This window comes from Streptomyces sp. NPDC006997 (assembly GCF_040635175.1).
GTDB lineage: Bacteria > Actinomycetota > Actinomycetes > Streptomycetales > Streptomycetaceae > Streptomyces.
The window spans coordinates 21,859-79,144 of the sequence record NZ_JBEYHH010000023.1; the positions used below are offsets into that span (position 1 = coordinate 21,859).

Below are 57,286 nucleotides of genomic sequence, written 5' to 3' on the forward strand. Positions count from 1 at the left end.
CGGCTGTCACCCGGCGGCTGTCACCCGGCGGCTGTCACCCGGCGGCTGTCACCCGGCGGCTGTCACCCGGCGGCTGTCACCCGGCGGCTGTCACCCGGCGGCTGTCACCCCGCGGCCGTCGCCCGGCGGCCGTCGCCCGGCGCCCACCGCGTCCGGCAGCCATTCGTGGAGAGAAGGCAGACCATGCCCCGGCAGACGAGATCCTCTCCCCGGTCGCGCCCGGTCTTCGCGCGCTTCTACGGCGGAGTCGCGGGCCCCGCCCTGGAGAGGGCGGGCGTCACCGAACACCGCAAGCGTCTGCTGGCGGGCCTCTCCGGCGAGGTCATCGAGATCGGCGCGGGCAACGGGCTGAACTTCCCCCACTATCCGGGCACCGTGACCCGGCTCCTCGCCGTGGAACCCGAGCCCCACCTGCGGGCAGGGGCCGTGCGACGCGCCCGCGACACCGCCGTTCCCGTGGAGGTGGTGGACGGCCGGGCCGAGCGGCTGCCCGCCGGGGACGCCTCGTTCGACGCGGCAGTCGTCTGCCTGACCCTGTGCTCGGTCGCCGACCCGCACGCCGCTCTCGCCGAACTCCACCGCGTGCTGCGGCCGGGCGGGCGACTCCGCTTCCTCGAGCACGTACGCGCTGACTCGCCCGCCATGCGGCGCGTACAGCGAGTGCTGGACGCGACCGTCTGGCCCCCGCTCCTGGGCGGCTGCCACGTCGGCCGCGACACCCGGAGCGCGATCACCGCGGCCGGGTTCCGCCTCACCGACGTGGAGCAGTTCTCCTTCCCTGACACCCGCCTTCCCTCGCCCGCCGCCACCCACATCCTCGGCACCGCCCAGCGCGCGTGACCCCGGCTCCCGCCCGAGCGGAGCGGCCGCGTCACGGTCGGCCCCTGGTGCCCCCCGCCGATCCTGGTCACACTGCCGGCATGAAGGCCCACGATCTCGGAGCCGACCCCGGACTGTTCGGGCCCCGCTCCGTCACCTGGCAGGTCCACGGCGACCCGATGATGTGGGTCGCCGGGGTCCGTGCCCTCTACCTCCAGGCCCTGCACCCGCGTGCGGTGCGCGGGGTGATGCAGAACTCCGACTTCCGGCGGGACGCCTGGGGCAGGCTGATGCGGACCGCCCACTTCGTCGGCACCACCACCTACGGCACCAGCGACGCCGCCGAGCGGGCCGGGGCCCGGGTCCGCAAGATCCACCGCTTGCTCGGTGCCACCGACCCGGAGACCGGCGAGCGGTACGGCATCGACGAACCCGCGCTGCTGCTCTGGGTGCACTGCGCCGAGGTCGACTCCTACCTGCACGTCCTGCGCCGCTCCGGCTACCCGCTCCGGGACGACGCCGCCGACCGCTACCTCGCCGAGCACCGCGTCAGCGCCCGGCTGGTCGGCCTCGACCCCGGGACCGTGCCCGGGGACCGCGCCGCCATGGCCGCCTACTTCGAGGGCGTCCTGCCCGAACTCGCCGCCGGGAGCGAGGCCCGCGAGGTCGACGCCTTCCTGCGGCGCCCGCCCACCCACCCGCTGCTCGTCCCCGCCCGGGAGCTGCTGTGGCGCCGGGTGGCCCGTCTCGCGTACGACTCCCTCCCGCCGTACGCCCACGAGCTGTACGGACGTCCCGCGCCCGACCCGGACGCCGTCACCCGACGGCTCCGCCGCACCGGAGCCCTGCTGCGCGCGGTGCCCGACCGGCTGCGCTGGCAGCTCCCGCCGAAGCACATCCTGCGCGCGATGGCGCGGCTCGGACCCGGCGCCCGCCCCGCGGCGTACAAAGTCGGACCACGTGTCGCCATACTGGACGGGCCAGGGGAGGGCAGTGAGCACATCGACAACGGGGGCGACGGCGGGAGATGGCGGAGTCCAGGCTGATCCAGGGCAGGTACCAGCTGCTCGAGGTGATCGGACGCGGGGGGATGGGGGAGGTGTGGCGGGCGCGGGACGAGTCGCTCGGGCGGCAGGTCGCCGTGAAGTGCCTCAAACCCCGGGGCCCGCACCACGACCAGTCGTTCACCCGGGTGCTGCGCGAGCGGTTCCGCCGGGAGGCGCGGGTGGCCGCCGCGCTCCAGCACCGCGGCGTGACCGTGGTGCACGACTTCGGGGAGTCCGAGGGCGTGCTGTTCCTCGTCATGGAGCTCCTCCAGGGCCGTAACCTCAGCCAGGTCCTGGAGGACAACGAGCAGCGTCCGCTGCCCGTGGCCGACGTCGTCGCCATCGCCGAACAGGTGGCCGACGCCCTCGCCTACACCCACCAGCAGGGCATCGTGCACCGCGACCTGAAACCGGCGAACATCGTCCGGCTCACCGACGGCACCGCGAAGATCTGCGACTTCGGCATCGCCCGGCTCGGCGCCGACATCGGCTTCACCTCCCGGCTCACCGGCACCGGCGTCGCCATGGGCACCCCGCACTACATGTCCCCGGAGCAGATCGGCGGGGACGAGGTCGACCAGCGCAGCGACCTGTACTCCCTGGGGTGCGTGCTGTACGAACTCGCCACCGGGGTGCCGCCGTTCGACCTCGACGACGCCTGGGGCATCCTGATCGGCCACCGCGACACCCCGCCCCGGCCGCCGCGCGAGCACCGTCCGGAACTCCCCGCCTACCTGGAGCAGCTCATCCTCGACCTGCTCGCCAAGGCACCCGAGGAGCGCCCGCGCGACGCCCGTGAGCTGCTCGCCCGCATCAGCACGGCCCGCGCCGCGCGCGCGGCGGCGTCCGGCACGCCGCGGGCCCCGGCGCCCGGTGAGCCCGAGGTGTCCCCCCAGCCGCCCGCGGTGTCCCGCGAGCCCCGGCTGCCGTCCTGGACGCGTGGGATGACCACCGGGCACAAGGCCGCGGGGACCGGTCCGCCCGCGACCCCGCCGTACGGCGCCCACGGGCTCTCCGCCGCGTGGACCGTCGTACCGCCCCCCGGCCCCGACCCCGCCCCCAGCCCCGAAGAGCCGTCGCCCGCCCCGCCGCGGGCGACGCTCGACGCGCTGGCCGGGCGGCACGACGCGGGGCTGAGCCTGGGCCGCCTCGGCCGGTGGACGGAGGCGGGGGAGGTGCACCGCGCGGTGGCCGCCGAGCGGGAGCGGCTGCTCGGCGCCGACCACCCCGACACGCTCGCCAGCCGCTACGAGATCGCCTTCACCCTCAGCCACACCGGCCACCCCGACGACGCCCTGCGCGAGTACACCCACGTCGCCCGGGTCCGTGAGCGCGTCCTCGGCGCCGACCACCCGGACACCCTCGCCGCCCGCCAGGAGACGGCGTACGCGCTCGGCCAGCTGGGCCGGTCCCGTGAGGCGCACCAGGAGTACACGGACGTGCTCGCCGCCCGGGAGCGCACCATGGGCGCCGACCACCCCGACACCCTGCGCTGCCGCCACAACCTCGCCTTCAACCTCGGCAGGCTGGGCCGCCCGGAGGACTCGTACCGGACGGCCGCGGAGGTGGCCGCCGCCCGCGCCCGGGTGCTCGGCCCGGACCACCCCGACACCCTCGTCACCCGCTACGAGGTCGCCTACGCGCTCGGCCAGCTGGGCCGCTGGGCGGAGGCCCTGCGCTGCTACCAGGAGGTCGCCGACGGCCGCGCCCGCGTCCTCGGCCCCGACCACCCCGACACCTTCGCCGCCCGCCACGAGACCGGCATCTGCCTGGGCCGGCTCGGCCGGGGCGCGGAGGCGCTGCGGGTGTACCGGGACCTGGTCGGCGACCGTTCCCGGGCGGACGGCGCCACCCACCCGGAGACCCTGCGCGCCCGGCACGGACTCGGCGTCAACCTCGGTCGGCTCGGCCGCTGGGAGGAGGCCCTCGCCGAGTCCCGCGACCTGTGCGCGATCCGGGAGCGGGTGCTCGGCGCCGACCACCCCGACACGCTGGTCAGCCGTCGGGAGGTCGCCGTCGCGCTCGGCTGGCTCGGCCGCTGGCCCGACGCGCTCGCCGAGTACCGCACCGTGGCCGCCGCCCGCGAACGCGTCCTCGGCGCCGACCATCCCGACACCCTCGCCAGCCGCAACGACGAGGCGCACTGCCTGGAGCAGCTCGGCCGGGGCGCGGAGGCGGGGGAGGTGTACCGCAGGGTGGCGGTGCTGCGGCAGCGGCAGGCGGCGGGCGGCCACTGAGGCGAGCGGGGCGCGGCCGTCGTCTGGCCGGTGTGGATCATCCCGTGCTACCAAGGACCATGACCGCACCCCAGCCCTCCGGCGCCTACGACGCCGTCATCGTCGGCGGCGGCCACAACGGTCTGGTCGCCGCCGCCTACCTGGCCCGCGCCGGACGGTCGGTGCTGCTCCTGGAGCGGCTCGGCCACACCGGCGGCGCCGCCGTCTCCAGCCGCCCCTTCGCGGGGGTCGACGCCCGGCTGTCGCGCTACTCCTACCTGGTCAGCCTGTTGCCGCGGAAGATCGTCCGGGATCTCGGGCTGCGCTTCACCCTGCGCACCCGCGCGATCTCCTCGTACACCCCCGTCGAGCGCGCCGGGCGGGCCACCGGACTGCTCGTCGGCGGGGGTGAGGCGCGCACCCGGGAGGCGTTCGAACGGCTGACCGGCTCGGACCGCGAGTACACCGCCTGGCAGCGGCTGTACGGCATGACGGGGCGGGTCGCCGAGCGGGTCTTCCCGACCCTCACCGAGCCGCTGCCCACCCGGGACGAGCTGCGCCGCCGCGTCGACGACGAGGAGGCCTGGCGGACGCTGTTCGAGGAGCCCGTCGGCGTCGCGATCGAGGAGCGCTTCGCCGACGACGTGGTGCGGGGCGTGGTCCTCACGGACGCGCTCATCGGCACCTTCGCCGACGCGCACGACCCGTCCCTGAGGCAGAACCGCTGCTTCCTCTACCACGTGATCGGCGGCGGCACCGGAGCCTGGGACGTCCCCGTCGGCGGCATGGGCGCCCTCACCGGCGCGCTCGCGGACGCCGCGCGGGCGGCGGGCGCCGTGCTCGCCACCGGGCACGAGGCGGTCCGGATCGACAGCGGCGGGCGCACCGCCGAGGTCACCTACCGCACCGCGGACGGGGAGGGCGTGGCCACCGCCCGGCACGTCCTGGTCGGCGCCTCGCCCCGGGAGCTGGCCGCGCTCACCGGCGACACCCCGCCCGAGCCCGCCGAGGGGGCGCAGCTGAAGGTGAACATGCTGCTCAAGCGGCTGCCGAGGCTGCGGGACCGCTCCGTCGACCCGCGGGAGGCGTTCGCGGGCACCTTCCACATCGCCGAGGGGTACGAGCAGCTCGCCGCCGCGCACGCCGAGGCCGAGGCCGGCGGGCTGCCCGCCGCGCCGCCCTCGGAGATCTACTGCCACTCGCTCACCGACCCCTCGATCCTCGGCCCAGGGCTGGCCGAGCGCGGCTACCACACGCTCACCCTGTTCGGGCTGCACACCCCCGCCCGGCTCTTCGCCGACCGCCACGACTCCGTCCGCGACGAGCTGCTGGCGCGCACCCTGGCCCAGCTCGACGCGCACCTCACCACACCGCTCGCCGACTGCCTGGCGACCGACGCCGAGGGCAGGCCCTGCATCGAGGCGAAGACGCCGGTGGACCTGGAGCGCGACCTGGGGCTGCCCGGCGGCAACATCTTCCACCGCGAGCTGAGCTGGCCGTACGCCCAGGAGGGCACCGGGCGCTGGGGGGTGGAGACCCGGCACCCCGGCGTCCTGCTGTGCGGGGCGGGCGCGGTGCGCGGCGGCGGGGTGAGCGGGGTGCCCGGGCACAACGCGGCGATGGCGGTGCTGGAGGACGGCGGGCGCTGACCGCCGCCCGGCATGGTGACGAGCCTGCTGGGTACCGGGACAAGGCCCGGAAATCCGTACAAAGCGGTCACAGTGTGCCGTGACCGTGGCTCCCCACGGGAGGTTCCCATGGCCGACCTCAGCCCCATCGATCTCCAGAAGGCGCTCAGCGGCATGGAGTACCCGGCGGACAAGAAGGCGCTCGTCGACTGCGCCCGCCGCAACCACGCCGACGACAAGGTGGTCAGCGAACTCGACCACCTGAGGCGGAACAGCTTCGACGGGCCCAACGAGGTGCAGAAGGCCGTCTTCAGCGAGTGAACCCGGGATGCGGAACGGGCCGGACCACCTCGGGCGGCCCGGCCCGCGCCCGTGTCTCACGCGGTCATACCGCCGTCGACCGCCAGTACGGCGCCGGTGACGAAGGAGGCCCGGTCGCTCAGCAGCCAGGCGGCGGCCTCGGCGACCTCCTCGGGCCGGGCCGGGCGGCGCAGCGGGGCCAGCGCGGAGAACTGGTCGATGACGCCCGGGGTGCGCTGGTCCCACTCGTACATCATCTCGGTCAGCGTGGCGCCGGGCGCGATCGCGTTGACCCGGATGCCCTCCGGACCGTAGGACGCGGCGGCCGAGGCGGTGAGGCTGTTGACGCCCCGCTTCGCCGCGCCGTACGCGGGCAGCACCGGGTTGGCCCGCAGACTGCCGACGCTGGAGGTGTTGACGATCGCCCCGCGTCCCGAGGTCCGGCGGATCGCGTCGACCTCGGCCTTCATGGCCAGCCAGGGGCCGCGCAGGTTGACGGCGTACACCTCGTCGAACTCGGCGTCGGGCATCCCGTCCAGCGGGCCGGGCTCCTGGCCCGTCGCGCCGTTGTTGAAGGCGACGTCGAGACGGCCGTACACCTCGACGGCCCGCTCCACGGCCGCGCGGACGCTCGCCGCGTCGGCGAGGTCGCACACGGTGTGGTCGGCGGTGCCGCCCGCCGCGCGGATCTCCTCGGTGACCGCCTTGAGCTGCGCCTCCGTGCGCGCCGCGAGCAGTACCCGGGCGCCCTCCCGGGCGAACAGCCGGGCCGCGGCGGCGCCGATGCCGCGCCCCGCGCCGGTGACGAAGGCGACCTTCCCGGCGAGCAGCCCTGCGCCGCTCCCGGTGTCCGAACGGGTGGATGGGGATGTGGTGTCCGTGGTGTCGGTCATGCCGTCGAGCCTGCGCCCCGCCCCCGTCCGCAGCCAGGCACCGCCGGTACCTGGCTGGGCCGCCCGACGGGCGCGCACACTGGGGGCGTGGACCGACGAGAACTGGCCGACTTCCTGCGCAGCCGCCGTGAGCGCCTCACCCCGGCCGACGTGGGCCTGCCCGCGGGGCGGCGGCGCCGCACCCCCGGCCTGCGCCGGGAGGAGGTGGCGCAGCTGGCGTTCATCTCCCCCGAGTACTACACCCGCCTCGAACAGGCCCGCGCCCCCCGCCCGTCCCGTGAGGTGCTCTCGGGCCTGACCCGGGCGCTGCGCCTGACCGACGCCGAACGCGACCACCTGCACCATCTCGCCGGGGCCCCGCCCGGACCGCCGCCCGGTCCGTCCCGCGAGGTGCGGCAGAGCATCGTCGACCTGCTGCACCGGCTGCCGGGGGCCGCGGCGATCGTCCTCTCCGCGACCCACGAGGTGCTCGCCTGGAACGACCTGGCCGCCGCCCTGATGGAGGACTTCTCCGCGCTGCCCCGCCGCGACCGCAACCTGGTCCGGCGCGTCTTCCTCAGCCCGCGCGACGCGCACGGGCAGCCGCTGTACGGGGTGTCCGACACGGCGGAGTTCGCGCGGTCGGCGGCGCTGGACCTGCGCGCCGCCGCCGCCCGCTACCCCGGCGACCCCGAGGTGACCGGACTGGTCGACGAACTCCTCGCGGGCAGCGCCGAGTTCGCCGCGCTGTGGGCCGCCCACGACGTGGTGGCCACCTCCACCCTCCGCAAGACCTTCCGGCACCCGCTGGTCGGCCCGGTCACCGTCAACTGCGACGTCCTGGACCTCGCCGACCGCGACCAGCGCGTGGTGATCTACACCGCCGTCCCCGGCACTCCCGCCGAGGAGGCGCTGCGGCTGCTGTCGGTCGTCGGCACCCAGCGCCTGGACGTCCCCGGGTGACGCGACGTCAGTTGCCGGACGGCGTCCAGCCCACCGCCGCCAGCCGGGCCGCGTCCCGGGGGCGCGCCTCGTCGAAGAGGACGGTGTCGTCCGTCCCCACCCGCAGCCCGTCGACGTAGGCGCCCCGGCCGACGTACAGCCGGTCGGTGGTGTACCGCCAGCGCAGGGTGAGCGCGCGGGCGGCGGGCAGGTCGGCGGTGAGCCGGTGCCAGACCCGCCCCGACCAGCCGGTCACCGACCCCGAGGGGTGCTCCTCGCCCGCCGCCGTGAACGGGACCGGCAGCCAGGTGTCCCCGTCGTCGGCGGACGCCTCCAGCGTCAGCGGGTCGGCGCCGGGCTCGGTGTCCCACCACAGCGCGCAGCGCAGCCGGGCGCCCCCGGCGGAGGTGTCGAGCGCGGGGAGCGTGAGCGTCGCGGTGGCGCCGCTCGCCATGCCGGAGAACCAGGCGGTACGGCCGTACGCCGGACGCACCGGCACGGCCCGCGCCAGGTGGTTGGCGGCGGCCACCCGGGGCGCCGAACCCGACCGCCAGGTCCGCACCGGGTGCACCGAGTTGCCGAGCACGACGAGGAAGGAGTCGGTGCTCGGGTCGAGGACGATGGAGGTGCCCGTGAACCCGGTGTGCCCGGCGGTGCGCGGGGTGGCCATCGCGCCCATGTACCAGTGCTGGTACAGCTCGAAGCCGAGGCCGTGCTCGTCGCCCGGGAAGTCGGTGTTGAAGTCGGTGAACATCAGCTCCACCGACTCCTCCCGCAGGACGCGCGCCGTACCGTACGCGCCGCCGTTGAGCAGGGTCCGCCCGAGCACGGCCAGGTCCCAGGCGGTGGAGAACACCCCGGCGTGACCCGCGACGCCGCCCAGGCTGAAGGCGTTCTCGTCGTGCACCTCGCCCCACACCAGACCGCGGTCGAGGCCGGACCAGGGCTGCCGGGCGTCCTCGGTCGCGGCGGTCTTCGGCTTCCAGGCGGCGGGCGGGTTGTAGCGGGTGCGGCGCATCCCCAGCGGGCCGGTGACCTCGTCCCGCAGCAGGGCGTCCAGCGGGCGGCCGGTGATCCGCTCCAGGACCAGCTGGAGCGTGATCAGGTTCAGGTCGGAGTAGCGGTAGCGGGTGCCGGGCGGGTTCAGCGGCGCCTCGTTCCAGACGCGGGCCAGCTTCTCCTCGTACGTCGGCGCGGTGTACAGCGGGAGCCAGGCGCGCAGCCCCGAGGTGTGCGTCAGCAGCTGGCGGACGGTGATGTCCTGCTTGCCCGCCGCCGCGAACTCCGGCAGGTACGAGCCGACCGCGCCCTCCAGCTCCAGCGCGCCCCGCTCGATCTGCTGCACGGCGAGGATCGAGGTGAACAGCTTGGAGACCGACGCCAGGTCGAAGACGGTGTCCTTCGCCATCGGGATCCGCTCGGCGGCGGGGAACTCCACGCCGGTGTCGGTCTCCTCGTCGTACGCCGCGTAGCGCACCGCCGTCCCGATCGGCTGGTGCAGGGCGACGGTGGAGCCGCGCCCGGCGAGCAGCACGGCGCCCGCGTACCACGGGTGGACGGGGGAGGGGCCGAGGAACGACTCGGCGTCCGTGACGAGCTGACGCAGGTGGGCGGGGAGGAGCCCCGCCCGCTCCGGGCTGCCGGGGCGCAGGGTGCCGCCGCCGGAGGAGGCGGACGCCGGTCCCGCGGGGAGCGGGGCCAGGGCGAAGGCCCCGCCCAGGGCCAGCGTGCCCCGGCCCAGCTGCCGTCGGGTCAGGCCGTGTCTGGTGTCGGTCATCGAACGTCGTCCTCCCGCTGCGCCTGAAAGTATCTTTCCGGGATCACCTTGCGCGGTGAAACTTTCGTGTCAGCCCGTGGACCGTGTCAACCGGGCGACCGCGACCGTAATCTGACGGCTCATCAGCACGCTCTCGACGTCGTCATGCCCGCGAAGAAGGTGAAGGGCGGCACCGAGGCCGACGTGGAGGCGGTGATCCCCGCCGAGCACCGGCGGCTCGTGGCCGACACCCTCGCCAAGCCCGGCGTCCCCGAACTCGCCGAGGGCGAGGCGTCCGGCGGGCGCGTCACCGGCTGGCGGGAACAGGCCGCCCGCTCCCAGCTCGACGTCGCCTTCGACGACCCGATCCGGCTGCTCGCCCACGCCCTCGGCTCACCAGCTCGTCCACGGCCCGTGCGCCGCCCCGGCGTCGCTTCGTCGCCGAGGTGCCCCGCGACCCCAACGGCACGCTGTACAAGAGGCGGCCGCGGGACCCGCACGGGGAGGGCCGCGCCCGCCCCCCCCCGTGACCGTCCCGCCTAGCGCTCGCGTACCCGGACCACCTCCAGCGCGGGCGACGCCATGATGTCCTTCTCGCAGAACCGGGAGGCCACCCACCGCTCCGTGGAGAACAGCCGTGTCTGGTCCCGGTAGTGGGGCGAGCCCGGGTCGGAGGACTGCGCGTACGTCAGCAGGGTGCGGGCCACGACCGGGCAGCCGCCGCCCTTCCAGCCGACGGCCTGGAGGTAGCTCGACCCGGTCGTCACCTCGGCGTAGCCGCCGTGCGCCGGGTCCCACACCGGCTCCACCTTGTTCCACACGCCCAGCGACTCGGTGCCGCCGGGCACCGGGAGGCGCTCGCCGCCGCGCACCACGAACTGGTGCTCCCCGAGCCGGGAGTCCAGCGCGATGCCCGCCGCCCGCAGCTCGGCCACCGCGTCCGCGAGCGCCGTGCCGAACCCGGCGACCGACGTGTCCACCGTGTTCGGGGTGCCCACCGGGTCGGCCGCCGAGAACGGCACCTTCCACAGCAGGCTGCCCGGCACCGACGCCGTCAGCTTCCGCCAGAACCGGTCGAACAGCAGCGCGCCCCGGCTGTCCGTGTCCATGGTCCGGTCCCAGTCGGCGAGGACCGGACAGGCCGCCGACACGTCAACGACCGTGCCGTCACTGCCCGTCGCCGTCCCGCCGGGCAGCGCGGCACAGGCCCGCGCCACGTCCGCCGCGGCCAGGTCGCCCGCGGGCACCCGGTTGGCGAACTGCTGCCCCTGGAGGTCCCGCACGGTCAGCCGACCGCGGTCCGCCAGCGCCGCCACGTGGCGCGCCGGTATTGACCTGCCCGGCCCGCGAACCGAGGATCATCTCCCATGACGCCCCGACACGGCAGCACGGTCGACGGGGTGCTGCGGCGCAGCGCCCGCCGCACCCCGGCACGCGTCGCGGTGGAGTACCGCGACCGCGTCTGGACCTACCAGGAACTCGACGAGGCGGTCTCCCGCGCGGCGGCCCTGCTGCTGGCCGAGGACCTCACCCCCGGCGACCGCGTCGCCGCCTACGGCCACAACTCCGACGCCTACCTGATCGCCTTCCTGGCGTGCGCCCGCGCGGGACTGGTACACGTCCCCGTCAACCAGAACCTCACCGGCGACGACCTCGCCTACCTCGTCGGCCAGTCGGGCAGCGCGCTCGTCCTCACCGACCCGGACCTGGCCGGACGGCTCCCGGACGGCGCACGGGCGCTGCCCCTGCGGGACACCGACGACTCGCTCCTGGCCCGGCTCCCGCAGTCACCGCCGTACGACGGTCCCGAACCGCGCACCGAGGACCTGGTCCAACTGCTCTACACCTCCGGTACGACGGCCCTCCCGAAGGGGGCGATGATGACGCACCGCGCGCTGGTGCACGAGTACCTGAGCGCGATCACCGCCCTCGACCTCAGCGCGGGCGACCGCCCGGTGCACGCGCTGCCGCTGTACCACTCCGCCCAGATGCACGTGTTCCTGCTGCCGTACCTGGCGATCGGCGCCACCAACGTCATCCTCGACGCCCCGGACGGAGACCGGCTCTTCGACCTGGTCGAACAGGGCCGCGCGGACAGCTTCTTCGCCCCGCCGACGGTCTGGATCGGCCTGGCCAACCGCCCGGACCTCACCACCCGGGACCTGACCGGCCTGCGCAAGGCGTACTACGGCGCGTCGATCATGCCGGTGCCGGTCCTGGAGCGGCTGCGGGCCCGACTGCCGCGGCTCGCCTTCTACAACTGCTTCGGGCAGAGCGAGATCGGCCCGCTGGCCACGGTCCTCGGCCCCGACGAGCACGAGGGCCGCATGGACTCCTGCGGGCGGCCCGTCCTCTTCGTCGACGCGCGGGTGGTGGACGACAAGGGCGAGGACGTCCCCGACGGCACCCCCGGCGAAGTCGTCTACCGTTCCCCGCAGTTGTGCGAGGGCTACTGGGACAAGCCCGAGGAGACCGCCGAGGCGTTCCGGGACGGCTGGTTCCACTCCGGCGACCTCGCCGTCCGCGACGCCGACGGCTACCTCACCGTCGTCGACCGGGTGAAGGACGTCATCAACTCCGGCGGCGTGCTGGTCGCCTCCCGCCAGGTCGAGGACGCCCTCTACACCCACGAGGCCGTCGCCGAGGCCGCCGTCGTCGGACTGCCCGACCCCAAGTGGATCGAGGTCGTGACCGCGTTCGTCGTCCCGCGCGGCGAGGTGACGGAGGCGGAGCTGATCGCCCACGCCCGCGAGCGGCTGACCCCGTTCAAGGCGCCGAAACGGGTGGAGTTCGTCACCGAACTGCCGCGCAACGCCAGCGGGAAGATCCTCAAACGGGAACTGCGGGACGGGTCCTCCCGTTCCCGGTAGCGTGCGGGTCCGACTCTCCGAGGAGCTGGGCATGGACTACACGCAGATCTTCGCCGACCCCGAGGTCCGGGAGGAGTTCCTCGACCGCTTCGAGGAGATCAGGGACGCGGTCGAGGCCGGGGGCGGCCTGGAGAGCGTGGGAGCCCTGGAGGGCGTCCTCGACGTCGACCGGGCCGCCGACGCCGTCAAGCGCATGAACGAGGGCGGCTGGGAGGGTGACGACGACGGTCTGGAGGCGATCGTCAAGCAGTTCGGCCGCCCGGTCTACCTGGTCCAGGACAACACCGTCGGCGGACGCCCGGACGCCGTCGACGGCACCCCGGAGAGCGAGGTCGTCGCCGCCCGGGTGCAGGCGGCGCGGGGCACGCTGAGCCGGGTCATCCCCAGCGTCGGCCGGGTCGACCTGTACGACCACGCCCGCACGTGGGCGGGCACCGGCTGGCTGGTGGCCGAGGGGCTGGTCGTCACCAACCGGCACGTCGCCGTGAAGTTCGCCGAACGGCGCCGTGACGGCTTCGGGTTCCGCACGATCTCCGAGCGCGAGGTGCGTGCCGAGATCGACTGGTACCACGAGTACCGGCGCCCGCGACGGTCCCGCTTCAAGGTGACGGAGGTGGTGTGGATCGAACCGGACCGCTCCATCCGCGATGTGGCCCTGCTGCGGATCGCCCCGGTCGGCGAGGACGGCGAGCCCCGGCCGAAGCCCGTTCCGCTGGCGACGGCCGACCGTGACCTCACCGTCGGCCGGTGGGTCGCGGTGATCGGCTACCCCGGCTACGACGGACGCGACCCCCAGGACCGGGAGCGCGTCTTCGACGGCGTCTACGAGCACAAGCGGGTGGCCCCCGGCTGTCTGACCGGCGTCGAGCGCGGCAGATGGGTCCACCACGACGCGACGACCCTCCTGGGCAACTCCGGGTCCGCGGTCGTCGACCTGGCCACCGGGCGGGCACTCGCCCTGCACTTCCAGGGCTGGCCCGGAGAACGCAACTTCGCCGTGCGCGCCTCGGACGTGGCCCGGCTGGTCCGTCAGCACGCCTCGTGACGTCCGCGGCACCCGCGCCCGACGGGGGGTTCGAGGCCGTCACCCGCCCGACCGCGGGGATGCAGTCCGTCCAGGACTCCCAGGCGGTCCTCGCCGCCGCCGCACGCCGTGTCGCCCGACTCGAGCGCGACGGCACACCGGCGGCCACCGGGTTCCTCGTCGGCCCGGCCCTGCTGCTCACGGCCGGGCACGCCGTACGGCTGGACCTCGGGGCGTCGGGCGCCGCGCCGGTCGCCGGGCTGGTCGCCGTCTTCGACCACCGGGACGGCACGGGCCTGCCCCCGGCGGAGGGCGGCGTCCGCGTCCCGCTCGTCGAACTGCTCGCCTCCAGCCCGCCCGCCACCGACGACCCCGAGGCGCCCGGCGTGCCCAGGGCGCCGGACGGTCTGGACTTCGCCCTCGTCCGCCTCGCACGGCATCCGCACCACGCCGACGGGCCGGCGGACCACTACCGACTGCTCCGCGAGGAGTACGCCTTCGGCAGCGGTGTGCTGCACGTCTTCCACCACTCCCAGAGATGGGCCCTGGACGACGCGCGGACCACGTACGACCGCCGCACCGCCGACGGCCGCCGGGTCAGGTACGGGGGCACGAACACCGTCGAGGGCTCGTCGGGCGGTCCCGTGGTCACCCAGGGCGGCGCCCTGGTGGCCCTGCACCACGGGCACCGCGGCACGGTGAACGAAGGCGTCCCCACCCGGCTCATCGCCGAGCGCGTCCTGGCCGGCCCGCACGCCGGACTCCTCCGCCGCACCTTCGCCCCGCCGCCAGCCCGCCCCGCCAGCCCGGGGGTGACGGCGATCGGCCGGGCGATGGGCGCCCTGCTCGGGCCCTGGCGCGCGGACACGACGGTGTACGGCCCGGCGGGTGAGCCGGTGCGGGTGGCGACCGCGCGTGCCGTGGCCGAGCACTTCCGGCACTCCGAGCCGCCCGTCGACCTGGTCGCCGAGGCCGCCCGGGCGATGGACGTCCGGGTGGGGGACGGGGCGGTCACCGCGGCGGTGCTGACCGCGGCCCTGATCAGGGAGGCGGACGCGCGGTGCGCGGCGGGCACCGCTCCCGGAGAGGTCGCCCGGGGCGCCGCCGCGGCGCTCCAGCGGGCCCGCGCCGCACTGGTCCGGCTCGCCCGGCCCTGCGCGCACCCGGGTGCCGTCGCCCGCGCCGCGACCGCCGACCGGCGACTGGCCGACGCGGTCGCGGAGGCCGCGCTGCTGGCCGGGCCGGACGGCGTCCTGCTCTGCGAGCCCGGCGCCACCCGGGAGATCGAGGCGCCCGTCCCGCGCCAGGGCCTGCGGCTGCCCGCCGGACACGCCGCGCCGTTCACCGCCGACGCCCCCGGCACCGACCCCTGGACGCGCCGGACACGGCTCGTACGGCCGTACGTCCTGCTGCTCGACGAGGCGACGGGCGACGGTGAGACGTTCCGCAGGCTGCGCGGCCGGATCGGTGCCGAGGGCCGACCGCTGCTGGTCCTCGCCGCCGCGGACCCCGCCGACCCCCGGGCCGCCCTGCTGCGGGGACTGGCCGACCCGGCGGACGGCCCCGTCCCGACGGTCGTCCGGCTGCCCGGCCCCTACGGCCACCGGCTGGGCTCGCTCGCCGTGCTGACCGGGGCCACGGCGCTCACCGAGGGCTCCGGGCTGCTGCCGGGCACCGCCTGGTTCGACGTGCTGGGGCGGGCCGACCTCGCGGTGGTCTCCGGGTCGGACACCGTGCTGGTGGGCGGCGGCCACGATCCGGCGGCCGTGCGCCGGTGGACCGCGTCGGCCCGCGCGAGGCACGCCCTGGCCACGAGCGACGCCGAGCGGGCGGCACTCGACGAACAGCTCGCCTGGCTGACCTCCCGGTCGGTCACCCTGCCGGTCGGCGCGGACACGGCGGCCGACCTCGCCCGTCGTACGGCGAGGGCGGAGCGCGTCGCCCGGTCCGCGCAGGCCGCGCTGCGCTCGGGCACCCTCCCCGGCGGCGGACTGGCGCTGCTGCGCGCCCGCGCCGCGCTGCCCCCGCCGCCGACCGACCCCGGCACGGACGCCGTACGCGCCGCGCTCGGCGAGCCCCACCGGTTGCTGACCGGCACCGATGAGCCCGCCGTGGAACCGCCGTCCGGGGCCCGGGACGAGGACGCCGCCGACGCGTCCCACGACGCCGCCGACGCGTCCCACGACGCCGCCGACGTGCCCCAGGACGCCGCCGAAGTCGTCCTCGGCGCCCTGGACGCGGCGTCGGCCGCCCTGGCCGCCTACCTCCGCACCGTCTGACCGGGCGTCCGGCTCAGGTGGTCCTGCACGTCCTTGTGCCGGAACTGGTAGACGCCGCCCGTCTGCCGCAGCGCCGACACCTGGTGGGCGTGCTCCAGGAACCCCATGAGGTCGCGCGGCAGGTCGCCGCGGAGCCACAGCCAGCAGCGCGCGACCACGTACCGGGGCCAGGTGCGCACGGCTAGCGGCACCCAGAGGGCCACGACGACCAGGAGGGCGGCGCCCTCGACGACCCGGCCCGCTCCCTCCGCGTCGGCCGCCATGATCCGTGCCATGCCCAGGCCCAGCAGCGCGGCGATCGCCGCCGCCCACCCGGCGACCAGCCTGCGGTCCCCGCGCAGCAGGACGTGCGGGGACGTGGAGTCGTCGGCGGGCGCGGGCGCCTGGAGCCACTTCAGGAACCCCGACAGGGCGCCCAGCACCGCGCACACCAGGGCGAACGCGAGGGACGAGGCCACCACGTAGGTGCCCCGGTTCAGCTGCTCCCAGTTGCTGGCGGCCGGGGAGGAGGCGGCCCGGAGCACCGCCCAGAACAGCAGGCCGAGGACGGCCCCGGCTCCCGCGCCGGTCCCGGCCGAGCCCCGCACCCGCCGCCAGAAACCGGTGCCCCGCCGGAACCAGCGCGGTCCGCGCACCGGCCCGCCCGCGCCGAGCATCCCGGCGGGGACCCCGAAGAGCAGGCCGAAGACCAGCCCGCCCAGCAGCCCGGCGGCGGGCCCGCCCTGGAGGGCGGCCAGCACGCTGAGCACCCCGCCCATCGGACCGGCGACCGCGAGCGCCGTCGACAGCCGCTCGAAGCGCGCCTCGCCCCGCCGCCCCTGCTCGGGCTCCTCCGACGAGGTCAGGCGGTGCCGTGCCCGGTCCAGCCAGGACCCGACCAGCTCCGGCCCCAGCCAGGACACCAGCGTCCCGGTGGCCAGCCCCGCCAGGCCCAGCTGGACGGCGGCCAGCACGCCGTCGTGGGCGCCGACGGCGGAGGCCGTGGTGACCCCTGCGGCCACCGCCGCGAGCAGCCCGAGGAGGACGCCGTAGACGGCGTGGTGGACCGCGTCGGTCAGCTCCCACCAGGCCAGTTCGGTCCGGTCGGTGCGTTCCAGGTGGCGGGCGAGGAAGGCGAGGTGGCGGCGGGCGTCCGGCCAGCTGTCCGGGGTGAGCCGGTGGTCGAACAGGACCCGGACCGCGTTGTCCAGGACCGCCGCCCTGACCTGGGCGGGGTCGGACCGCAGCAGCTGCCCGAAGGAGGCGTCCGCGTCGGGGTGGCCGTACAGGTCGGTGAAGAGGGCCGCCGTCAGCGGCGAGGTCAGCGCCTCGCCGAGCGCGGCCAGCAGCTCGGGACTGGCCTGCCGGGCCGGGCCGGACGGCTCCGCCGCGGCCTCCACCTGGGCCGCCCAGCGCTTCGTCAGCGCCGTGTCGCCCCACCGCCCGGACGCCGCCCCGAGCAGCGACCAGCTCGGCGCCGTGACGGGCTCGCCCCGCAGGCGCGCCGTACGCACCTCGTCCTCCAGCACGCCCCAGCCGTGCTCCAGCCGGCCCAGCAGGTCCGCCCAGTCCGCGTGCGCCGGGCCACCCCGGCCGAGGCTGTCCCGCAGATAGGCCAGCACATGCGGGAAGGCCAGTTCGCGCGCCTCGGTGACCGATGCCCGGTACATCACCGGACCGGCGGCGAGGGCCCGCTCGTACTCCTCGGTGCGGCAGGCCAGGATCACCGGCAGCCCGGACGAGAACGCCCGCTGGACCCGGGTCAGCACCCGTGCCAGACGCCGCCGCGGGATCTCGTCGAGGCCGTCGAGGCAGGGCAGCACGTGGCCGCCGCGCAGCAGGTCCCCGGCGACCTCCGCGGACCCGACGCCGGGGTACTCGGCGGCCAGCCGCTGGGCCAGCCAGTCCAGCAGGTCGCGGCGCGGGTCGTAGGAACCCAGCGTGAACAGCACGGGCACGGGGCCGGGGCCCGCCTCGTCATGCGGCGCCCGGCACAGCTCCAGCAGCATCAGCAGCAGCAGCGTCGACTTGCCGGAACCGGCGGGGCCGATCACCACCAGCCGCCGTGGCACCAGCGCCGTGAACGACTCGACCAGCCCGGCCACGTCCGCCGTGCTGCCGGTGAGCCCCCGGGTGGTGCCGTCCGACAGCTCGGGCGGGGCCGGCGCCCACTGCGTGTGCAGCAGCCGGGGCCGCCGCGTGTCGGGGGTCAGGCCGCGCTTCTCCGCCTCCGCGGCCCAGTCGCGCAGCACGGCGCCCCGCAGCCGCTCCAGCACCTCCGCGCGCCGCCGCGGGCCGAGCGGCGCGATCGCCGCGCGACGGCGCCGCCGCGCCAGCAGCCAGGCGCCCCCGGCGCCGAGGAACAGCAGGACGAACAGCAGGGCCATGTCCGCCAGTGCCTTTCGACGTGGGTCCGTCCCGCTGTCGGTACCGGGCGGACGTGTCCCGCACACTACTGACACCGGCGGGGCTTGTCCGCCCGTGGTGAGCCAATGAGGAAGGCGGGTACGGCAGTTGACTGACGGGCTGGAGGACGCGGCGGGGGTACGGCAGGCGGTCTCCGTGGTGGTGCCGCTGGCGGTGGCGGGTGAACCGGGCTGGGCGCGCGGGCCGTTGCCGTGGGGGCGCGAGGACCTGCCCTGGGACGCGGCACGCCGCGGCGGCTACTTCGCGCCCGCGGTGGCGCGGGTCCTGTACGGCGGCCGGTGGCACCTGACGCTGGCCGTCACCGAGGGCCCGCTGACCCTGGTCGGCCTGGAGGTGCTGCGGGTGGCGACGCCCCGGGACCCCCGGCAGGCGCTCGGCGTGCTGCACTTCGACGTCGAGGGGCCGCACCTGCTGGAGACGCTGCGGGCGATCGGGCACCGGCCCGGCGCGCTCCCCGACCCACTGACCGGCGCGCTGGACCCGGCCGCCCTGTTCGCCGGGGTGGCCGACGCGGCGCCGCCGGCCACGCCGTTCGCGCTGGCCCGGCCGTACACCGTGGCGTTCCTCACGCCCGACGCCACCCACACCGCCGCCCTCCGCCGCGACGCCGGCGACCTGCCCGGCACCGCGGACCGCTGGCTGCGCGCGCTGGCCCTGCGGGCGGCACAGGCCGACATACCGCCGCCGCCGGAGCGGATGGCGCGGGTCGCGGAGGAGGCGGTGCGGATGTCCGCCGACTGGAGCGCCCTCGTCGGCCGCCACGGCGCGGCCTTCCTGGGGCACCGCCCGGACCGCGGCGAGGGCGACTTCTACGAGGCGGCGCTGGAGCGGGCCCGCACCGTGCACCTGGACGCCCTGCTGTTCGGCATGGTGCAGCGCGACCACCTCGCCGCCCTCACCGAGGGGCTGTCCACCCTCTTCGTCGACTCCACCGGCCTGGCGCGGCGGGTGGCCGCGCTGGAGCAGCACATCGCGGTGTTCCGCAGCACCTACTGGCGGCGCCACCAGACCGTGCACGGTCCCGCCGACGGTCTGCTACGCGCCTTCCAGACGCAGAACCGGCTGCCTGAGCTGTTCGCGGACGTCCTCGCGGAGGCCGCCGACTACAGCCGGATCGTGCAGGCCCGGGAGAACCAGCAGATCGCGGGCGCCCTCGGTGTGCTGACCGTGCTGGGCCTGCCGCTGGGCACCGCCCTGTCCGTGCTCCAGGTGCTCGGCGACGACGACCCCTGGCACCTGCTGCTCGCCCTCGGGCTCGCCTGCGCGGCCACCGCCGCCGCCCTCACCACCCCGTACGGACGGCTGGTCCTCGCCTCGCTGCGGTCCGGGCCGCGCGGCTGAGCCGGTCAGCACCGGCGAGGGTCCCGCGGCTGAGCCGGTCAGCACCGGCGGGGGGTCCCGCGGCTGAGCCGGTCAGCACCGGCGGGGGGTCCCGCGGCTGAGCCGGTCAGCACCGGCGGGGGGTCCCGCGGCTGGTCCGGTCAGCGCGGGCGCAGGTCCACGATCCGCCGGATCTTGCCCACCGACCGCTCCAGCGACTCCGGTTCGACGATCTCCACCGTGACGGAGACGCCGATGCCGTCCTTCACGGCCGTCTCGATGGCGCGCGCCGCCGCGGCCCGGGCCTCCGGCGGCGCGTCGGGCCGGGCCTCCGCCCGCACGGTGAGTTCGTCGAGGCGGCCCTCGCGGGTCAGCCGCAGCTGGAAGTGCGGCGCCACCCCCGGCGTGCGCAGCACGATCTCCTCGACCTGGGTGGGGAACAGGTTCACCCCGCGCACGATCACCAGGTCGTCGCTGCGGCCGGTGACCTTCTCCATCCGGCGGAACACCCGGGCCGTCCCGGGCAGCAGCCGGGTCAGGTCCCGGGTGCGGTACCGGACCACGGGCATCGCCTCCTTGGTGAGCGAGGTGAAGACGAGTTCGCCGCGCTCCCCGTCCGGCAGCACCTCACCCGTGACCGGGTCGACGACCTCGGGGTAGAAGTGGTCCTCGTGGACGTGCAGGCCGTCCTTGGTCTCCACGCACTCCTGCGCGACCCCCGGCCCCATCACCTCCGACAGCCCGTAGATGTCGACCGCGTCGATCGCGAACCGCTCCTCGATCTCCCGCCGCATCGCCTCCGTCCACGGCTCCGCGCCGAAGATCCCCACCCGCAGGGAGGTGCCGCGCGGGTCGACGCCCTGCCGTTCGAACTCGTCGAGCAGGGTCAGCATGTACGACGGCGTCACCATGATGACGTCCGGGCGCAGGTCCTGGATCAGCCGCACCTGACGGGACGTCATCCCGCCGGACGCCGGGACGACCGTACAGCCGAGCCGCTCCGCGCCGTAGTGCGCGCCGAGGCCGCCGGTGAACAGCCCGTAGCCGTACGCCACGTGCACGGTGTCCCCGGGCCGCCCGCCCGCCGCCCTGATCGACCGCGCCACCACGTCGGCCCACGTCGACAGGTCGCCGTCGGTGTACCCGACGACCGTGGGGCGCCCGGTCGTCCCGCTGGAGGCGTGGATGCGCCGGATCCGCTCCCGGGGCACGGCGAACATCCCGTACGGGTAGGTCTCCCGCAGGTCCGCCTTGGTCGTGAAGGGGAAGCGGGCGAGGTCGGCGAGGGAACGGCAGTCGTCCGGCGTGACCCCGGCCTCGTCGAACGCCTCGCGGTAGAACGGCACGTTCGTGTACGCGTGCCGCAGCGTGGCCCGCAGCCGCTCCAGTTGCAGCGCCCGCAGCCCCGGCCCGTCGAGCCGCTCTCCCGCGTCCAGCAGCCCGCTCGCGTCCGTCATGGACACACCACCCTCGCCCTCGTCGACCACACCACGGACCGAAGCGACCGATCATTCGGTCGCGCGCCACCGGATCAGTAATCCAGCCGTTCCCCGGCGCGGGCAAGGGTCGGGGCCGCACTTTCTGCCCACGTCGGAGGGGTGGGGAAATACGGTTGCGGCGGGCGCGGACCGGCGGTGAGCATCGCCGGATGCCTGCCTTCACCGCGTGAGACGCCGCCGAGATCTACGTACCCTTCCCCTGGTACGCGCCGACGTGGCTGGAGAACCTCGGCTTCGCCGCCGAGGGCGAGGGCTGGAAGCCCACCGAGTCCGGCACCACCGCCCCCGACGGGGACCTGCCCGTCGACATGTCTGGCCGGGTCCTCTCCGCCACCCCCGTCGGCGCCTCCGGCAGGGTCCGCTTCGCCGAGGCCGCCCTCCCGGTCCGCGGCCAGGCCGGGGAACGCCAGGTCGACGGGGCGCGCCGGGTCCTCGGCCACGCCTACGGCGGCGGCCCCCGGTTCTTCGCCGTGTGGCTCGTGGGAAGCCGTCCACCGGACTGGCGAAAGGCACCCCTCACGTGGCCTGTCCGCGGTGGGACCCGATCGCTAGGCTGGCCCGCGGACGACGCATTCGGGAGGAGCACGGACGTGGCCGAGAGCACCATCCAGCAGCAGCCGTTCACCGGCTGGGACAAGCCCGAGCTGGACCTGACCAACGCCCAGTGGCAGTCCAGCAGCCGTGGCCTGGGGGATGTCCAGATCGCCTTCGTCGAGGGGTTCATCGCCATGCGCAACAGCGGTCGCCCGGAGAGCCCGTCGCTGATCTTCACGCCCGCGGAGTGGGGCGCGTTCGTCTCGGGGGCCAGGGAAGGGGAGTTCGACCTCACCTGAGCGCGCCACGGCGTGATTTTCCGGACACGCGACGCTGGAGAGCGGGGAGCGGGCCCGGCCTGAGCGAGGCTGGCTTGAGGAAGGTCGCACTCCGGAGGTGAGGAACCCATGAGCGCTCTGCCGGTCATCGCGGCGGTCGACGGCTCGGACGACAGCCTGCGCGCCCTCGACTGGGCGCTGGGCGCCGCCCGTGGACGCGGGGCACCCCTGCGCGTGGCACACGTGCGGCAGTACGCCCAGTGGGCCCAGGTCGGCGAGGTCGCCGTGCTGCCCGACCCGGCCGACGACCCGGTCCTCGCCCAGGCCCGCGACCGGCTGACGGGCCGTACCGACCCGGCCGACGTGGAGTACGTCGGTCTGGAGGGCGCGCCCGGACCGCTGCTGTCGGCACTCGGCGCGGACGCCGGGCTGCTGGTCCTCGGCTCCCGGGGCCGCGGCGGCTTCGCCAGCCTGCTCCTCGGCTCCAGCAGCCTCACCGTCGCCCGGGACGCCGAGTGCCCGGTCGTCGTCGTCCCCCGGCCCGGCCGCGAGGTCCCCGACGCCCCGCCGGTGGCGCCCGGCCCCCGGGTGGTCGTCGGCCTCAACACCGACAGCCCCGACGACGCCCTGCTCGACTTCGCCTTCACCGAGGCCGCGCTGCGCGGCGCCCGGCTCCACGTGCTCGCCGCCTACCCGTGGCCGGTGCAGATCTGGGCGGGCGCCGCGGGCGAGCTGATCCCCACCGGCGTCGACCAGGACGCCGTCGAGAACGAGACCCGCGCCCTCACCGACGGCTTCCTCGCCCCGCACCGCGCCCGCCACCCCGAGGTGACCGTGGAGGCGGTCGTGGCCCCCGGCGACGCCGCCGGCCAGCTCGTCGCCGCCTCCCCGGGCGCCGAACTGACCGTCGTCGGCCGCCACCGCCGCCGCCTGCTGGCCCCGGCCCGCATGATGGGCAGCGTCACCCACGCCGTCCTGCTGCACGCCGCCGGCCCCGTCGCCGTGGTGCCGCCGGCCCCGCCCGAGGAGTGAGGTGACGCGGGACACGCCCGGCCACGTACCATGGCTCCATGTCGTTCCTCCGCCGCCGCAGCGCAACGCCCGCCGGGCCCGACTTCGACGTACTGGCCATGGACCCGGGCGACTGGCCCGGCAACCTCGGCGCCGGGCTGCTGCCCGCCCCCGACGGCACCTGCCAGGGCGTCTTCCTGCGCTACGACCTGTTCGGCGGACGCGGCCCCGCCATGATCATCGGCAACCTCCCCGAGGGCTCCCCGGCCCGTGACGTCGCCGACGACGAGATCCCCTTCGAGGTGGCCCAGCTGCTGATCGCGCTGGAGAACGACGAGGAGGTCACCGTCGTCGGCACCGAGGACGTGCCGGTGATGCAGGGCGACAACCTGCTGATCGTGCGCCGGGTGAAGCTCTCCGAGAGCCGGGTCTCCTGCGTCCAGTTCGACCGCAGCGACAACGTCCTGGTGACCATCGCCGCCTGGGACCGCCCCATCACCGACGACCTCTACGCCCTGCTGAAGCCGCTCCCGGCGGAGCTTTTCCAGCAGGGCTGAGGCCCCTGGGCTACGACCAGGAGGGCACCGCCGTCACGTCCGCGGCCCGCACGAACGCCACCCGGTGGCCGTACTGGATCTCGTAGTACAGGTCGGACCCGCGCACCACCCGGTGCCCGGCGGTGTCGAAGGTGACCGCGTAGTAGTACTCGCCGGGCACCTTCGCCCCGACCACGTACTTCTGGCCCGCGGGCAGCTGGTACGGCAGCGGCGACACCGCCTGCGCGGGCACGCCCTCCGGGTACGCGCCCGCCTCCGGGTAGGCGCGGCCGTAGACCGGGACGGTGTCGCGGCCCTCCTTCGGCGTCACGACCAGGCCCTTCGCGGAGACCGCCACCGGCTGCGCGGCCGGGTTGTGGAACCACGCCTTCTGCCCGAGGAACCAGATCGCCGTCCAGTCACCGTCGCGCCCCGCGACCGCGTACTGCTGGCCGGTGGACACGCGGGAGCCGATGTCGTTGACGCCGGTCGTCGAGCCGGAGCCGTCCGGGCGCAGCCCGATGTCCTTGATCAGCGGGTAGCCCGTGCCTGGCCCGGAGTACAGGCGTACGGCGCTCGACCCGTGCGCCGCGCACGGCTCGCCCCGGGTGACGCAGCCGGTGAACTCCGGCTGGTGGGCGTCGTACTCCGGCAGGATCGTCACCAGACCGCCGGACGGGCCCGCCGTCGGCGCGAACGGGCGGCCGAGCAGCTCGAAGTAGTGCGCCCAGTCCCAGTACGGGCCCGGGTCGGTGTGCATTCCCGGGACCGTGCCCGAGGTCGGTCCCGGCACCGTGTCGTGGCCCAGGATGTGCTGCCGGTCCAGCGGGATGCCGTACTTCTTCGACAGGTACCTCACCAGCCGCGCCGAGGACCGGTACATCGCCTCCGTGTACCAGGCGTCCGGGTTGGTGAGGAAGCCCTCGTGCTCCAGGCCGATCGACTTGGCGTTGACGTACCAGTTCCCCGCGTGCCAGGCGACGTCCTCCGCCTTCACGTGCTGGGCGATGTGGCCGTCCGTGGAGCGCAGCGAGTAGTTCCAGGAGACGTAGGTCGGGTCCTGCACCAGGTTCAGGACGCCCTCCCAGGCGCCCTCCGTGTCGTGGACGACGATGTACTGGATGCGCTGCGACGCCGGGCGGTCGCCCAGGTCGTGGTTGCCATAGTCGCCGTCGCCGAACTCCTCGTACGGCGCCGGGATCCACTCGCAGGACACCGACGCCGGGCACTCGGTGCCCTCGGCGGCGGCCGTCCGCAGGCCCGCCCGCCCTACCTGGGCGGTGTCCGGGGCGAGGCCGGGGCGGGCGGGCAGGGTGACCGGCTGGCCGGAGTCCGTGACGCGCCGCGCGCCGTCGCGGATCACGTCGTACACGTTGTTGGCGTACGCCGACGCGGTGGCCTGGTCGTCGGCGCCGGAGAACCGGGCCACCGCCCCGTACCAGTCCGCCGGGTCCGCGCTCAGCGGCTCGCCCAGCTCCCGCTGGGCCGCCGCCAGCAGCGCGGCGCCGCCCGCCACGTTGGCTGCCGGGTCGGTCCGCAGCTCCTCGGCGCTGAGCCCGGTCAGTTCGGCCGCCTCCGGCAGGGTGCGCAGCCGCGCGGGCAGCGCCACACCGTCCAGCGACGGCTCCGCGTCGGGCAGCAGCACCGGCCGGGCGTCGTCGCCGCGCGGGTCCTCGGTGCCCTCGGCGTGGTGCGCGGCACCGGCGAGCGCGGTACGGGCGTCGGTCAGGTGCATCGGGCCGTAGCCGCCGGTCACGCTCGGCGCCCCGGCGTGGGCGTCCCAGCGGGACTGGAGGTAGGAGACGCCGAGCAGCACGCTCTGCGGCACCTGGTACTCGGCCGCCGCGGCGGCGAACGCCGACTGGAGCCCGGCCGGTGCCGGGCGTGCCTCGTCGGGGGCGGGGACGGCGGCCAGCAGCGGCAGCAGCAGCGCCCCGCAGGCCAGGGCCTGGGCGGCTCTCGTCAGGGGCTGGGGAACGGATCCTCGCAACGCGGTCTCCTGGGGAACGGGTGGGGGCGATGAGCCGTGCGGGGCCGGGCGTGTCAGTGGTACCCGGTCTCCGACGATCCGTCAATCATGCCCGCTCACCCACGATTTCCCATGTCAGCGCGGGTCACCAGGAGTTTCGCGGCGGCGGCGCCACGGCCTGCGGGGCGTCACTGGAGTACACCAATGACCGCGGCGGCCCGCCGGTCGGAAACGACGAGGCCCGCGGTGCGTCCCTGTCCCAGGCGCACCGCGGGCCGTCATCCCCTTCAGCGAGTACCGACCGCCGCCCGTACCGCTCGTCGGGCCAGCTGGCAGTCGTCGTGCAGCCGCCTGAGCAACAGCCGCTGTTCCTCGCCGGACGGCGCAGCACCCGGGGGGGCCACTCCCGGTGCCGCCGGGGTCGTGTCGTGCATCGAACGCTGCACGGCCGTCTCGTAGGTCCGGATCTCTCGGGTCAGTACCAGCATCAGGTTTACCAGGAAAGCGTCGCGGGAGGCAGGCCCCGCGGACTGCGCGATCTGGCTGATGTGCCGCCGCGCCACCGGGGAGTCGCCCAGGACCGACCAGAGCGTGGCCAGGTCGTACCCCGGCAGGTACCAGCCCGCGTGCTCCCAGTCCACCAGCACCGGACCGGCCGGGGACAGCAGCACGTTGGAGAGCAGCGCGTCACCGTGGCAGAACTGGCCCATGCCGTGCCGCCCCGCCGTCTGGGCGATGCCGTGCAGCAGCTTCTGCAGGTCGCCCAGGTCACGGTCGGTGAGCAGGCCCAGTTCGTGGTAGCGGGCGATCCGGGCCGCGTACTCCAGCGGGGCGTCGAAGGTGCCCGGCGGGGGCCGCCAGGCGTTCACCCGGCAGATCGCGCCCAGCGCCGCCCGCACGTCGGCGCGCGGCGGCGACTCGACCGGATGCCGCTGGAGCGCCGCCACCCGGCCGGGCATCCGCTCGATCACCAGGGTGCAGTTGTCCGGGTCCGCCGCGATCAGCCGGGGCACCCGCACGGGCGGGCGGTGCCGGACGAACGAGCGGTACGCAGCTATTTCGTGCCGGAGCCGTTCGGCCCAGGCGGGCGACTGGTCGAGTAAGCACTTGGCGACGGCCGTGCTCCGCCCGGTGGTGCCCACCAGCAGCACCGACCGGCCGCTGCGGCGCAGCACCTGCACCGGGGAGAACTCCGGGCAGATCCGGTGCACCGACGCGATCGCCGTACGCAGCTGGGCGCCCTGCGGGCCGGACAGGTCGAGTCTCCCGCTGAGCGGCTGCGCGCCCGGCGCCGTGCCGCGCCGCGCCCGGCCCGTGCCCAGCCCGGGGACCGCCGGTCGCGCCGGGGCGAGATAGGGGCCGCCGCCCGTCAGGGGGACCTCCCCCGTCCGCGGTGCGGCGGGAGCCGGGGGACGCGGGCGCAGCGACCGGGGCGGGGCGGACACGGAGGACGATGCTGCGTACATGGGCGATACAGATCCCTTCGTGTGCCTGCTGTGCCTGCCGTAAGTCAGTGCGTCACCCGCCCCCGGCCGCCGTGGCGCACCCTGGGGAATGCCCCTCGGCGACCGGGTCGGGGTGGCGCTTTCCTACCTGACACCGGATGCCCCGTGGCACACCATCTGGCGCACCCTGGCGAACCCTGGCGAATAGTCGCCGGGCAACTGTCGCGCGGCTACTGTCAACTCCAGCCGAGAACCTGGGGGCTTGACGTGAGCGGACAACCCAACACCCGCCTTGCGGACCTGTTCGGCCTGGCCGGTTGGTCCAAGGGAGAGCTGGCGAGGCTGGTCAACCGGCAGGCGGCGGCCATGGGCCACCCCCAGCTGGCGACCGACACCTCGCGGGTGCGGCGGTGGATCGACATGGGAGAGATCCCGCGCGATCCGGTGCCGCGGGTGCTGGCGGCCCTGTTCACCGAGCGTCTCGGCCGTGTCGTGACCATCGAGGACCTCGGTCTGGTACGGCACGGGCGTGCGGGGAAACGGCAGGGCGGCGGGAGCGTGGAGCATCCCGACGGTGTGCCGTGGGCGCCCGAGCGGACCGCCGCGGTCCTCACCGAATTCACGGGAATGGACCTCATGCTCAATCGACGCGGCTTGGTGGGCGCGGGTGCCGTGCTCGCCGCGGGATCCGCACTCAGCAGCGCCATGCACGACTGGCTGCGCACCGACCCTTCCCTGGCCGCCGACGCTCCCCGTCTCGACGACCCCCTGCACGCCGACCCCGCTGGGTTCGACCGCTACGAGGCCGCCCCCATCGGGTCGCAGGAGATCGAGGAACTGGAGCGCTCGGTGGAGGTGTTCCGTGCCTGGGACGCCGCCCGCGGTGGAGGGCTCCAGCGCAAGGCGGTCGTCGGCCAGCTCAACGAGGTGGGCGGGATGCTCGCCTACCACCACCCCGACCATCTCCAGCGGCGCCTGTGGGGCGTCGCCGCCAACCTCGCCGTCCTTGCGGGCTGGATGTCGCACGACGTCGGCCTGGAGCCCACGGCCCAGAAGTACTTCGTCATCGCCGCCCATGCCGCGCGGGAGGGCGGCGACCGGCCCCGGGCGGGGGAGGCGCTCTCCCGCGCGGCCCGCCAGATGGTGCACCTGGGACGGCCCGACGACGCCCTGGAGCTGATGAAGCTCGCCATCTCCGGCTCCGGCGAGGAGGTGCTGCCGCGCACCCAGGCGATGTTCCACACCGTCGAGGCGTGGGCGCAGGCGTCCATGGGCAAGGCGCAGGCGATGCGGCGCACCCTGGGGCAGGCGGAGGACCTCTTCGTCTCCGACCGCCGGGACGTCGAACCACCGGACTGGATGCAGCTGTTCGACGAGGCCGACCTGTACGGGATGCAGGCCCTGTCCTACCGCACCCTGGCGGAGTTCGAACCGGGCGCGGCCGTGCACGCCCAGCACTACGCGGAGAAGGCGCTCGCCCTGCGCAACGACGGGCGGGAGCGGTCGAAGATCTTCGACCACCTCTCCATGGCCTCCGCCTGCTTCATCGCGGACGATCCGGAACAGGCGGACCGCTATGCCCGGCTGGCCCTGATGTCGATGGGCTCGAACTCCTCCCGCCGTACCTGGGACCGGCTGCGGCAGATGTACCGACTGACCGCGCAGTACGCCGAGTTCCCGCGGATCCAGCAACTGCGTGAGGAGATCAGGCTGGCGCTGCCCAAGCCGCGCGAGCGGGGCGGCAGCGGCGCCCAGGTGTGACGGTCACCCGGTCACCCTGACGGCGAGCACACAGGCGTCGTCCTCGCGTCCGGTGGCTCCGAACTCCGTCACGACCGTCGCCACGCAGTCCTGCGCGGTGGGCGCCGCGCTGAGCCGCGGGGCCAGGTCGAGGAGGCGGTCGTCGACCGTCGGCGCGCTGTGTCCCGGCACCAGCCCGTCGGTGTGCAGCAGGAGCAGGTCGCCCACGTCGAGGGTGACTTCGGCCTGGCCGTACCCGGCTCCCGAGGTGGCGCCGAGCAGGACGCCCGGTGGTGCGCTCAGCCGGTGCCCCGTCCCGTCGCGGAACAGCAGCGGGGCGGGGTGTCCGGCCTGCGCCCACACCAGGGTGCGGGTGCCGGGCCGGTAGCGGCAGCAGACGGCGCTGCCGAGGGCGGGCTGCGCGGTGGTGTCGAGGAGCCGGTTGAGCCCGCCGAGCAGCGGGCCCGGCTCGCTCCCCGCCATCGCCATCCCGCGTACGGCGCCCAGCAGCATCGCCATGCCGGAGGTCACGGCGACGCCGTGCCCGGTGAGGGCGCCGACGCTCAGCAAGGTCTCGCCGCCGGGCAGTTCGAGGGCGTCGTACCAGTCGCCGCCGATCAGCGCGCCGGCCGCGGCGGGCAGGTAGCGGGCCGCCAGCTCCAGGTGCGGCGGGCCCTGGTGCGGGAGCCGCAGGGAACCGTGCCATGTCGGCAGCACGGCCTCCTGCAACTCGACCGCGATCCGGTGCTCGGTCCGTGTGTCCCGCCGGTGGCGCTGGAGCGAGTCACGGGTCTCGCTCACCACGCGCTGGCTGCGCCGCAGTGCGCTCACGTCCCGCAGCACCGCCCACATGGAGGCGGTGCCGCCGTCGGTGCCGAGCACGGGTTCGCCCATCATGTGCACGGTGCGGACCTCGCCGCCGGGCCGGACGATCCGGAACTCGCCGTCGATGCGCCGGGCGTCGACGAGGCAGTCGGTGACCATCGCGGTCAGCAGGGGCCGGTCCTCGGCCAGTACGAGCGAGGGCAGCTCGTCGAGGGTGAGCGGGGCGGAGCCGGGGTCGCGGCCGAGGATGTCGTACAACTCGGCGGACCAGTTGGCCTCGTCGGTCAGCAGGTGCCACTCCGCGCTGCCGACCCGGCTGAGCAGGGAGCCGTCGTGCGGGGCGGGCGGCGCGGGCGGGGGGCCGTCCCTGAGCTGGGCCAGGTGTTCGTCGAGGTCGTTGAGCTGGTGCAGCGCCAGCTCGCACAGGGCGCGCTGCCAGCGGTCCCGCGGGTCCGTGCCGTCGCCCCGGGTGTCCCTCCGTACGGCGTCCACCTCGCCCTTGAGCCGTCGCGTCTGCGTGATCAGCGCGTCGACCGGGCCGCGTCCGGGCGGCTGGGCGGAGGGGCGGTCCGCGGAGAGGTGGGACGGCATGACGCACTCCGATGGGGGACGGTACGGCCAAGGCGGACGAAGGGACCGTTAACGACTGTCGCACAGCCCGCGACGCCCTGTAAGGGATTTGGTGACACACGATCCGGTGGTGCTTCTGGCATATGCCACAGTCCTCCAGGGGGTGGTGTGTCGCCCCCTGGAGGGGTCTCGCTTCGTGAGTCAAATGCCTTGCCTTATAGGTTAGTTGACGGCCCGTCGGTTCATTCTTTCCGCACCCGTCCGGGTGTTCGACGGCCCTTTGTTCTAGGGGCCCACGGGGTCTTCCGCGGCGTCGTACAGAGCAGGGCGGGGTGCCATCTCGACGGCGGTCCTGGTGCCCGTCTCCTGGGCGCGGACGCCCGCCTCGGCGGCCACGGAGGCGGCGTAGCCGTCCCAGGCGGTGGGGCCGGTGGCGCGGCCCCGGCGGACGGCGTCGACCCACGCCCGCACCTCCTGGTCGTAGGCGTCCGCGAACCGCACCAGGTAGTCCCGCGGCACCTCCTCGCGCGCCCCGCCGTCCGCCGTGACGAGCATGGTGTGCTCCTCGCCGATCCGGGCGCTGCCCGCCTCGCAGACCGCCTCACAGCGCACCTGGTAGCCGAAGCCGCAGTTGACGAAGACCTCCACGTCGACCAGGGCGCCCGCCGCCGTCTCCAGCAGCACGAACTGCGGGTCGAGCAGCCCGTCCGGCGCACCCGCGGACGGCCGGGGCCGCAGCACCGTCACCGCGGTCAGTTCCTGGCCGAGCAGCCAGCGGGCCGCGTCGATCTCGTGTGACACCGAGCTGTCGACCAGCATCGCGGAGGTGAACCCGGGCGGTGAGGAGACGTTGCGGTGCACGCAGTGCAGCATCAGCGGGCGCCCGAGGCGGCCGCTGTCCAACAGGGCCTTGAGGTCGCGGTACTCGGCGTCGTAGCGGCGCATGAACCCGACCTGGGCCAGTCGGCGGCCGAGCCGCGCCTCCGCCTCCACCACCCGCAGCGCCCCCGCCGAGTCCGGCACCATCGGCTTCTCGCAGAGCACCGGCAGCCCCCGCGCGAAGGCCGCGAGCAGCGCCTCCTCGTGCGCCGGGCCGGGCGAGGCGACCAGGACGGCGTCCACGCCCGGCGCGTCCAGGGCGGCGGCCGTCTCGGTGTGCACCGACACGGCCCCGATCCCGGCCACCGCCGCCTTGGCCCGCTCGGCGTCCGGATCGGCGACGGCGGCCACCCGCGCGCCGCTCACCACCCGGTCCAGGCGCCGTATGTGGTCGGCACCCATGTGCCCGGCACCCAGCACCGCCACGCCCACCACGTCACCCACGTGCGCACTCCCTCGTCGCCGGTCGTCCGGGGACAGCGTAGGCACACGGGCACGGGCCCCGTCAGTAGCGCAGGACCCCCGCGATGCGGTCGGCGTCGTCCAGCGTCCCGTCCGGCACGAAGCGGACCTCGGCGCCGGTCTCCAGGCACTGTTCGACGATCTCGTCCACGATGTCCACGCGGGCGTCGAGGTCGTCGCCGGCGGCCGGGACCAGATGGCCGCCGTCGTCGCGTACCGTCGCGCGGTAGTTCTCCTCGACGGCGAGCAGCCGCACCCGCGCCTGGAGGGCGTTCTGCCAGACCTCGTCGAGACCGGCCGCGAACTCCTTGCGGCCCCGTGCCTTGACGAGTTCCTCGGTCACCGTGTGGGCGCTGAGCCGGGCCTCCGCCTCCAGCAGCGGCCGGACCGCCTTCCACACCGCCTCGTGGCTGCCGTGCGCCAGCCCGCCGTGCCGCACCTGTGCGGCGTCGCGGGAGACGCCGCCGATCTCGTCGAGCAGCGACAGCGCCGCCTGCTCGCCGGTGACGTACAGCGGCCGGGGGTCCTGGCGCAGGACCGCGGCCATCGCGGTGTCCGCGTCGCGCAGGAAGTGCTTGGTGTCCTCGTCGCGGAACGCGCTCGGCGTGTCGCCGATCCGCTCCTGCCGCTCGGGGTCGAAGTTCCTCGCGTCCCGGGTCATCGGGAAGCCGCCGGTGTGCTCCTCGGTCACCCGGTCCACGCCGCCGCTCCACAGGGTGACCCGGTCGGAGGCGACCGACATGACCCAGAACGGCCGCTCGGAGGCCTGTGCGGAGACGAGGTTGCGGGTCAGGAAGGTGTCCGAGAGGACCACCCGCTCCGGCACCGGGCGGGCCAGGGACCACACCTGGTGCTCACCGGGCGCGGCGAAGATCACCAGTCCGTCCTCGGTGTGGGCCAGGTCGACCTCGGCGAGCGCCCGGTCGAGGTGTTCCTCGACGTCGGTGCGGCGCTCCCGGGTGACCGCCGGGTCCTGCTCCAACTGCCGTTTGGCCTCGGCGACGACGTTGCGCAGCCGGACCGCGTCCTGGTGGTTGTCGGGCTCGCGCCGGTGGGTCGGGGTCAGCACGGACACCGCGGGGTAGGGGCGCGGGCGCCGCAGCTCGGCGAGGGTCGCGGGACTGAGTGCGTGCTCCATGACAGCACCATAGGTCCGATTTGTCGGTGCGGCACGTGGGGCGGCCCGGCGCGGGCGGAGGGGGGCGCCGGGCCGTTCAGTCGCCGTCCTCGGCACCGCAGGAGCTGCCGTCGGGCGGCAGGGAGCCGTACAGCAGGAAGTCGTCGACCTTGCGGTGCACGCACGTGGAGGAGCCGTAGCCGGTGTGGCCCTCGCTGCGGTTGTCGAGCACCACCGCGGAGGGGCCGAGCCGTTCGGCGGTCTGCTCGGTCCAGCGGTACGGCGTCGCGGGGTCGCCGCGGGTGCCGACCAGCAGCATCTTCGGCGTGTCGACGTCCCTGACCCGCTCACGGATGTAGGGGGTGCCCTTGGGGCGGCCGTAGCACATCAGCACCTGGGTGAGCCGGTACCGGCCGAACACCGGCGACGCCCGCTCGTACCGGGCGCGCAGCCTGCGCAGCTCGCGGGTGATCTGCCCGGCGGTGGGGCGGTCGGGGTCGTCGGCGCAGTTGACCGCCATCAGCGCGGCCGGGAGGTTGTCGAGCGGGACGTCCTCCTCGTCGGCGAGTCCGCCGTCCCGGCCGGGACGGGGGCCGATCCGCACCGGCAGCGCGAAACCGCCGGAGGTGAACGCCTCCACGCCCCGGGTGTCGCCGTCCTCCACCAGCAGGGCCAGCGCCCGCTGGAGCGAGGGCCACAGGTCCCTGCTGTAGAGCGCCTGTCCGATGGCGCCGACCAGGTCCTGGCCGGAGAACGTGCCGCCGAACGCGGTCGGCACCGGGTCCTCGTCGAGTGAGCGGACCAGCCGGACGACCTCCTCGCGGCCGGTGCGCGGATCCTGTCCGAACGGGCATCCGATGTCCCGCGCGCACCAGTCGACGAAGTCCCGCAGCGCCCGCTGCTGCCCTTCGGCGCCAGCGACCCCCTGCTCGGTGAGCGGCTCGGTCAGCGTGTCCACGCCGTCCAGCGCGAACCGGCCCACCCGGTCGGGGAACCGGGCCGCGTACACCGCGCCGAGCCGGGTTCCGTAGGAGAAGCCCAGGTAGTTGAGCTTGTCGTCGCCGAGCGCCTGGCGGATCACGTCGAGGTCCCGGGCGACGTCGACCGTGCCCATGTGCCGCAGCACGGGCCCCGAGTGCCGGGCGCACTGGTCGGCGGTCTCGCGCAACTCCCGCAGCGCGGCCAGGGGATCGCGCAGCATGTCGTCGGTGTCGTCGGTGTCGTCGCTGGCCTCCGCGGTGAGGAAGCCGTCGCCGCAGCTGACCGGGGCGGACCGGCCGACGCCGCGCGGGTCGAAGCTGACCACGTCGTAGCCGTCGGTCAGCCCCATGAAGTCCGTGCCGTCCGCGGCGAGTCCGGCGACGCCCGAACCGCCGGGGCCGCCGAAGTTCAGCACCACCGAGCCGCGCCGGTCGCCGGTGGCGCGGTAGCGGGCGAGGGCGAGTCCGATGCTCCCGGCGCGCGGCCTGGCGTAGTCGAGGGGCACCTTGACCTTGCCGCACTGGAGGTCCTCCGGCGCCTCCGGGCCCTGGCAGGCGGACCACTTGACCCGCTGGCGGTAGAACCGGGAGAGGTCCGCCTCGGTGTCGTCGTCGGTCGCCGCCGGGACCCCCGCGCCCAGCAGGGCGAGGGCGAGCGCCGGTATCAGCGGGCCGCGCCGCAGCGCGGTGCGCGTCGAGCGATGCATGTGCTGCCTCCAGGGACGCGGGCGGGGCCCTCGCTCACCATAGAGGCCCCCCGGAAGGCACGCCTCCGGACGGGCATCCCCCCGAAGTCACGTGCCGCCCCGCCGTTGATGTCCCGTTCGGTGGCTCTTGCTGTTGGTTCGATAACCGTGCCACTCGATGGGGTGAAAGGCCGATAAGCCATAACTCTGATGGTTTAGCGGCGTTCTTTCCGGTACGGGCGACTGCCCGTGACCATGTCTGGAAGGCAGGGATCCCATGAGACGGGTTACCCGAAACGGTGTGATCGCCGTCGTCGCCGCATCCGGCGCGATGGCCGTGACGTGCCCGGCGTACGCCGACTCCGCGGCGGACGGAGCGGCCGTGGGCTCGCCCGGGGTGGTCTCCGGCAACACCGTCCAACTCCCGGTGCACGTACCGGTGAACGTGTGCGGCGACACCGTGAACGTGGTGGGGCTGCTCAACCCCGCCGCGGGCAACCGCTGCGCCACCGGGGGCGGCCCCGCGCACCAGCCGCCCGCCGGGGCGTCCGCCCACGGGCACGAGGAGGACGCGCCGGGGCTGGTCTCCGGCAACGGCGTGCGGCTGCCGGTCCACCTCCCGGTGAACGTCAGCGGCAACGCGGTGAGCGTGGTCGGCGTCGGCAACCCGGCGGTCGGCAACGAGTCCACGCACACCTCCGAGCCACCGCCGAGGCACCCCGCCCCGCCCGAGCCGCCCGAGCGCCCCACGCGCCCGGAGCCCGCCGAGCCGCCGCGGACCCGCCCGGTCCCGCCCCCGGCGGCACACCCCGCCACCCCGCCGCCCGCCGCCGACGCCGCCCTCGCCGACACCGGAGCGGACGCCGTCCTGCCTGCCGCCCTCGGCGCCACGGCGATGGTGCTGGGCGGGGCGGCGCTGGTACGGCGGTCCCGCCCGCGCGTGACGCGCTGACCCGGTGGCGCGCCTCACCGGTGCCGGGCCGGTGGGGCCGCCCGTACGGGTCGCCCGTGACGAACGTCAGCAGCCCGGCGGCCAGCAGCCACCAGGGCCAGGCGTGCGCGGGCCGGTGCGGCCGGGTGCCGGTGAGGACGGCCGCGGCGCCCGCGGCACCGATGGCCGCCCACACGGGGGGCCGGGCGGCGGGGACGGTCATGCGGACGGCGGTGGCGACCGCGACGAGTACGAGGTACGCGGCCGTCAGCCGACGTGCCGACAGCACGAGCAAGTGCCTCCGCGCCGGGGGAGGAGACGGGGCTGGCCACCTGGTCCGGGGACTCCTCGGTCGTAGGCACCGCCGGTCGCCGGGTGCATCTCCGCCCGTCGGAAAAGGCGTTGCCGTCCCGGGAGGCGGATGGTGGGGTGGGCGGCGTGAACGACACCGCCGCGGTACTCGACCGCTACGACCGTGAGATGCGCCGGGGCGCCCGCCCCGACGGCACCGGCGCCCGGGTCGAACGGGTGGGCCGGGTGGTCCGGCAGGTCGCCCCCGCGCACGGCTGGAACGGCGTGCTGTGGTCGGGACTCGACCCGGACAGCGCGGACGCCGACGTGGACGCGGTGATCGCCGAGCAGGTCGACCGCTACACCGCGCTCGGCCACGGCTTCGAGTGGAAGCTGTACGGCCATGACCTGCCCGCCGGTCTCGGACGGCGGCTGCGCGCCGCCGGGTTCGTTCCCGAGCCCGCGGAGACGCTGCTGGTCGCGGAGACCGGCGAGGTCCCGCCGAACGCCGAGCCACCCGCGGGCGTCCGGGTCGTCGCGGTGTCGGACGCGGCGGGCGTCGACCTGGTCACGCGGGTGCACGAGCGCGCGTTCGGCACGGACGCCACCGCGCTGCGGCGACAGTTGCTCGACCGGCTGGCGGCCGACCCGCAGGACCTGGTCGCCGTGGTCGCCCTCGCCGGGGACGAGCCGGTCAGCTCCGCCCGGATGGAACTGGTGCCGGGCACCCCGTTCGCCGGGCTGTGGGGCGGCGGCACGGTCGAGGGCTGGCGGGGCCGCGGTCTCTACCGGGCGCTGGTCGCCCACCGGGCGCGGATCGCCGCCGACCGCGGCTACCGCTACCTCCAGGTGGACGCCACCGAGCGGAGCCGCCCCATCCTGGAGCGCCTCGGCTTCGTGCCGCTGACCACGACCACGCCCTACGTGTACGAGGGGTGAGGCGTGCGCGGTCGTGGGCCGTCAGCGGCGTGCCTTGGAGCGGTCCAGGGCGGCGACGCCGAGTGCGGCGAGGCCGATCTGGATGAGCCACTCGATCCAGTCCACACCGTTGGTGTCGGACACGTCGAAGGCGTTCGCGATCGCCGAGCCGATGAGCGCCGCCACGATGCCGACGGCGATGGTCCACAGGACCCCTATGCGCTGGCGTCCCGGGACGACGAGCCGTCCGAGCACACCGATGACGATGCCGATGATGATGGCACTGATGATTCCCGAGATCTCCATTTCCGTCCCTCTTTGTCGGAGCCCTCCCTGACAGACGTCTGCCCCCGGACGGCGGAGACAGTCCCCGGGGAGCCCGCCGGGGCGTGGGACGGGGGCGGGAGCCGGAACGGCCGGTCCGCAGGCGCCCGCGGACCGGCCGTTCCGGCTCTCCGGCGTCCTGCTACGCCCGCGGGGCGCTCTTCGCCGCCGTGGCCGCGCACGCCATGCCCAGGATCACGGCGAGGGCGCCGATGACGACGTTGTTCCAGATGACGCCCGCGTCCGGGCTGTCGCCGACGATCCACGGCGAGACGATCATCCAGGCGCCGATCGCGCAGGTGGCCCAGCTCAGGCCGTACATGCGCTCCGGGGTGCTGGTGAAACCGAGGGCCAGCAGGCCGATGGCGATGCCCACGATCAGGTTGTGGGGGACGAGCGCGGGCTGGCTGGTCGTGTAGTGGAGTATCCACGGGGACACGGCGCAGTACAGACCGAGCAGGAACACCGGTCCGTCCACGAGCGCCACGTCACGGCCGCCGAGGACGCGTGCGTACCTGGCGCGCATCTCGGAGGCGTCGGGGTGGGTGCTGAGGTCACCTCGGGTGGGTGAGACGTTGGCCATGACTCGTCTCCTTTTCGACTAGCAGGCGACCGCGTCTGGTGCGGTGTGCGGCGCGCGCCGCGCAGGTTTATTCTGCGCTTATTCCACCCTTATGTGTAGAGGTCAGGGCATATAAACCTGAAATGCGAGGTACCCCCGGGGGTGCCGACTCCTCCGGGGGTGTGCGTCTCTTCCGCCCGGGCGGGTCCGGCGGATGCGGGTGGCCGCGGCGGCGTCCCGGCGGGCCCGCGGGTGCCGCTGCGTGGCCTACGGGTGCTCCTCGGCCGCCAGGTGCTGCCGCAGCCGGTGCAGTCCCCGGCGGGCGTGGCTCTTGACCGTGCCCAGCGGCCAGCCGGTGCGCTCCGCGATCTGGGTCTGGCTCAGGTCCTCGTAGAACGCCAGCCGTAGCACCCGCTGTTGGGGCGACGGTAGCTTGGCCAGCTCCTGCCGGACCAGCACCCGGTCGAGCGCGGCCTCGGGCAGTGCGGCGGGGGCCTCGGCGACCAGCAGGACCGATCCCGCGGAGGCGATCAGGTCCAGACGGCGGGTGCGCGCGGAGAGCGTGTCGGCGATCCTGCGCCGGGTGATCCCGACGATCCACGCGCCGAGGTGACCGCGCTCGGGGTGGTAGGTGTGCCGCCCGCGCCACACGCCGAGGAACACCTGCTGAGTGACGTCCTCGGCCTCCTTGACGTCCCCCAGGGTCCGCGAGGCCAGCGAAAGCACCAGTGGTGACCAGCGCCGGTAGACGGCTGCCAGACACGCCTCGTCGCCCGCGACCAGGCCCCGCGCCAGCTCCTCGTCGGCGGTCGCGGGCCGGGTGGCGCTCGCGGGTGGGCTCATGGCGACGGCTCCTCACCTGGGCTGCGGCGGTGCCGGGGTGCGCCCCCGGGCCGTCATCGTCGGAGCGTGGCCGCGAGGCCCTCAACTTGCATCGTTTCTGCGTCGGGTCACCGTGCGTCGCCGTATAGTCGCGGCATGTCCGAGCCCTCGTCGGAGTCCCCGCAAGCACCTGACGGCGCGGCATCCGCGGGTCTGACCACCGGTGCCGTGGCCCGCCGACTCGGCGTCTCCCCCACCACCCTGCGCTCCTGGGACCGCCGCTACGGCCTCGGCCCCGCCGTGCGCGGCGACGGACGGCACCGCCGCTGGACGCCCGCGGACGTGGCGCTGCTGGAGGCCATGTGCAAGCTGACCTCGGCGGGCGTGCCGCCCGGCGAGGCGGCCCGGACGGTCAGGGAGGGCGGCGCCACCACGGTCCCCGCGGAGCGGCCGGTGCGCGCGGAACCGTCCACCCGCTCCCGGGCCGCGGGCACGCTGCCCCTCGGCGACGTCCGCCAGGAGTGCCGCGGCCTCGCCCGCGCCGCCGTCCGGCTCGACGCCCCCGCCGTCGAGGACCAGTTGGCGGTGGCCGTCGAGGAACACGGCCTGACCGTGGCCTGGCAGGAGGTGATGGTGCCGACCCTGCACGCCGTGGGCCGCAAGTGGGCCTCCTCCGGCGACCGTTACGTGGAGGTCGAGCACCTGCTGTCCTGGCACGTCTCCACCACCCTGCGGCGGCACACCCCGGCCCCCGTGCGGCAGGACGGCGGCGCCCCGGCGGCCGGGCCCGTGCTGCTGGCCTGCGTCCCCGGCGAACAGCACACCCTGCCGCTGGAGGCGCTCAACGCCTCCCTCGGCCAACGGGGCACGCCCACGCGGATGTTCGGCGCCGCCGTCCCCGCGGAGTCGCTCACGGCGGCGGTGCACCGGATCGGTCCGGCGGCCGTGGTGCTCTGGGCACAGGCCCGCTCCAGCGCGAGTGTGCCGCTGGCCAGGCATGTCGCCGGGGCGCGGTGGGGCGTCAAGGGCGCCCGCGGCCAGCCGGTGGTGGTGCTGGCCGGGCCCGGCTGGGCCGGTCGCTCCACACGCGGGATGCTCCGGCCGACCAGCCTGGCGGAGGCCCTCGACGCCCTGTCCGGGGTGGTGAACCCGGAGCCGCCGTGACCTCGCCGCACGGGCGGCGGTGTGGGGCCCGCCGGACCTTCGCCTCAGGGGCGGCGGTGTCGGGCCCGCCGGACCTCCGCCTCACGGGCGGCCCTCGCGGGCCCGGCGGAACCGGTCGAGGCCCTCGGACAGCTCCACCACCGGGTCCGGGTAGTCCAGCGCGGCCCGGTCGAGTCCCCGCAGCTTCCACGGCTCGTGCGCCGCTGACCCGGCCAGGTCGCCGAGTTCGGGCACCCAGCGCCGTACGTACGCCCCGTCGGGGTCGTACCGCTTGCCCTGGGTGACCGGGTTCAGCACCCGGTTGGGCCGGGTGTCGGTGCCGGTCCCGGCCGCCCACTGCCAGTTCAGCTGGTTGTTGGCCAGGTCGCCGTCGACGAGGAGGTCGAGGAAGTGCCGGGCGCCCACCCGCCAGTCGACGTACAGCGTCTTGGTGAGGAAGCTCGCGGTGAGCAGCCGCCCCCGGTTGTGCATCCAGCCCTCGTGGCGCAGTTGCCGCATCGCCGCGTCCACCACCGGGTAGCCGGTACGGCCCTCCCGCCATGCCTCGATGTCGTCGCGCGCGGCACGCCCGGAGCGCCAGCGGTCGTGCCGGGTGCGGTAGTCGGCGCTGGCGGCGTCCTGCCGGGCCGCGAGCACCTGCCGGTGGAAGTCACGCCAGGCGAGCTGCCGTACGAACGCCTCCGCGCCGGGGCCGCCCGCGCGGCGCGCCCGGTGCACGAGTTCGACGGGGGAGAGGGTGCCGAGGTGCAGGTGCGGGGAGAGCCGGGAGGTGGCGTCGCCGGACAGGTCGTCGTGGCGGTCCTCGTAGTCGTGCACCCCGGAGCGCAGCCAGGCCGTCAGCCGCTTCCGGCCCGCCGTCTCGCCCCCGGCGGGCAGCGCGGGGGACAGCCCGGACAGGCCCCTGCGGGACGGCAGCGGCTCGGAGCCGACGTGCTCGGGGACCCGGACGTGCCGGGGCGCGCCGAACGTGTCCCGCAGCCGCTGCTCCGACCAGCGCCGGAAGTACGGCGTGAAGACGGCGAAGTGGTCGGAGGCGGCCGGGGTCAGCTCCCCGGGCGGGACCGCCGTCGTCACCGTGTCGTGGACCAGCAGCCGCCGCCCCTCCGCCTCCAGCGCCCGCCGCAGCCGCGCCTCCCGGCGCCGCGCGTACGCGCTCACGTCGGCCGCCATGTGCACCTCGTCGGCGTCCGCCTCGGTGACCGCCCGGCACACCTCCTCGACCACGTCGCCGGTGCGCACCACCAGCCTGCCGCCGCGCTCGCGCAGCCCCGCGTCGACGTCGGCGAGGCAGTCGGCGAGGAACGCCAGCCGGTTGGGCGCGGCGAACCCGGCCCCGTCCACCGCCGGGTCACGCACGAACAGCGGCACCACCTCGCCGGACCCGTCGAGAGCGGCGCGCAGGGGCGGGTGGTCGTGCAGCCGCAGGTCGGCGGTGAACAGGACGACGGAGACGGTCACGGCGCGGACTCCAGGGAGGGGGGTGAGGTGTGCGGTGTGCGGTGTGCGGCCGCGGCGACGGAGGTGTTCACGGAGCGGACTCCACCGCGGGCGGTGACGGAACGCGGTGGGCCGCCGCCGCGCGGGCGATGTTGCGGGCCATGCCGCCGAACACGACGGCGTGGAAGGGGGACACGCCCCACCAGTAGGCGTGGCCGAACAGTCCGCGCGGATGGAACAGTGCCCGCTGCCGGTACCGGCTGCGGCCCTCGCCGTCGGGTTCGGCGTACATCTCCAGCCAGGCCAGGCCCGGCAGCCGCATCTCCGCGCGCAGCCGCAGCAGCCGGCCCGGCTCGATCTCCTCCACCCGCCAGAAGTCCAGCGAGTCGCCGACCCGCAGCCGGTGCGCGTCCCGGCGTCCCCGGCGCAGCCCGACGCCGCCGACCAGCCGGTCCAGCCAGCCGCGCGCCGCCCAGGCGAGCGGGAAGGAGTACCAGCCGTTCTCGCCGCCGATGCCCTCGATGACCCGCCACAGCGCCTCCGCCGACGCGGGCACCGCCAGCTCGCGCCGGTCGGTGTAGAGGCTGCCGCCCGCCCAGTCCGGGTCGGTGGGCAGCGGGTCGCTGGGCGCGCCGGGGACGGCCGCGTTGGACCAGCGGGTGGTGACCTGCGCGTCCCGCACCCGGAGCAGGGCGAGTCGCACCGCCTCGTCGAAGCCGAGGGGGTGGCCGGGCGGGTCCGGCACGTACCGCGCGATGTCGTGCTCGTGGCAGACCACCTCGTGCCGCAGCGATTCCGCGAGCGGCCGGGCGATCGACGCGGGCACCGGCGTCACCAGGCCCACCCAGTGGCTGGACAGTCCGGGCGTGAACAGCGGCACCGGCACCACGATCCGCCGCCCGAGCCCGGCGACCCGCGCGTAGCGGAGCATCATGTCGCGGTACGTCAGCACCTCGGGACCCCCGATGTCGAAGACCCGGCTGACCTCGGCGGGCAGCTCCGCGCAGCCCACCAGGGTGCGCAGCACGTCCCGTACGGCGATCGGCTGGATGCGGGTGTGCACCCAGCTCGGGGTGACCATCACGGGCAGCCGCTCGGTGAGGTAGCGCAGCATCTCGAAGGAGGCGGAGCCGGAGCCGATGATGACGGCGGCCCGCAGCACGGCGGTGGGGACCCCGGAGTCCAGCAGGATGCGCCCGACCTCGGTCCGGGACCGCAGGTGCGGCGACAGCTCGCTCTCCGGGATGCCGGCGGGCGTGAGGCCGCCGAGGTAGACGACGCGGCGTACGCCCGCGGTCCGCGCCGCCGTCGCGAAGATCCGCGCCGCCCGCCGGTCGGTGTCCTCGAAGCCCCGGCCGCTGGCCAGCGCGTGCACCAGGTAGTACGCCACGTCGACGCCCTCCATGGCCGCCGCGACGGACGCCTGGTCGGTGACGTCCCCGCGCACCACCTCCACCTCGCCCGCCCAGGGCTGGTCGCGCAGCTTGCCGGGGGAGCGGGCCAGACAGCGCACCCGGTGCCCGGCCGTGAGCAGCTCCGGCACCAGCCTGCCGCCGATGTACCCGGTGGCGCCGGTGACGAGTGAGCGCGGGCCCTGCGGCGGATCCTCGGCGTTCATCGGCTGTCGGTCCCTTCGTGCGGATCGTTCGCGGATCACTTCCCCGCGGGAGGTGATGTCGGATGCGTGCCCGCCAACGGTTCTCCCGTCGCGCTTCTATAGGCTGAACGCGTGGCCGACCTCCAGTCCTTCGCCGTCCAGCTGCGGCGGCTCAACGGCGAGATCAACCGTCTGGTGCAGGGTTTCGCGGGCGACCAGGGGCTGCACCCCACCGACGTGCACGCCCTCGCCGCGATCCTCGACGCCGACGAGCCGATGACGCCGGGGCGGCTGCGCGAGCACCTCGGCCTCACCTCGGGAGCCGTCACGGCCTGCGTCGACCGGCTCGAACGGGCGGGGCACATCAGACGCGTCCGGGAGAGCGCCGACCGCCGCGTCGTCCACCTGCACTACGCGGCCGACGCTCGCCCGGCCGCCCGGGCGTACTTCCGGCCGCTGGCCGCGGCGACCCAGGCGGCCACCGGCCGCTTCACCGCGGAGGAGCTGGCGGTGGCGTTGCGCTTCCTCGCCGGACTCAACGACGAACTCGCGTCGGTCCGGCCACACGGCCGCTGACCACCGCATCCGGGGGCCGGTGCGCGGCGGAACAAGGGGCGTCACCTACGATCACCTCGGCGGTCAGATAGCTCAATGATTGAGATACTTTTTCATTGAGCTACTGCCCGATCCCGATCACCCACCGCGGACCCGGAGAACCATGACGACCCCCAGCCCCCGACGAGCGCGCCTGCTCGTCCCCCTGCTGCTCCTCGCCGTCTGGCTCGGCATCGGCGGGGCCCTCGGCCCCTTCGCCGGACGGCTCGGCGAGGTGGCCACCAACGACCAGGCCGCCTTCCTGCCGCGCAGCGCCGAGTCCACCGAGGTCGTCACCGCCCAGCGCGCGTTCCGGCAGGACGAGACGCTGCCCGCCGTCGTCGTCTGGACGGACCGGTCGGGCGCGGACATGGGCGACCGGCGGGACGCGGCGACCAAGGCGCTGGCCGCGCTCAGCGACGCCCCCGGCGTCACCGGCGCCGTGTCCCCGGCCCTGCTCTCCGAGGACGGCAAGGCACTCCAGGGCGTCGTCCCGCTCCGGCCCGACCTCGGCGACCAGCTCGCCGACACCCTCGACCGGGTCCGCACCGGCGCCGGGACCGTTCCCGGCACCACGGTCCACCTCGCCGGACCCGCCGCCAGCCAGGCCGACCTCTCGGACGCCTTCGCCGGGATCGACGGACTGCTGCTCGCCGTCGCCCTGATCACCGTCCTGGCCATCCTGCTGCTCGTCTACCGCAGTGTGCTGCTGCCCGTGGTGATCATCCTCGGCGCGGTGTTCGCCCTCGCCCTCGCCTGCGCGGTCACCTATGCCCTCGCCGACCACGACCTGGTGCGCGTCGACGGCCAGGTCCAGGGCATCCTGTCCATCCTGGTGATCGGCGCCGCCACCGACTACGCGCTGCTGCTGACCGCCCGCCACCGCGAGGAACTGGTCACCCGCGCCGACCGGTTCGCCGCCGTCACCGCCGCGCTGCGGCGGTCCTGGGGCGCCGTCGTGGCCAGCGCCGCCACCGTCGCCCTCGGCCTGCTCGCGCTGCTGCTCAGCGACCTGACGAACAACCGGGCGCTCGGACCGGTCGGCGCGATAGGCATCGCCTGCGCCGTGCTGAGCACCCTGACCTTCCTGCCCGCCGTCCTGGTCCTCCTCGGCCGCGCCGCCTACTGGCCCGCCAGGCCGCACCCGGACGCCGACGGGCGCGGCGCCGGTGCCGGGGTGTGGCAGCGGGTCGCCGCCCTGGTCGACCGGGCGCCGCGCCGCGTGTGGGCGGTGGCCCTGGCCGGACTGCTGGCCTGCGCCGCGTTCGCCCCCGCGCTCACCTCCAAGGGCGTACCGCTGGACGAGACGTTCGTGGGCGACGCCCCGTCCGTCACCGCGCAGCGCACACTCGGGGAGCACTTCCCCGGCGGCTCCGGCAACCCGGCCGTGGTCGTCGCGGACGCCGACCGGCTCACCGAGGTCGTCGACGCCGCCCGCGCCACCGACGGCGTCGCCTCGGCCGCGCCGGTCGCGGAGAGCGGCCGTCCCGGCGGTGCCCCGCTGGTCGTCGACGGACGCGTGCGGGTCGACGTCACCCTGCGCGCCGCCGCCGACAGCGACGCCGCCAAGGACACCGTCGCCCGGCTGCGCACCGCCCTGCACGCGGTGCCGGACGCCGACGCCCTCGTCGGCGGGTACACGGCGCAGCAGTACGACACCCTGCGGACCGCCGAGCGGGACCGGACCCTGATCGTGCCGGTGGTGCTCGCGATCATCCTCGTCGTACTGACGCTGCTGCTGCGGTCCCTGCTGATGCCGGTGCTGCTGGTGGCGACCGTGGCGCTCAACTTCTTCGCCACGCTCGGCGTCTCCGCCCTGGTCTTCGAGCACGTCTTCGGCTTCACCGGCACCGACCCGTCGGTACCGCTGTACGGCTTCGTCTTCCTGGTCGCCCTCGGCGTCGACTACAACATCTTCCTGATGTCCCGGGTCCGCGAGGAGTCGCTGCGGCTCGGGGTGCGCCGGGGCGTGCTGCGCGGGCTGACCGCGACCGGCGGGGTCATCACCTCGGCCGGTGTGGTCCTCGCCGCGACCTTCGCCGCGCTCGGGGTGATCCCGCTGGCCTTCCTGGTCCAGATCGCCTTCATCGTCGCGTTCGGCGTGCTCCTCGACACGCTCGTCGTCCGCTCGCTGCTGGTGCCCGCGCTGGTGCGGGACATCGGACCGCTCTCCTGGTGGCCGGGGCGACTGAGCCGTGACGACGGCACACCCTGGGCCGGCTGACGGGACACCGCCGACTGGTTGACATGACCGCTTCGCTTGCGGGCAGGCGAGGGACAGGGGCGCTGTCGGCCCGTACCGATGACAGAGACATGGAGGTGGCTGCCGCCATGGGCGCGAAGGTGTTGGAGCGGTTCCCCGCGGGGGCTCCGCGAGGATCGTGGCCAGCGGAGGAGTACGCGGCACGGCGCCGCGCGGAGGGCGAGCCCGCGACCGTCGTCATGGACCTCAGGTCCGACGCGTTCCTCGTGGTCGTCCGGACCCGCGACGACGACTGAGCCGACGACGGGTCACACCACGCCCCGGCGGGCCAGGCTGCGCAGCAGCGCGCGCACGCCGAACGACCACGGCTCCGCCCGCTCGCTGGGCACCACGGTGTTGACCAGGGCGCCGAGCGGCGGGCTGGAGATCCGTACGACGTCACCGTGCTCGTGGGTGAAGCCCGCGCCCGGCGCCCGCCGGTCCTCGGTCGGTGCGAACAGGGTGCCGGTGAACAGCACGAAGCCGTCCGGGTACTGGTGGTGCGCGCCGTGTGTCGCGGCCACCAGGTCCAGCACGTCGCGGCTGATCTCGCGCATCGAGCTGCGCCCCCGGAGGACGTAGCCGTCCGCGCCGTCGACGCGCAGTCCGATGTCGAGGGCGCGTACGGCGTCCAGGTCGAACCCGTCGTCGAGGAGCCGTACGAACGGCCCGACGGCGCAGGAGGCGTTGTTGTCCTTGGCGCGGGAGAGCAGCAGCGCGCTGCGCCCCTCGACGTCGCGGAGGTTGACGTCGTTGCCGAGGGTGGCGCCGCGCACCCGGCCCCGGGAGTCGACGACGAGGACGGCCTCGGGCTCCGGGTTGTTCCACACCGAGTCGGCGAGCACGCCGACGTCGGCCCCCGTGCCGACCGCGGAGAGCACCGGGGCCTTGGTGAACACCTCCGGGTCCGGCCCGATCCCGACCTCCAGGTACGGCGACCACAGGCCCTCGGCGACCAGCAGCTCCTTGACCCTGCCCGCCTCCGGCGACCCGGGCCGCAGCCCGTCGAGCGCGCCGCCCACCGCCTGCCTGACGCGCTCCCGTACCTCGGCCGCCCGCCCGGGGTCGCCGCCCGCGCGCTCCTCGATGACGCGCTCCAGCAGACTCCGGGCGAAGGTGACGCCCGCCGCCTTGATGACCTGGAGGTCGATCGGGGCGAGCAGGCGCGGGACGTCGCGGCGACCGGTCGCGGCCGCGTCCAGCAGGTCCGCCAACGACCAGACCCGGCCACCGGCGGCCTCGCGGACCACCGTGTCCGCGTCGTCGCGTTCCAGCAGGTCGGAGACGGTGGGCGCGACGGCGGTCAGGTCGACGACCCGCTCGCCGCGCACCGCGGCCACGCACGGCCCGTCCCACTCCGGGTCGTGGACGCGGGCGACGAGGAGGGCCCGGTCGGCGTCGTCCGGCAGGACGGTGGCGGGGGTGAGCGCTGGTGTCGGGTGCACGCTGGGCTGGACTCCTGGGTCGCCGGGTCGGGTTCAGTGCGAGTCGCGGGGGACCTCGTGGCCCCGGCCGCCGCGCAGGAAGTCGAAGTCGGCTCCCCGGTCGGCCTGTTCGACGTGCTCGGTGTAGAGCCAGGTGTAGCCGCCGGTGTACCGGGGCGCGGGCGCCCGCCACTCCGCCCGGCGCCGCTGGAGCTCGGCGTCGGGCACGTCCAGCCGCAGGGTGCGGTGCGGCACGTCGAGGACGACCGGGTCGCCGTCCCGCACCAGGGCGAGCGGCCCGCCGACGGCCGCCTCGGGGGCCACGTGCAGCACCACGGTCCCGTACCCGGTGCCGCTCATCCGGCCGTCGCAGACCCGCACCATGTCCGTCACGCCCGCCTTGAGCAGCCTGGTCGGCAGCGGCACGTTGGCGACCTCGGGCATCCCGGGGTACCCGCGGGGACCGGCGTTGCGGATGACGAGGACGGTGTCCTCGTCGACGTCGAGGTCCGGGTCGTCGGCGACCGCGTGGTACGCCTCGGGGGAGTCGAAGACCCGCGCGGGGCCACGGTGGGTGAGCAGGTGCGGTGACGCGGCCGACTGCTTGATGACCGCCCCGTCCGGGCACAGGTTGCCGCGCAGCACGGCGGTACCGGTCCCGGCCGGCTGGAAGGGGGCGTCCAGGCCGGTGATGACGTCCGGGTCGAGGCGTTCGGCGCCCGCGACGTCCTCGGCGACGCTGCGGCCGGTGACGGTGGTCCGCCCGCCGTGCAGCAGGCCGCCGCGGAGCAGTTCGGCCAGGACGGCGGGCAGTCCGCCCGCGTAGCAGAAGTCCTCCATCAGGTACCTGCCGCTGGGCATCAGGTTGACCAGCGTCGGCACCGCGCGGGCCAGTTCGTCGAAGTCCTCCGGGCCCAGGTCGACGCCGACGCGTCCGGCGAGGGCGGTGAGGTGGACGATGGCGTTGGTGGAGCCGCCGATGGCCGCGTTGACCCGGATGGCGTCCTCGAAGGCCTCCCGGGTGAGGATCCGCGAGGGGCGCAGCTCCTCCTCCACCATGCGTACGACGCGCTGCCCCGCCGCCTGCGCGGTCTCCGCGCGCCGGGCGTCGACGGCGGGCCAGGCCGCCGAGCCGGGGAGCTGCATCCCGAGCGCCTCGGCCAGGCACGCCATGGTGGAGGCGGTGCCCATCGTCATGCAGTGGCCGTGCGAACGGGCCATGCAGCCCTCGGCGAAGAAGCACTCCTCCGGCGTCATCCGCCCGGTCTTGAGGTCCTCCTCGAACTTCCACACATGGGTGCCGGAGCCGACGTCCTGGCCGCGGTACTTGCCGTTGAGCATCGGCCCGCCGGTGACCATGACGGCGGGCAGGTCGACGCTGGCGGCGCCCATGAGCATCGCGGGCGTCGTCTTGTCGCAGCCGGAGAGCAGGACGACGCCGTCGAGCGGGTTGGCCCGGATCAGCTCCTCGACCTCCATGGCCATGAGGTTGCGGTACAGCATCGCGGTGGGGCGCATCAGCGTCTCGCCGGTGGCCATGGTCGGGAACTGGAGGGGGAAGCCGCCCGCCTGCCACACCCCGCGCTTCACCGCTTCGGCGACCTCGGTCAGATGGACGTTGCACGGCGCGAGTTCGGAGGCGCTGGTCGCGATGCCGATGACGGGACGCCCGTCGAACACCTCGTGGCCGAAGCCCTGGCTGCGCATCCAGGAGCGGTACACCATCCCGCCGCGGCCCTGTGCGCCGAACCACGCCTGGCTGCGGCGGCCCGTCGTCTCCATGTCGGTCATGTTGCCTGCTCCCGTGGCTCGCACACCCGGCGACTCACCCCTGGGCGTGCTGTTCGAAGGTGGCGTGGAAGCGCCGGGTGTGGTCCACCTGGCGCACGGCCCCGGTCAGCGTGACCCCGGCCGTCAGACCCGGGTCCGCGCTGGAGGCGGCCAGCCGCAGTTCCAGGTCGCCGGGTTCGACGACGCGTCGGCCGTCGCGCCCGGTGAAGGAGGCGACGTCGGCTGGGACCGTGACCCGGACCCGGCGGGCCTCGCCCGGCGCCAGCTCCACCCGGGTGTAGCCGACGAGGCGCCGTACCGGCTGGACGACGGAGGCGACCGGGTCGTGCAGATAGAGCTGGACGACCTCGCTCCCGGCCCGCCCGCCGGTGTTGCGCACGGTGAGGGCGAGGGTGAACTCGCCGTCGGTCGGCGCCTGTGGGGCGTCCACGTCCAGGTCGGCCCACGCGAACCGCGTGTACGACAGACCGTGGCCGAAGGGGAACGCCGGGGTCGGGTCGACGCTGGACACGCCGCTGGCGTGCGCGAGCCGCGCGCCGAGGTAGGTGCTCGGCTGGGCACCCGGCGAGCGCGGCACGCTCACGGGGAGCCGCCCGGAGGGGTTGACCCGGCCGCTGAGCACCCCGGCGATCGCGTGCGTGCCCTCCTCACCGGGGAAGAAGGTCTGCACGATCGCGGCGGACTCCGCCACGGCCCGGCCGAGCGCGTACGGCCGCCCGGCGAGCAGCACCGTGACCACGGGCGTCCCCGTGTCGAGCAGCGCGTCGAGGAGCTGCTGCTGCGCCCCGGGCAGGACCAGCGTCTCCGCGTCGCACCCCTCGCCGCTGGTGCCCCGGCCGAAGAGTCCGGCGCGGTCGCCGAGCACCGCCACGGCGACGTCGGCCCCGTCCGCCGCCCGCGCGGCCTCGGGGATGCCGGAGAGGTCCCCGTCGTCGACGCCGGTGCCGCGGGCGACCGTGATCTCGGCGTCGGGGAACTCGGCGGCGAGCGTGTCGCGCAGCGTGGGCAGGTCGATGCCGAGCGGGGTCCCGGGATGGCGGACGCCGATGTGCTGGGGGAAGGAGTAGCAGCCGAGGACCGCGGTCGGCTCGGCGGCGTTCGGTCCGACCAGGGCGATGCGGCGCGGCCGGTCGAGGGGCAGGGTGCCGTCGTTGCCGAGCAGGACGACGGCCTTCTCGGCGATCTCCCGGGCCAGTCGGCGGTTCCCGGGCCGGTCCAGGTCGACCGTGCCGCGCAGGGCGTCCGGGTCGTCGTGGTCCGCGCCGTCGAGCGCGCTCGGTACGGGGCTCCAGCCGGGGTCGAGCAGACCGAGCGCCGCCTTCTGGCGGAGGACGCGACGCAGGGCGCGGTCGACGAACGCCTCCGGCACCCGTCCCTCGGTGACGGCCCGTACGAGGGGGGCGCCGAAGGTCCTGACGTTGGGCAGCTCGACGTCGACGCCCGCCGCGAGCGCGGTGCCCGCGGCGTCGGCCCAGTCGGCCGCGACGCCGTGCAGGGTCTTCAGGAAGGCGACGGCGAAGTAGTCGGCGACGACGGTGCCGCCGAACCCCCAGGTGTCGCGGAGCAGCCCGGTCAGCAACTGCTCGTCGGCGGCGGCGGGGACGCCGTCGGTGTCGGTGTAGGCGTGCATCACGGAGTGGGCGCCGCCCTCGCGGACGGCCATCTCGAACGGCGGCAGCAGGACGTCCGCCCGCTCGCGCACCCCCATGGGCACGGGTGCGAGGTTCCGTCCGGCGCGGGAGGCGGAGTAGCCGACGAAGTGCTTGAGGGTGGCGAGCACACCGGCCGACTGGAGGCCCCGTACGTACGCGGTGCCGAGGGTGCCGACGAGGACCGGGTCCTCGCCGATGGTCTCCTCCACCCGGCCCCAGCGGGCGTCGCGTACGACGTCGAGGACGGGCGCGAGCCCCTGGTGGACGCCGACGGAGCGCATGTCGCGTCCGATGGCGGCGGCCATCCGGCGCACCGCGTCCGGGTCGAAGGTGGCGCCCCAGGACAGCGGGACCGGGTAGGCGGTGGCGCCCCAGGCGGCGAAGCCCGCCAGGCACTCGTCGTGGGCGACGGCGGGGATGCCGAAGCGGTTGGCGGCGGCGATGCGGGCCTGGGTGCGCGCCAGGGAGAGCGCGCCCACCGCGGGGTCGACGGGCACGGTGCCGAACGGCCGGGTCAGCTGGCCGAGGCCGTTGGGCAGCAGGGCGTCGAGGTCGATGGCCTCCTCCATGTCGTGCTGGTGCGGGGCGACCTCGCCGCCCTCGTCGGAGGCGCCCGCCCACACCCCGTACAGCTGGGCGGTCTTCTCCTGGAGGGTCATCGCGGCCACGAGGGCGTCGACCCGGGTGCTGACGGGCAGGGCGGGGTCGTTCCAGAGGGGGAGTTCGGGGGCGGGCTCCGCGGCGAGGTCGGCGGTCACGTTCCTCCCAGGGGTCGGTACGGGTTCCCGTGGCACGGTCACCGGCTGAACCCGGCGGTCAGACCGCTGAGCAGCTGTCGGCGGCCGAACGCGTACAGGACCAGGATCGGCAGCGTGGTGAGCACGACGGCGGCGAGCACGGCGGGGACGTTGACCCCGTACTGCCCCTGGAAGGTCCACAGGGCGAGCGGCAGGGTCCGGCGTTCGGGGCTCTGGGTGAGGACCAGCGGCAGCAGGAACCCGTTCCAGATGGTCAGCGCGTTGAAGATGGTCACGGTGAGGATGGCCGGTCGGGTCAGTGGTGCCGCCAGCCGCCACAGGGTCTGCCACTCGGTGGCACCGTCGACCCGCATCGAGTCGAACAGTTCCTTGGGCACGTCGCGGATGAAGTTGGTGAGCACCAGCACGGACAGCGGGATGGCGAACGCGATCGACGGGAGGACCAGCGCCAGCAGGCTGTCGTACAGGTGCAGCTTGATGATGATCAGGTCGAGCGGGATCACCGTCGCCTGGAGCGGGATGGCCAGCCCCATCAGGAACAGGCCGTTCATCTGGCGCAGGACCCGCATCCGCCAGCCGCGGACGATCGCGTAGGCGGCCATGAACGAGACCACCACCGCCGGTACCACGGCGCCGACGGTGACGACGACGCTGTTCACGAAGTAGCGGACGAAGTCCGACTCGATGACCAGCCGGTAGTTGTCCAGGGTGGGGTCGCCCGACGGCACCAGCGGGTTGCTCGCGTAGTAGTTGCTCTGCACCTTGAGGCTGGTGATGAGGGCCCAGTACAGCGGTACGGCGACGACGACGAGCCAGAGCCATCCGGCCAGCCCGCCGAGCCAGTTGCGGCGGCGGGCCGCCGGGCGGGAGCGGTTCGGCCGTTCACTCTGCGGGGCTGTGTGCGGCCGTTGCCGCTTGTCCAGTGTGGTGGTCACGGTCAGGCCCCCTCGAGCTGGCTCTCACCGGCGTCCCGGCCGCCGATCCGGCGCAGCAGCAGGGCGAGGGCGAGGCCGATCAGGACGAGGATGACCGCGATGGCGCTGGCCGGGCCCATCAGGTTGGCCTGGAAACCCCGCTTGTACATGTCCAGCGCGAGGACCCGGGTGGCGTCCCCGGGGCCGCCCTCGGTCAGTACGAAGATGAGGTCGAAGAAGGTCAGCGAGCCGACCACCATCAGGGTGGAGGAGGTGATGATGGTGTACTTCAGCTGCGGCAGCGTGATGCTGAGGAACTGCCGGACCCGCCCGGCGCCGTCCAACTGCGCGGCCTCGTAGAGGGACTTCGGGATCTGCTGGACGCCGCCCTGGTAGATCAGGGAGTGGAACGGGACGAACTGCCAGGAGACGACGAAGACGACGACCCCGAAGGCGAGCCAGGGCCGCCCCAGCCAGTCCTGGCTGAGCGCCTCGATCCTCAGTCCGGCGCCGAGTCCGAAGTTGGGGTCGAGGAGGGCCTTGTAGGTGAGCGCGATCGCCGCGGAGCTGAGCAGCAGCGGGACGAAGTAGATCACGCCCAATACCGCGCGGTAGCGCTGGCGGCCCGCCAGGAACGTGCCGAGCAGGATGCTCACCGGGGTCTGCACGGCCCAGGAGACGGCCATCACCAGGAACGTCACCCACAGGGCGTGCGGCAGCCCGGGGTCGGTGAGCACCTCCCGCCAGCTGGTCAGCCCGGACGCGTGGATGTCGCCGATCCCGTCCCAGCTGGTGAAGCTGAGCACGAACACACCGACGAGCGGTACGACGGCGAAGCAGACGAAGACCAGCAGCGCGGGCACCGCCAGCCACGGCAGGACGCTCCGCGGCTCACGGCGCGGCGGATGACCGGTGAGCGCGCTCATGTGCCGATGACCGCGTTGAGGTTGGAGGCGAACTGCTCGGGCGAGACCGACAGCTGGAACAGCTTGGCGATGTTGTCCAGCAGCGTCTCGGCGGCCGTCGGGCTGAGCGCCTGGTCCCAGGACTGCTGGAACGTCTTGGCGTTGCTGGCGATGTCGTAGGTGAGCTGGAGGAAGTCGGCGCTGTCGGAGGCGGCCAGCAGCTTCTCCGTGCCCAGTCGGACGGGCACCGAGCCGTTGTCGATCCACCTCTCCACCTCGTCGTCCTGGAGGACGCCGGTCGCGAAGAAGTCCTTGGCGACCTCCTTCTCCTTGGCGCTGGCCTTCGAGGAGAGGGACAGGTACTGGGCGGGGTTGCCGACGCCGTTGCCCGGATCGCCCTTGCCGCCCTCGACGGGCGGGAAGTTCATGAAGCCCAGCTTGCCGCTGGAGACGAAGTCACCGCCGTCGGCCTTCTGGATGCCGTACGACCACGCGCCGTGCAGCATCATGGCGGCCCTGCCGGTGTACAGCAGCGCCTGGTCGGCGTTGGTGTCCGCGGCGATCGAGGAGAAGCCCTTGACGAAACCGTCGGCCTTGACGAGGTCCTGCACACGGGTCAGCGCGGTCAGGGAGTCCGGGTGGGACCACGCGTCCTTCTCGCCCTCGATGACGGCCTGGAACACCTCGGGACCGCCGATGCGGTCGAACAGGAACTCCAGCCACATCATGTTCGTCCACCGGGACTGCCCGCCGAGGGAGAACGGCGCGATGCCCTTGGCGTTGAACCTGGGCACCAGGGCCATGATGTCGTCCCAGGACGCGGGCGGTTCCGCGCCGACCTGGTCGAAGACCTCCTCGTTGTAGAAGAGGACGATCGGCTGCACGTTCTCGCACGGCATCGCGTAGATCTTCCCGTCGACGGTCGCCGCGCCGAACGAGGCGGGAAGCAGCCGGTCCTTCACTTCGGGATGCTGCTCGAACCAGGGGGTGAGGTCCTCGACCTGGTCCGCCTCCACGTAGGAACGCAGCGTCCCGCCGCCCCAGCCCCAGATGATGGTGGGCGCCTTCCCGGCGCCGATGGCGGTCTTGATCTTCGTCTTGTACGCGTCGTTCTGGAAGGTGGTGTCCTTGATCTGCGTCTTGGGGTTGGCCTTGTTGAACGCGTCCACCGCGCTGGCCCGGACGCCTTCCTGCGGCTGCCCGTTGAGGTACCAGTAGGTTGCTCCGGCGTCGCTTCGGCCGGGCCCGGACGACCCGCAGGCCGTCAGCGCCGCGGAGGCCGGCACGGCCGCGGCCATGCCGAGGAGGGTGCGGCGGGAGAGGCCACGCTGGGAGGGGGTACGCCGAGAGGGGGAAGTCTCCATGTCTGTTCTCCGCCCTTCGAGGAGCCTCGGGCTACTCGTGAGTCGTGAGTCGTGAGGAAAACGTTTCGAAACGTTTCGAGATCGAGCCCGCTCCGGCTCGCTCATGGAGCATGTCCGAGCAAGTTAGATTTGGCGCTGATGTGATGTCAAGACACGTGCAGTCGCCTAGTGCAAGGCGATCACCTGCGTAATCTCGTAGCGGGGCGGGTATCGAGAAGTTCTGGCAGGGACCGAAACCTTTCGGGGGCCGGGCGGCACCGAACAGGAAGACCGGGAGGAACCGATGCCACCGAACGCCAGGCGCACCACCTTGTCGGACATCGCCCAGGAGGCCGGGGTCTCCGTCGCGACCGTCTCCAAGGTGGTCAACGGCCGCGGTGAGGTGGCGCCGAGCACCCGCGCCCGGGTGCAGGAACTGCTGCACCAGCACGACTATCCCGCGCCTGCCGTCCGCCACTCCGGCGCACCCGGGAGCCCGACGATCGAGGTGCAGTTCAAGGGGGACCTCACGTCGTACGTCGCCGAGGCCCTGGAAGGCGTCATGGACTCCGCCGCCCGGTGCGGCGCCGCGGTGGTGGTCAGCAGGGCGTCCGGCGCCCCGCACTGGGCCCGGGACCTGGTCGCGGCCGGGCGCCGCGCCGTCATCGCCGTCACCAGCGTGCACACCGCGGCACACCTGAGGGAACTGGCCCGCGCCGGGCTCCCGCTGGTCGTACTGGATCCGCTGCACCTGCCGGACGGCCGGGTCAACAGCGTCGGGTCGACCAACTTCGCCGGTGGCCTGGCCGCGACCCGGCACCTGCTCACCCTGGGCCACCGCCGCGTCGCCTACCTCGGCGGACCGGCCACGGCCGTCTGCAACCAGGCCCGCCAGCACGGCTACCGCGCCGCCATGGAGGCGGAGGGGGCCCCCGTCCCCGACGGCCACGTCCTGCCGGGGGAGTTCACGTACGCGACCGGCCTGCGCGGAGCCGCGGCACTGCTGACCCTGCCGGAGCCACCGACGGCGATCCTCACCGGCAACGACGAGATCGCCCTCGGCGTCATCGAGGCCGCCCGCACCCGGGGCCTGCGCGTCCCGCAGGACCTGAGCGTGGTCGGCTTCGACGACACCTATCTCGCCCGCATGGCCTCCCCACCCCTGACCACGGTGCGCCAGCCCCTCCGCGAGATGGGCGGCGCGGCCCTGCGCACGGCCCTCCGCCTGGCCGACGGCGAGAAGGTCGAGTCCCACCACGTCGAACTCGCCACCGAACTCGTCATCCGCGGCTCGACCGCACCACCGGGGGGCTGAACCGAGGGGTGCTCAGGGGCGGCCGGGCTGACCGGCCAGCCGGGCGGCCGGGGTGCCGGGGCCGGCGTCCGCCGCCTGGTCGAGGCGGCCTTGGGCGTCGCGGCGACCGCCCTGGTCGCAGCTCATGGCGCACAGCCGCGACGGTTGACGTCCCGCGTCGGCCTCGCGTCCCGGGAGACGCCCTCCACGCGGGTCTCGCGGGCCGTCCCGACGCCCTGCGCGATGTCCGGGGACTGCGCGTCCGATCGGCACGGACACGCGGCAGGGGGCGCCGGCCGGGTGACCACCTCGGTACCCGGACTGGCATGCCGTACGTTTTACGTATAACCTCTCCCGTCAACCACCCGCCCAGGAAGGCGACGATGAGACGCATCGCCCTGGTCGCCCTCGTCGTCGACGACTACGACGAGGCGATCCGCTTCTACACCGACGCCCTCGGCTTCCGCCTCGCCGAGGACACCCCGCGCCCCGACGGCTCCCGCTGGGTCGTGATGGAGGCGGGTCCGCCGGAGGCGGGCACCGCCCTCCTGCTGGCCCGCGCCAAGGGCGACGCCCAGCGCGCCCGCGTCGGTGACCAGACCGGCGGCCGGGTCGGCTTCTTCCTGCACACCGACGACTTCGCCCGCGACCACGCCCGGATGCTCGCCGCGGGCGTGACCTTCCTGGAGGCGCCGCGGCACGAGCCGTACGGCACGGTCGCCGTCTTCCGGGACCTGTACGGCAACCGCTGGGACCTCCTCCAGCCCGCCGCCTCCTGAGCCCCCCGAAGAACCCCGCCGTCCCCCTTCACGACCCGAGATCCCAGAAACCCGGAGTACGACCGCACATGGAAGCTACGCGCGTAGAAACCACCGCCGACACCCTCCGTCGCCTCCCCAAGGCCGTCCTGCACGACCACCTCGACGGCGGTCCGCGCCCCGCGACCGTCGTGGAGCTCGCGGAGGCGGTCGGGCACACCCTGCCCACCACCGACCCGGACGAGCTGGCCGCCTGGTACTACGACGCCGCCAACTCCGGCGACCTGGTCCGCTACATCGCCACCTTCGAGCACACCCTCGCCGTGATGCAGACCCGTGAGGGCCTGCTGCGCACCGCCGAGGAGTACGTGCTCGACCTCGCCGCCGACGGTGTCGTCTACGGCGAGGTCCGCTACGCGCCCGAGCTGATGCTGAAGGGCGGGCTCGCCCTGTCCGAGGTCGTCGAGACCGTCCAGGAGGGGCTGGCCGCGGGGATGGCGAAGGCCGCGGCGGCCGGGACGCCGGTACGGGTGGGCACCCTGCTGTGCGGGATGCGGATGTTCGACCGCACCCGGGAGACCGCCGACCTCGCGGTGGCCTTCCGGGACGCCGGTGTCGTCGGCTTCGACATCGCGGGCGCCGAGGACGGCTTCCCGCCCGCCGACCACCTGGACGCCTTCGAGCACCTGCGCCGCGAGAACGTGCCGTTCACCATCCACGCGGGCGAGGCGCACGGCCTGCCCAGCATCCACCAGGCGCTCCAGGTGTGCGGCGCCCAGCGCGTCGGGCACGGGGTGCGGATCACCGACGACATCCCCGACCTCGCCACAGGCAAGCTCGGCCGTCTCGCGGGCTGGGTCCGGGACCGCCGGATCGCGCTGGAGATGTGCCCCACCTCCAACCTGCAGACCGGCGCGGCCACCTCCATCGCCGAGCACCCGATCACCGCGCTGAAGGACCTCGGCTTCCGGGTCACCCTCAACACCGACAACCGGCTGGTGTCCGGCACCACCATGACCCGCGAGATGGCGTTGCTGGTGGAGCAGGCGGGCTGGACCCTCGACGACCTGCGCACGGTCACCGTGAACGCCCTCAAGAGCGCCTTCATCCCGTTCGACGAGCGCAACGCGCTGATCGAGGACGTCGTCCTGCCGGGTTACGCGTCCGCGTCCTGAAGCAGACCGCGCAGGTAGGCGGCCTGTCCGACGTGCTGGAGGTCGTCGGACAGGACGCTCACCAGCCGCACGCCCAGCGTGACCGGCGGGTCCCAGTTCTCGTCGACGACCCGCTCCAGATCCCCGGCGCCCAGCCCGCGCAGCGCGCCGAGGGTCTGCTCGTGCACGGCGTCGTAGTAGCCGGTGAGCAGGTCACCGGAGTCGACGCGCACCTTGGCGACCCGGGCGGCGCTGTGCCCGTAGCCGGTGTCGTGGCGGGGCAGGTCGAGGTTGAAGCGCTTCTGCCAGTCCTGGGAGAGCCAGACCTGGTCGAGCCCGAAGGCGTCGGCGACGTGGTCGTCCTGGACCCGGGTCAGGTGCCAGACGAGCCAGGAGACGGAG

General features: G+C 74.6%; 45 protein-coding genes and 3 pseudogenes (1 of these 48 cut by a window edge). 25 read left to right on the forward strand and 23 right to left on the reverse strand.

Going from position 1 to position 57,286, the window contains the following annotated elements:
• Positions 1–183: 183 nt before the first annotated feature.
• The 5 genes from ABZ659_RS22945 to ABZ659_RS22965 all read left to right on the forward strand — a co-directional run bounded on the left by ABZ659_RS22945 (position 184) and on the right by ABZ659_RS22965 (position 6,030).
• On the forward strand, positions 184–840 hold the full coding sequence (locus ABZ659_RS22945; RefSeq protein ID WP_360223137.1) for a class I SAM-dependent methyltransferase: 657 nt from the start codon (positions 184–186) through the stop codon (positions 838–840).
• Positions 841–920: 80 nt separating this feature from the next.
• Positions 921–1,865: an oxygenase MpaB family protein gene (locus ABZ659_RS22950; protein WP_360223140.1), complete on the forward strand. Its 945-nt coding sequence runs from the start codon at positions 921–923 to the stop codon at positions 1,863–1,865.
• Positions 1,847–4,102: a serine/threonine-protein kinase gene (locus tag ABZ659_RS22955; protein ID WP_360223143.1), complete on the forward strand. Its 2,256-nt coding sequence runs from the start codon at positions 1,847–1,849 to the stop codon at positions 4,100–4,102. Before ABZ659_RS22950 ends, ABZ659_RS22955 begins: the two co-directional genes overlap by 19 nt.
• 59 nt (positions 4,103–4,161) lie before the next feature.
• Positions 4,162–5,730: an NAD(P)/FAD-dependent oxidoreductase gene (locus ABZ659_RS22960; RefSeq protein ID WP_360223146.1), complete on the forward strand. Its 1,569-nt coding sequence runs from the start codon at positions 4,162–4,164 to the stop codon at positions 5,728–5,730.
• A gap of 108 nt (positions 5,731–5,838) precedes the next feature.
• Complete coding sequence (locus tag ABZ659_RS22965) at positions 5,839–6,030, forward strand: DUF2795 domain-containing protein (RefSeq protein ID WP_360223149.1); 192 nt, start codon at positions 5,839–5,841, stop codon at positions 6,028–6,030.
• Positions 6,031–6,086: 56 nt separating this feature from the next.
• On the opposite strand, the gene ABZ659_RS22970 is transcribed toward ABZ659_RS22965, so the two are convergent.
• Positions 6,087–6,902 carry an SDR family oxidoreductase gene (locus ABZ659_RS22970; protein ID WP_360223152.1) on the reverse strand — a complete coding sequence of 272 codons (816 nt, stop codon included), beginning with the start codon at positions 6,900–6,902 and terminating at the stop codon, positions 6,087–6,089.
• An 87-nt stretch (positions 6,903–6,989) separates the two neighbouring features.
• Between ABZ659_RS22970 and ABZ659_RS22975 the strand changes: the two genes are divergently transcribed.
• A complete protein-coding gene (locus tag ABZ659_RS22975; protein ID WP_360223155.1) occupies positions 6,990–7,844 on the forward strand; it encodes a helix-turn-helix transcriptional regulator in 855 nt (284 codons plus the stop codon).
• 7 nt (positions 7,845–7,851) lie between these two features.
• On the opposite strand, the gene ABZ659_RS22980 is transcribed toward ABZ659_RS22975, so the two are convergent.
• Positions 7,852–9,600: a serine hydrolase gene (locus tag ABZ659_RS22980; protein WP_360223158.1), complete on the reverse strand. Its 1,749-nt coding sequence runs from the start codon at positions 9,598–9,600 to the stop codon at positions 7,852–7,854.
• Positions 9,601–9,726: 126 nt separating this feature from the next.
• Between ABZ659_RS22980 and ABZ659_RS22985 the strand changes: the two are divergent.
• Positions 9,727–9,978 (forward strand): annotated as a pseudogene (locus ABZ659_RS22985) (nitronate monooxygenase); the annotation flags it as partial.
• 140 nt (positions 9,979–10,118) lie between these two features.
• Here ABZ659_RS22985 and ABZ659_RS22990 read toward each other — a convergent pair.
• Positions 10,119–10,895 (reverse strand): annotated as a pseudogene (locus tag ABZ659_RS22990) (penicillin acylase family protein); the annotation flags it as partial.
• Between the two features lie 51 nt (positions 10,896–10,946).
• On the opposite strand from ABZ659_RS22990, the gene ABZ659_RS22995 reads away from it, so the two are divergent.
• From ABZ659_RS22995 to ABZ659_RS23005, 3 genes are read left to right on the forward strand one after another with little or no spacing between them, the layout of a single operon-like run.
• Positions 10,947–12,449, forward strand: coding sequence for an acyl-CoA synthetase (locus ABZ659_RS22995; RefSeq protein WP_360223161.1), 1,503 nt, complete (start codon positions 10,947–10,949; stop codon positions 12,447–12,449).
• 31 nt (positions 12,450–12,480) lie between these two features.
• Positions 12,481–13,494, forward strand: a complete 1,014-nt coding sequence (locus ABZ659_RS23000) for a serine protease (protein ID WP_360223164.1) — start codon at positions 12,481–12,483, stop codon at positions 13,492–13,494.
• Entirely contained in the window at positions 13,491–15,752 is a 2,262-nt protein-coding gene (locus tag ABZ659_RS23005) for a TCP-1/cpn60 chaperonin family protein (protein WP_360223167.1), read from the forward strand. Before ABZ659_RS23000 ends, ABZ659_RS23005 begins: the two co-directional genes overlap by 4 nt.
• On the opposite strand, the gene ABZ659_RS23010 is transcribed toward ABZ659_RS23005, so the two are convergent.
• Complete coding sequence (locus tag ABZ659_RS23010; RefSeq protein ID WP_360223170.1) at positions 15,734–18,118, reverse strand: hypothetical protein; 2,385 nt, start codon at positions 18,116–18,118, stop codon at positions 15,734–15,736. The two genes, ABZ659_RS23005 and ABZ659_RS23010, sit on opposite strands and share 19 nt — an antisense overlap.
• A 127-nt stretch (positions 18,119–18,245) precedes the next feature.
• On the opposite strand from ABZ659_RS23010, the gene ABZ659_RS23015 reads away from it, so the two are divergent.
• The gene (locus ABZ659_RS23015; RefSeq protein ID WP_360223173.1) at positions 18,246–19,499 is read left to right on the forward strand and encodes a hypothetical protein; all 1,254 of its coding nucleotides are present in this window, start codon (positions 18,246–18,248) and stop codon (positions 19,497–19,499) included.
• Positions 19,500–19,639: 140 nt separating this feature from the next.
• Here the strand turns inward: ABZ659_RS23015 and paaK are convergent, their stop codons facing one another.
• Entirely contained in the window at positions 19,640–20,935 is a 1,296-nt protein-coding gene (gene paaK / locus ABZ659_RS23020) for a phenylacetate--CoA ligase PaaK (RefSeq protein WP_360223176.1), read from the reverse strand.
• A 212-nt stretch (positions 20,936–21,147) separates the two neighbouring features.
• On the opposite strand from paaK, the pseudogene ABZ659_RS23025 reads away from it, so the two are divergent.
• From ABZ659_RS23025 to ABZ659_RS23040, 4 genes and pseudogenes are all read left to right on the forward strand, one after another.
• A pseudogene (locus ABZ659_RS23025) lies at positions 21,148–21,474 on the forward strand (thiolase domain-containing protein); the annotation flags it as partial.
• Positions 21,475–21,567: 93 nt separating this feature from the next.
• Entirely contained in the window at positions 21,568–21,810 is a 243-nt protein-coding gene (locus ABZ659_RS23030) for a DUF397 domain-containing protein (protein WP_360223179.1), read from the forward strand.
• A 108-nt stretch (positions 21,811–21,918) separates the two neighbouring features.
• The gene (locus tag ABZ659_RS23035) at positions 21,919–22,821 is read left to right on the forward strand and encodes a universal stress protein (RefSeq protein WP_360223182.1); all 903 of its coding nucleotides are present in this window, start codon (positions 21,919–21,921) and stop codon (positions 22,819–22,821) included.
• A gap of 38 nt (positions 22,822–22,859) precedes the next feature.
• On the forward strand, positions 22,860–23,357 hold the full coding sequence (locus tag ABZ659_RS23040) for a hypothetical protein (protein WP_360223185.1): 498 nt from the start codon (positions 22,860–22,862) through the stop codon (positions 23,355–23,357).
• A gap of 10 nt (positions 23,358–23,367) precedes the next feature.
• On the opposite strand, the gene ABZ659_RS23045 is transcribed toward ABZ659_RS23040, so the two are convergent.
• The gene (locus ABZ659_RS23045; protein ID WP_360223188.1) at positions 23,368–25,326 is read right to left on the reverse strand and encodes an N-acetylmuramoyl-L-alanine amidase; all 1,959 of its coding nucleotides are present in this window, start codon (positions 25,324–25,326) and stop codon (positions 23,368–23,370) included.
• Positions 25,327–25,592: 266 nt separating this feature from the next.
• A complete protein-coding gene (locus tag ABZ659_RS23050) occupies positions 25,593–26,771 on the reverse strand; it encodes an aminoglycoside phosphotransferase family protein (protein ID WP_360223191.1) in 1,179 nt (392 codons plus the stop codon).
• A 246-nt stretch (positions 26,772–27,017) separates the two neighbouring features.
• On the opposite strand from ABZ659_RS23050, the gene ABZ659_RS23055 reads away from it, so the two are divergent.
• A complete protein-coding gene (locus tag ABZ659_RS23055; protein WP_360223194.1) occupies positions 27,018–28,511 on the forward strand; it encodes a hypothetical protein in 1,494 nt (497 codons plus the stop codon).
• 3 nt (positions 28,512–28,514) lie between these two features.
• On the opposite strand, the gene ABZ659_RS23060 is transcribed toward ABZ659_RS23055, so the two are convergent.
• The 4 genes from ABZ659_RS23060 to ABZ659_RS23075 all read right to left on the reverse strand — a co-directional run bounded on the left by ABZ659_RS23060 (position 28,515) and on the right by ABZ659_RS23075 (position 34,030).
• Positions 28,515–29,906, reverse strand: a complete 1,392-nt coding sequence (locus tag ABZ659_RS23060; RefSeq protein ID WP_360223197.1) for a SpoIIE family protein phosphatase — start codon at positions 29,904–29,906, stop codon at positions 28,515–28,517.
• A gap of 264 nt (positions 29,907–30,170) precedes the next feature.
• Positions 30,171–31,208, reverse strand: a complete 1,038-nt coding sequence (locus ABZ659_RS23065) for a Gfo/Idh/MocA family oxidoreductase (protein WP_360223200.1) — start codon at positions 31,206–31,208, stop codon at positions 30,171–30,173.
• Positions 31,209–31,269: 61 nt separating this feature from the next.
• Positions 31,270–32,364: a chemotaxis protein gene (locus ABZ659_RS23070; RefSeq protein ID WP_360223203.1), complete on the reverse strand. Its 1,095-nt coding sequence runs from the start codon at positions 32,362–32,364 to the stop codon at positions 31,270–31,272.
• A 76-nt stretch (positions 32,365–32,440) separates the two neighbouring features.
• A complete protein-coding gene (locus ABZ659_RS23075) occupies positions 32,441–34,030 on the reverse strand; it encodes an alpha/beta hydrolase (RefSeq protein WP_360223206.1) in 1,590 nt (529 codons plus the stop codon).
• 256 nt (positions 34,031–34,286) lie between these two features.
• Between ABZ659_RS23075 and ABZ659_RS23080 the strand changes: the two genes are divergently transcribed.
• Together ABZ659_RS23080 and ABZ659_RS23085 are read left to right on the forward strand one after the other, a co-directional pair.
• Entirely contained in the window at positions 34,287–34,961 is a 675-nt protein-coding gene (locus ABZ659_RS23080) for a chaplin (RefSeq protein WP_360223209.1), read from the forward strand.
• Between the two features lie 459 nt (positions 34,962–35,420).
• Positions 35,421–36,170, forward strand: coding sequence for a GNAT family N-acetyltransferase (locus ABZ659_RS23085; protein WP_360223417.1), 750 nt, complete (start codon positions 35,421–35,423; stop codon positions 36,168–36,170).
• A 21-nt stretch (positions 36,171–36,191) separates the two neighbouring features.
• On the opposite strand, the gene ABZ659_RS23090 is transcribed toward ABZ659_RS23085, so the two are convergent.
• From ABZ659_RS23090 to ABZ659_RS23100, 3 genes are all read right to left on the reverse strand, one after another.
• A complete protein-coding gene (locus ABZ659_RS23090; RefSeq protein WP_360223212.1) occupies positions 36,192–36,455 on the reverse strand; it encodes a GlsB/YeaQ/YmgE family stress response membrane protein in 264 nt (87 codons plus the stop codon).
• Between the two features lie 160 nt (positions 36,456–36,615).
• Entirely contained in the window at positions 36,616–37,056 is a 441-nt protein-coding gene (locus ABZ659_RS23095; protein WP_360223215.1) for an SPW repeat protein, read from the reverse strand.
• Positions 37,057–37,302: 246 nt separating this feature from the next.
• On the reverse strand, positions 37,303–37,878 hold the full coding sequence (locus ABZ659_RS23100; protein ID WP_360223218.1) for a sigma-70 family RNA polymerase sigma factor: 576 nt from the start codon (positions 37,876–37,878) through the stop codon (positions 37,303–37,305).
• A 135-nt stretch (positions 37,879–38,013) separates the two neighbouring features.
• Between ABZ659_RS23100 and ABZ659_RS23105 the strand changes: the two genes are divergently transcribed.
• On the forward strand, positions 38,014–39,021 hold the full coding sequence (locus ABZ659_RS23105; protein WP_360223221.1) for a MerR family transcriptional regulator: 1,008 nt from the start codon (positions 38,014–38,016) through the stop codon (positions 39,019–39,021).
• 81 nt (positions 39,022–39,102) lie between these two features.
• On the opposite strand, the gene ABZ659_RS23110 is transcribed toward ABZ659_RS23105, so the two are convergent.
• Together ABZ659_RS23110 and ABZ659_RS23115 are read right to left on the reverse strand one after the other, a co-directional pair.
• Positions 39,103–40,479, reverse strand: coding sequence for a deoxyribodipyrimidine photo-lyase (locus ABZ659_RS23110; RefSeq protein WP_360223224.1), 1,377 nt, complete (start codon positions 40,477–40,479; stop codon positions 39,103–39,105).
• A gap of 67 nt (positions 40,480–40,546) precedes the next feature.
• The gene (locus ABZ659_RS23115) at positions 40,547–42,076 is read right to left on the reverse strand and encodes an SDR family oxidoreductase (RefSeq protein ID WP_360223227.1); all 1,530 of its coding nucleotides are present in this window, start codon (positions 42,074–42,076) and stop codon (positions 40,547–40,549) included.
• A 111-nt stretch (positions 42,077–42,187) separates the two neighbouring features.
• Between ABZ659_RS23115 and ABZ659_RS23120 the strand changes: the two genes are divergently transcribed.
• The 3 genes from ABZ659_RS23120 (at position 42,188) to ABZ659_RS23130 (ending at position 45,148) form a co-directional block, all read left to right on the forward strand.
• Entirely contained in the window at positions 42,188–42,631 is a 444-nt protein-coding gene (locus ABZ659_RS23120; RefSeq protein WP_360223230.1) for a MarR family transcriptional regulator, read from the forward strand.
• Between the two features lie 142 nt (positions 42,632–42,773).
• Complete coding sequence (locus tag ABZ659_RS23125) at positions 42,774–44,873, forward strand: MMPL family transporter (protein WP_360223233.1); 2,100 nt, start codon at positions 42,774–42,776, stop codon at positions 44,871–44,873.
• A gap of 89 nt (positions 44,874–44,962) precedes the next feature.
• Positions 44,963–45,148: a hypothetical protein gene (locus ABZ659_RS23130; RefSeq protein WP_360223236.1), complete on the forward strand. Its 186-nt coding sequence runs from the start codon at positions 44,963–44,965 to the stop codon at positions 45,146–45,148.
• 12 nt (positions 45,149–45,160) lie between these two features.
• Here ABZ659_RS23130 and ABZ659_RS23135 read toward each other — a convergent pair whose 3' ends face one another.
• Genes ABZ659_RS23135 through ABZ659_RS23160 form a run of 6 tightly spaced genes read right to left on the reverse strand, consistent with a single transcriptional unit; the run spans position 45,161 to position 53,633 of the window.
• Positions 45,161–46,336, reverse strand: a complete 1,176-nt coding sequence (locus ABZ659_RS23135; RefSeq protein WP_360223239.1) for a fumarylacetoacetate hydrolase family protein — start codon at positions 46,334–46,336, stop codon at positions 45,161–45,163.
• A 33-nt stretch (positions 46,337–46,369) separates the two neighbouring features.
• The gene (locus tag ABZ659_RS23140) at positions 46,370–48,106 is read right to left on the reverse strand and encodes an IlvD/Edd family dehydratase (protein WP_360223242.1); all 1,737 of its coding nucleotides are present in this window, start codon (positions 48,104–48,106) and stop codon (positions 46,370–46,372) included.
• A gap of 34 nt (positions 48,107–48,140) precedes the next feature.
• Complete coding sequence (locus tag ABZ659_RS23145) at positions 48,141–50,516, reverse strand: glycoside hydrolase family 3 N-terminal domain-containing protein (RefSeq protein ID WP_360223245.1); 2,376 nt, start codon at positions 50,514–50,516, stop codon at positions 48,141–48,143.
• Between the two features lie 38 nt (positions 50,517–50,554).
• On the reverse strand, positions 50,555–51,451 hold the full coding sequence (locus tag ABZ659_RS23150) for a carbohydrate ABC transporter permease (RefSeq protein WP_360223248.1): 897 nt from the start codon (positions 51,449–51,451) through the stop codon (positions 50,555–50,557).
• A 2-nt stretch (positions 51,452–51,453) separates the two neighbouring features.
• Positions 51,454–52,356 carry a sugar ABC transporter permease gene (locus ABZ659_RS23155; protein ID WP_360223251.1) on the reverse strand — a complete coding sequence of 301 codons (903 nt, stop codon included), beginning with the start codon at positions 52,354–52,356 and terminating at the stop codon, positions 51,454–51,456.
• Positions 52,353–53,633 (reverse strand): extracellular solute-binding protein, encoded by a 1,281-nt coding sequence (locus ABZ659_RS23160; protein WP_360223254.1) that lies wholly within the window; start codon positions 53,631–53,633, stop codon positions 52,353–52,355. Before ABZ659_RS23160 ends, ABZ659_RS23155 begins: the two co-directional genes overlap by 4 nt.
• 349 nt (positions 53,634–53,982) lie before the next feature.
• Here ABZ659_RS23160 and ABZ659_RS23165 point away from each other — a divergent pair, with 349 nt between their 5' ends.
• The 3 genes from ABZ659_RS23165 (at position 53,983) to ABZ659_RS23175 (ending at position 56,905) form a co-directional block, all read left to right on the forward strand.
• Entirely contained in the window at positions 53,983–54,993 is a 1,011-nt protein-coding gene (locus ABZ659_RS23165) for a LacI family DNA-binding transcriptional regulator (protein ID WP_360223257.1), read from the forward strand.
• 362 nt (positions 54,994–55,355) lie between these two features.
• Positions 55,356–55,751 carry a VOC family protein gene (locus ABZ659_RS23170; protein WP_360223260.1) on the forward strand — a complete coding sequence of 132 codons (396 nt, stop codon included), beginning with the start codon at positions 55,356–55,358 and terminating at the stop codon, positions 55,749–55,751.
• 68 nt (positions 55,752–55,819) lie between these two features.
• The gene (locus ABZ659_RS23175) at positions 55,820–56,905 is read left to right on the forward strand and encodes an adenosine deaminase (protein ID WP_360223263.1); all 1,086 of its coding nucleotides are present in this window, start codon (positions 55,820–55,822) and stop codon (positions 56,903–56,905) included.
• Here ABZ659_RS23175 and ABZ659_RS23180 read toward each other — a convergent pair.
• Positions 56,887–57,286, reverse strand: partial view of a DUF664 domain-containing protein gene (locus ABZ659_RS23180; protein ID WP_360223266.1) — the 3' portion only. 116 nt of this gene lie beyond the right edge of the window; 400 of the gene's 516 nt are visible here — the last part of the coding sequence; the start codon falls outside the window, past its right edge; the stop codon is at positions 56,887–56,889. The genes ABZ659_RS23175 and ABZ659_RS23180 overlap by 19 nt on opposite strands.

Bases quoted from the DNA above. Each gene is read 5' to 3' on its own strand.
- ABZ659_RS22945 (WP_360223137.1), top strand. From the start codon at position 184: ATGCCCCGGCAGACGAGATCCTCTCCCCGGTCGCGCCCGGTCTTCGCG.
- ABZ659_RS22950 (WP_360223140.1), top strand. From the start codon at position 921: ATGAAGGCCCACGATCTCGGAGCCGACCCCGGACTGTTCGGGCCCCGC.
- ABZ659_RS22955 (WP_360223143.1), top strand. From the start codon at position 1,847: ATGGCGGAGTCCAGGCTGATCCAGGGCAGGTACCAGCTGCTCGAGGTG.
- ABZ659_RS22960 (WP_360223146.1), top strand. From the start codon at position 4,162: ATGACCGCACCCCAGCCCTCCGGCGCCTACGACGCCGTCATCGTCGGC.
- ABZ659_RS22965 (WP_360223149.1), top strand. From the start codon at position 5,839: ATGGCCGACCTCAGCCCCATCGATCTCCAGAAGGCGCTCAGCGGCATG.
- ABZ659_RS22970 (WP_360223152.1), bottom strand. From the start codon at position 6,902: ATGACCGACACCACGGACACCACATCCCCATCCACCCGTTCGGACACC.
- ABZ659_RS22980 (WP_360223158.1), bottom strand. From the start codon at position 9,600: ATGACCGACACCAGACACGGCCTGACCCGACGGCAGCTGGGCCGGGGC.
- ABZ659_RS22995 (WP_360223161.1), top strand. From the start codon at position 10,947: ATGACGCCCCGACACGGCAGCACGGTCGACGGGGTGCTGCGGCGCAGC.
- ABZ659_RS23000 (WP_360223164.1), top strand. From the start codon at position 12,481: ATGGACTACACGCAGATCTTCGCCGACCCCGAGGTCCGGGAGGAGTTC.
- ABZ659_RS23010 (WP_360223170.1), bottom strand. From the start codon at position 18,118: ATGGCCCTGCTGTTCGTCCTGCTGTTCCTCGGCGCCGGGGGCGCCTGG.
- paaK (WP_360223176.1), bottom strand. From the start codon at position 20,935: ATGACGGACGCGAGCGGGCTGCTGGACGCGGGAGAGCGGCTCGACGGG.
- ABZ659_RS23035 (WP_360223182.1), top strand. From the start codon at position 21,919: ATGAGCGCTCTGCCGGTCATCGCGGCGGTCGACGGCTCGGACGACAGC.
- ABZ659_RS23040 (WP_360223185.1), top strand. From the start codon at position 22,860: ATGTCGTTCCTCCGCCGCCGCAGCGCAACGCCCGCCGGGCCCGACTTC.
- ABZ659_RS23050 (WP_360223191.1), bottom strand. From the start codon at position 26,771: ATGTACGCAGCATCGTCCTCCGTGTCCGCCCCGCCCCGGTCGCTGCGC.
- ABZ659_RS23060 (WP_360223197.1), bottom strand. From the start codon at position 29,906: ATGCCGTCCCACCTCTCCGCGGACCGCCCCTCCGCCCAGCCGCCCGGA.
- ABZ659_RS23070 (WP_360223203.1), bottom strand. From the start codon at position 32,364: ATGGAGCACGCACTCAGTCCCGCGACCCTCGCCGAGCTGCGGCGCCCG.
- ABZ659_RS23075 (WP_360223206.1), bottom strand. From the start codon at position 34,030: ATGCATCGCTCGACGCGCACCGCGCTGCGGCGCGGCCCGCTGATACCG.
- ABZ659_RS23080 (WP_360223209.1), top strand. From the start codon at position 34,287: ATGAGACGGGTTACCCGAAACGGTGTGATCGCCGTCGTCGCCGCATCC.
- ABZ659_RS23085 (WP_360223417.1), top strand. From the start codon at position 35,421: ATGCGCCGGGGCGCCCGCCCCGACGGCACCGGCGCCCGGGTCGAACGG.
- ABZ659_RS23090 (WP_360223212.1), bottom strand. From the start codon at position 36,455: ATGGAGATCTCGGGAATCATCAGTGCCATCATCATCGGCATCGTCATC.
- ABZ659_RS23095 (WP_360223215.1), bottom strand. From the start codon at position 37,056: ATGGCCAACGTCTCACCCACCCGAGGTGACCTCAGCACCCACCCCGAC.
- ABZ659_RS23100 (WP_360223218.1), bottom strand. From the start codon at position 37,878: ATGAGCCCACCCGCGAGCGCCACCCGGCCCGCGACCGCCGACGAGGAG.
- ABZ659_RS23105 (WP_360223221.1), top strand. From the start codon at position 38,014: ATGTCCGAGCCCTCGTCGGAGTCCCCGCAAGCACCTGACGGCGCGGCA.
- ABZ659_RS23115 (WP_360223227.1), bottom strand. From the start codon at position 42,076: ATGAACGCCGAGGATCCGCCGCAGGGCCCGCGCTCACTCGTCACCGGC.
- ABZ659_RS23125 (WP_360223233.1), top strand. From the start codon at position 42,774: ATGACGACCCCCAGCCCCCGACGAGCGCGCCTGCTCGTCCCCCTGCTG.
- ABZ659_RS23130 (WP_360223236.1), top strand. From the start codon at position 44,963: ATGGAGGTGGCTGCCGCCATGGGCGCGAAGGTGTTGGAGCGGTTCCCC.
- ABZ659_RS23140 (WP_360223242.1), bottom strand. From the start codon at position 48,106: ATGACCGACATGGAGACGACGGGCCGCCGCAGCCAGGCGTGGTTCGGC.
- ABZ659_RS23155 (WP_360223251.1), bottom strand. From the start codon at position 52,356: ATGAGCGCGCTCACCGGTCATCCGCCGCGCCGTGAGCCGCGGAGCGTC.
- ABZ659_RS23160 (WP_360223254.1), bottom strand. From the start codon at position 53,633: ATGGCCGCGGCCGTGCCGGCCTCCGCGGCGCTGACGGCCTGCGGGTCG.
- ABZ659_RS23165 (WP_360223257.1), top strand. From the start codon at position 53,983: ATGCCACCGAACGCCAGGCGCACCACCTTGTCGGACATCGCCCAGGAG.
- ABZ659_RS23170 (WP_360223260.1), top strand. From the start codon at position 55,356: ATGAGACGCATCGCCCTGGTCGCCCTCGTCGTCGACGACTACGACGAG.
- ABZ659_RS23175 (WP_360223263.1), top strand. From the start codon at position 55,820: ATGGAAGCTACGCGCGTAGAAACCACCGCCGACACCCTCCGTCGCCTC.